This window comes from Bdellovibrio sp., from assembly GCF_047637665.1.
Classification (GTDB): domain Bacteria; phylum Bdellovibrionota; class Bdellovibrionia; order Bdellovibrionales; family Bdellovibrionaceae; genus Bdellovibrio.
This window is the reverse complement of sequence record NZ_JBLJBT010000044.1, coordinates 342,819-388,788: the sequence shown is the minus strand read 5'-3', so window position 1 is coordinate 388,788 and position 45,970 is coordinate 342,819. Positions and strand designations below refer to the sequence as shown.

Annotated in this window: 42 protein-coding genes, 1 tRNA gene and 2 other RNA genes (1 of these 45 running past the window's edge); 20 read left to right on the top strand and 25 right to left on the bottom strand. The window is 44.6% G+C overall.

Annotated elements, in window-relative coordinates; all coding sequences use genetic code 11:
• Positions 1-113 precede the first annotated feature (113 nt).
• Both ACM64D_RS16830 and ACM64D_RS16825 read right to left on the bottom strand, forming a co-directional pair.
• Positions 114-503 carry a response regulator gene (locus tag ACM64D_RS16830; protein WP_415064403.1) on the bottom strand — a complete coding sequence of 130 codons (390 nt, stop codon included), beginning with the start codon at positions 501-503 and terminating at the stop codon, positions 114-116.
• The gene (locus tag ACM64D_RS16825; RefSeq protein ID WP_415064402.1) at positions 500-2,029 is read right to left on the bottom strand and encodes an ATP-binding protein; all 1,530 of its coding nucleotides are present in this window, start codon (positions 2,027-2,029) and stop codon (positions 500-502) included. The genes ACM64D_RS16830 and ACM64D_RS16825 overlap by 4 nt, the downstream gene beginning before the upstream one ends.
• A 332-nt stretch (positions 2,030-2,361) precedes the next feature.
• Here ACM64D_RS16825 and lon point away from each other — a divergent pair, with 332 nt between their 5' ends.
• From lon to ACM64D_RS16795, 6 genes are all read left to right on the top strand, one after another.
• Entirely contained in the window at positions 2,362-4,857 is a 2,496-nt protein-coding gene (gene lon, locus ACM64D_RS16820) for an endopeptidase La (RefSeq protein WP_415064401.1), read from the top strand.
• Between the two features lie 295 nt (positions 4,858-5,152).
• Positions 5,153-6,256, top strand: coding sequence for a winged helix-turn-helix domain-containing protein (locus tag ACM64D_RS16815; protein WP_415064400.1), 1,104 nt, complete (start codon positions 5,153-5,155; stop codon positions 6,254-6,256).
• A 10-nt stretch (positions 6,257-6,266) separates the two neighbouring features.
• Positions 6,267-6,827 carry a hypothetical protein gene (locus ACM64D_RS16810; protein ID WP_415064399.1) on the top strand — a complete coding sequence of 187 codons (561 nt, stop codon included), beginning with the start codon at positions 6,267-6,269 and terminating at the stop codon, positions 6,825-6,827.
• A gap of 66 nt (positions 6,828-6,893) precedes the next feature.
• Positions 6,894-6,969: transfer RNA gene (locus ACM64D_RS16805), tRNA-Val, on the top strand.
• Between the two features lie 207 nt (positions 6,970-7,176).
• Complete coding sequence (locus tag ACM64D_RS16800; protein ID WP_415064398.1) at positions 7,177-7,917, top strand: L,D-transpeptidase; 741 nt, start codon at positions 7,177-7,179, stop codon at positions 7,915-7,917.
• A 95-nt stretch (positions 7,918-8,012) separates the two neighbouring features.
• Positions 8,013-8,651 (top strand): hypothetical protein, encoded by a 639-nt coding sequence (locus tag ACM64D_RS16795; protein WP_415064397.1) that lies wholly within the window; start codon positions 8,013-8,015, stop codon positions 8,649-8,651.
• Positions 8,652-8,684: 33 nt separating this feature from the next.
• On the opposite strand, the gene ACM64D_RS16790 is transcribed toward ACM64D_RS16795, so the two are convergent.
• From ACM64D_RS16790 to ffs, 9 genes are all read right to left on the bottom strand, one after another.
• Positions 8,685-9,260, bottom strand: coding sequence for a hypothetical protein (locus ACM64D_RS16790; protein ID WP_415064396.1), 576 nt, complete (start codon positions 9,258-9,260; stop codon positions 8,685-8,687).
• A gap of 117 nt (positions 9,261-9,377) precedes the next feature.
• Positions 9,378-9,770 carry a hypothetical protein gene (locus ACM64D_RS16785; protein ID WP_415064395.1) on the bottom strand — a complete coding sequence of 131 codons (393 nt, stop codon included), beginning with the start codon at positions 9,768-9,770 and terminating at the stop codon, positions 9,378-9,380.
• Positions 9,771-9,853: 83 nt separating this feature from the next.
• Positions 9,854-10,384 carry a 4'-phosphopantetheinyl transferase family protein gene (locus tag ACM64D_RS16780; RefSeq protein ID WP_415064394.1) on the bottom strand — a complete coding sequence of 177 codons (531 nt, stop codon included), beginning with the start codon at positions 10,382-10,384 and terminating at the stop codon, positions 9,854-9,856.
• 21 nt (positions 10,385-10,405) lie between these two features.
• Positions 10,406-11,371: a quinolinate synthase NadA gene (nadA, locus tag ACM64D_RS16775; RefSeq protein ID WP_415064393.1), complete on the bottom strand. Its 966-nt coding sequence runs from the start codon at positions 11,369-11,371 to the stop codon at positions 10,406-10,408.
• A 210-nt stretch (positions 11,372-11,581) separates the two neighbouring features.
• Positions 11,582-12,175: a GTP-binding protein gene (locus ACM64D_RS16770; protein ID WP_415064392.1), complete on the bottom strand. Its 594-nt coding sequence runs from the start codon at positions 12,173-12,175 to the stop codon at positions 11,582-11,584.
• Positions 12,175-12,789, bottom strand: a complete 615-nt coding sequence (gene recR, locus ACM64D_RS16765; RefSeq protein ID WP_415064391.1) for a recombination mediator RecR — start codon at positions 12,787-12,789, stop codon at positions 12,175-12,177. The genes ACM64D_RS16770 and recR overlap by 1 nt, the downstream gene beginning before the upstream one ends.
• 11 nt (positions 12,790-12,800) lie before the next feature.
• Complete coding sequence (locus tag ACM64D_RS16760; RefSeq protein WP_415064390.1) at positions 12,801-13,124, bottom strand: YbaB/EbfC family nucleoid-associated protein; 324 nt, start codon at positions 13,122-13,124, stop codon at positions 12,801-12,803.
• 1 nt (position 13,125) lies between these two features.
• Positions 13,126-14,907 (bottom strand): DNA polymerase III subunit gamma/tau, encoded by a 1,782-nt coding sequence (dnaX, locus tag ACM64D_RS16755; protein WP_415064389.1) that lies wholly within the window; start codon positions 14,905-14,907, stop codon positions 13,126-13,128.
• Positions 14,908-14,943: 36 nt separating this feature from the next.
• An RNA gene (ffs, locus tag ACM64D_RS16750) (signal recognition particle sRNA small type) lies at positions 14,944-15,042 on the bottom strand.
• 331 nt (positions 15,043-15,373) lie between these two features.
• Between ffs and ACM64D_RS16745 the strand changes: the two genes are divergently transcribed.
• On the top strand, positions 15,374-15,739 hold the full coding sequence (locus tag ACM64D_RS16745; protein WP_415064388.1) for a hypothetical protein: 366 nt from the start codon (positions 15,374-15,376) through the stop codon (positions 15,737-15,739).
• Positions 15,740-15,911: 172 nt separating this feature from the next.
• A complete protein-coding gene (locus ACM64D_RS16740; RefSeq protein ID WP_415064387.1) occupies positions 15,912-16,517 on the top strand; it encodes an ankyrin repeat domain-containing protein in 606 nt (201 codons plus the stop codon).
• A 57-nt stretch (positions 16,518-16,574) separates the two neighbouring features.
• Here the strand turns inward: ACM64D_RS16740 and ACM64D_RS16735 are convergent, their stop codons facing one another.
• Positions 16,575-17,801 (bottom strand): NADP-dependent isocitrate dehydrogenase, encoded by a 1,227-nt coding sequence (locus tag ACM64D_RS16735; RefSeq protein WP_415064386.1) that lies wholly within the window; start codon positions 17,799-17,801, stop codon positions 16,575-16,577.
• A gap of 294 nt (positions 17,802-18,095) precedes the next feature.
• Here ACM64D_RS16735 and ACM64D_RS16730 point away from each other — a divergent pair, with 294 nt between their 5' ends.
• On the top strand, positions 18,096-18,884 hold the full coding sequence (locus tag ACM64D_RS16730; protein WP_415064385.1) for a M48 family metallopeptidase: 789 nt from the start codon (positions 18,096-18,098) through the stop codon (positions 18,882-18,884).
• A gap of 2 nt (positions 18,885-18,886) precedes the next feature.
• Here ACM64D_RS16730 and ACM64D_RS16725 read toward each other — a convergent pair whose 3' ends face one another.
• Positions 18,887-19,756, bottom strand: coding sequence for a LysR family transcriptional regulator (locus ACM64D_RS16725; RefSeq protein WP_415064384.1), 870 nt, complete (start codon positions 19,754-19,756; stop codon positions 18,887-18,889).
• A 293-nt stretch (positions 19,757-20,049) separates the two neighbouring features.
• Entirely contained in the window at positions 20,050-21,027 is a 978-nt protein-coding gene (locus ACM64D_RS16720) for a serine/threonine protein kinase (RefSeq protein ID WP_415064383.1), read from the bottom strand.
• A gap of 92 nt (positions 21,028-21,119) precedes the next feature.
• Here ACM64D_RS16720 and ACM64D_RS16715 point away from each other — a divergent pair, with 92 nt between their 5' ends.
• Complete coding sequence (locus ACM64D_RS16715; protein ID WP_415064382.1) at positions 21,120-21,875, top strand: M48 family metallopeptidase; 756 nt, start codon at positions 21,120-21,122, stop codon at positions 21,873-21,875.
• On the opposite strand, the gene ACM64D_RS16710 is transcribed toward ACM64D_RS16715, so the two are convergent.
• Positions 21,872-22,564: a phosphatase PAP2 family protein gene (locus ACM64D_RS16710; protein WP_415064381.1), complete on the bottom strand. Its 693-nt coding sequence runs from the start codon at positions 22,562-22,564 to the stop codon at positions 21,872-21,874. The two genes, ACM64D_RS16715 and ACM64D_RS16710, sit on opposite strands and share 4 nt — an antisense overlap.
• Before the next feature lie 124 nt (positions 22,565-22,688).
• Here ACM64D_RS16710 and ACM64D_RS16705 point away from each other — a divergent pair, with 124 nt between their 5' ends.
• The 4 genes from ACM64D_RS16705 to ssrA all read left to right on the top strand — a co-directional run bounded on the left by ACM64D_RS16705 (position 22,689) and on the right by ssrA (position 27,129).
• Positions 22,689-24,119, top strand: a complete 1,431-nt coding sequence (locus ACM64D_RS16705; protein WP_415064380.1) for a lipoprotein — start codon at positions 22,689-22,691, stop codon at positions 24,117-24,119.
• A 168-nt stretch (positions 24,120-24,287) separates the two neighbouring features.
• Positions 24,288-25,169 (top strand): hypothetical protein, encoded by an 882-nt coding sequence (locus tag ACM64D_RS16700; protein ID WP_415064379.1) that lies wholly within the window; start codon positions 24,288-24,290, stop codon positions 25,167-25,169.
• 160 nt (positions 25,170-25,329) lie between these two features.
• The gene (locus ACM64D_RS16695; protein ID WP_415064378.1) at positions 25,330-26,448 is read left to right on the top strand and encodes a TIGR02147 family protein; all 1,119 of its coding nucleotides are present in this window, start codon (positions 25,330-25,332) and stop codon (positions 26,446-26,448) included.
• A 336-nt stretch (positions 26,449-26,784) separates the two neighbouring features.
• Positions 26,785-27,129: a transfer-messenger RNA gene (ssrA, locus tag ACM64D_RS16690) on the top strand.
• 186 nt (positions 27,130-27,315) lie between these two features.
• On the opposite strand, the gene ACM64D_RS16685 is transcribed toward ssrA, so the two are convergent.
• The 6 genes from ACM64D_RS16685 to ACM64D_RS16660 all read right to left on the bottom strand — a co-directional run bounded on the left by ACM64D_RS16685 (position 27,316) and on the right by ACM64D_RS16660 (position 35,558).
• On the bottom strand, positions 27,316-29,130 hold the full coding sequence (locus ACM64D_RS16685) for an ATP-dependent nuclease (RefSeq protein WP_415064377.1): 1,815 nt from the start codon (positions 29,128-29,130) through the stop codon (positions 27,316-27,318).
• A 14-nt stretch (positions 29,131-29,144) separates the two neighbouring features.
• Positions 29,145-30,014, bottom strand: coding sequence for a GIY-YIG nuclease family protein (locus tag ACM64D_RS16680; protein ID WP_415064376.1), 870 nt, complete (start codon positions 30,012-30,014; stop codon positions 29,145-29,147).
• A gap of 591 nt (positions 30,015-30,605) precedes the next feature.
• On the bottom strand, positions 30,606-30,821 hold the full coding sequence (locus ACM64D_RS16675) for a hypothetical protein (RefSeq protein WP_415064375.1): 216 nt from the start codon (positions 30,819-30,821) through the stop codon (positions 30,606-30,608).
• Between the two features lie 32 nt (positions 30,822-30,853).
• Positions 30,854-33,310, bottom strand: coding sequence for a DEAD/DEAH box helicase family protein (locus ACM64D_RS16670; RefSeq protein ID WP_415064374.1), 2,457 nt, complete (start codon positions 33,308-33,310; stop codon positions 30,854-30,856).
• A 3-nt stretch (positions 33,311-33,313) separates the two neighbouring features.
• Positions 33,314-34,756 (bottom strand): Eco57I restriction-modification methylase domain-containing protein, encoded by a 1,443-nt coding sequence (locus ACM64D_RS16665; protein ID WP_415064373.1) that lies wholly within the window; start codon positions 34,754-34,756, stop codon positions 33,314-33,316.
• Between the two features lie 4 nt (positions 34,757-34,760).
• Positions 34,761-35,558: a hypothetical protein gene (locus ACM64D_RS16660; RefSeq protein ID WP_415064372.1), complete on the bottom strand. Its 798-nt coding sequence runs from the start codon at positions 35,556-35,558 to the stop codon at positions 34,761-34,763.
• A 1,125-nt stretch (positions 35,559-36,683) separates the two neighbouring features.
• Between ACM64D_RS16660 and ACM64D_RS16655 the strand changes: the two genes are divergently transcribed.
• Complete coding sequence (locus ACM64D_RS16655; RefSeq protein WP_415064371.1) at positions 36,684-37,355, top strand: response regulator; 672 nt, start codon at positions 36,684-36,686, stop codon at positions 37,353-37,355.
• Here ACM64D_RS16655 and ACM64D_RS16650 read toward each other — a convergent pair.
• A complete protein-coding gene (locus tag ACM64D_RS16650) occupies positions 37,311-39,044 on the bottom strand; it encodes a histidine kinase N-terminal 7TM domain-containing protein (RefSeq protein WP_415064370.1) in 1,734 nt (577 codons plus the stop codon). The genes ACM64D_RS16655 and ACM64D_RS16650 overlap by 45 nt on opposite strands.
• A 209-nt stretch (positions 39,045-39,253) precedes the next feature.
• On the opposite strand from ACM64D_RS16650, the gene ACM64D_RS16645 reads away from it, so the two are divergent.
• From ACM64D_RS16645 to ACM64D_RS16625, 5 genes are all read left to right on the top strand, one after another.
• On the top strand, positions 39,254-40,708 hold the full coding sequence (locus ACM64D_RS16645) for an ELWxxDGT repeat protein (protein WP_415064369.1): 1,455 nt from the start codon (positions 39,254-39,256) through the stop codon (positions 40,706-40,708).
• Positions 40,709-40,863: 155 nt separating this feature from the next.
• A complete protein-coding gene (locus ACM64D_RS16640) occupies positions 40,864-41,058 on the top strand; it encodes a hypothetical protein (RefSeq protein WP_415064368.1) in 195 nt (64 codons plus the stop codon).
• Positions 41,059-41,219: 161 nt separating this feature from the next.
• Entirely contained in the window at positions 41,220-41,717 is a 498-nt protein-coding gene (locus tag ACM64D_RS16635; RefSeq protein ID WP_415064367.1) for an FBP domain-containing protein, read from the top strand.
• Positions 41,686-42,630, top strand: coding sequence for a pseudouridine-5'-phosphate glycosidase (locus ACM64D_RS16630; RefSeq protein ID WP_415064366.1), 945 nt, complete (start codon positions 41,686-41,688; stop codon positions 42,628-42,630). Before ACM64D_RS16635 ends, ACM64D_RS16630 begins: the two co-directional genes overlap by 32 nt.
• A gap of 12 nt (positions 42,631-42,642) precedes the next feature.
• The gene (locus tag ACM64D_RS16625; RefSeq protein WP_415064365.1) at positions 42,643-43,767 is read left to right on the top strand and encodes an NADH:flavin oxidoreductase/NADH oxidase; all 1,125 of its coding nucleotides are present in this window, start codon (positions 42,643-42,645) and stop codon (positions 43,765-43,767) included.
• On the opposite strand, the gene ACM64D_RS16620 is transcribed toward ACM64D_RS16625, so the two are convergent.
• From ACM64D_RS16620 to ACM64D_RS16610, 3 genes are all read right to left on the bottom strand, one after another.
• Positions 43,740-44,852, bottom strand: coding sequence for a calcium:proton antiporter (locus ACM64D_RS16620; protein WP_415064364.1), 1,113 nt, complete (start codon positions 44,850-44,852; stop codon positions 43,740-43,742). The two genes, ACM64D_RS16625 and ACM64D_RS16620, sit on opposite strands and share 28 nt — an antisense overlap.
• A 51-nt stretch (positions 44,853-44,903) precedes the next feature.
• The gene (locus tag ACM64D_RS16615; protein ID WP_415064363.1) at positions 44,904-45,677 is read right to left on the bottom strand and encodes an exodeoxyribonuclease III; all 774 of its coding nucleotides are present in this window, start codon (positions 45,675-45,677) and stop codon (positions 44,904-44,906) included.
• Between the two features lie 85 nt (positions 45,678-45,762).
• A protein-coding gene (locus tag ACM64D_RS16610) for an Ig-like domain-containing protein (protein WP_415064362.1) crosses the window boundary here: on the bottom strand, positions 45,763-45,970 show its 3' portion. 5,669 nt of this gene lie beyond the right edge of the window; only the last 208 of its 5,877 coding nucleotides appear in the window; its start codon lies beyond the right edge, outside the window; its stop codon occupies positions 45,763-45,765.

Genomic DNA, 45,970 nt, shown 5'->3' with positions numbered 1-45,970 from the left:
TAAACTCAGGGTATTCCCTTTTATTTAAAAGTCCACTTTTTGGGGTACAGATCAGGAAGCCCTGGTTTTTTTATTTGTCCTTAGCTAAGAAGTCCGTTCAGGGCTTTGATGTTTTATGCCTGGATGGAAAGATCTTTCTTTAGCATGTCCCCAAGAAGGTGAAAATCCACCGGTTTACTTAAAAAACGAGTGGCACCAAGACTGTCTGCTTTGATGCGAAATTCGGGGGATTCGTAAGCACTCACCATGTAAAAGGGAAGCTGCGGTTTTTTTTCGTGAACCTTTTGAAGAAGTTCAAAGCCATCCATGTCGGGCATATTGATATCTGAAAGGATCAGGTCCACCGGAGGCACGTCGCTTCTTTCGAGATACTTCAGGCAATCGGGAGCATTTAAAAAGGAAACAAGATTGAGTTCCCCCAAATTGGCAAACAGCTTTTTGAACTTCAATTTGTACAGCAGATGAGTATCCGCTTCGTCGTCAACAATAAGAATATTAATCATGAACCGAGTCTTTCATGTGCAAGTGGGAGGGCTAATACGAATTCACTCCATTGTCCAAACTCACTTGAATATTTTAATGTGCCGCCATGTTTTTGAGCAATATTAAATGCAACTGTTAACCCAAGACCGGCCCCTTCTCCGGCAGCTTTGGTTGTTAAAAAAGGGTCAAAGATTTTTTCACCAAGTATTTCAGGGATCCCTACGCCATTATCGCGAATGGTGATTTCGACCATGTCCCCGCGAATTGCCGTCGACAACGTTAATTCTGGTTCAAAGACCTTGTTAGAGAGCACCTTTTTCTCGAGCGCATGAATAGCATTGTCGATGATATTTGAAAGTGCTCGTAAAAGGGAAGTTGCATAGACCGGGGCAATGACGGAGTCCCCGAGGCGATAGGTCACTTTGGGAGGAACGTAACTAGAACCGATGGCCCTTGTCGAGACGGTATCCTGATAAGCGCGTTTCACAATTTCGCTAATATCTGTCGCCTCCAGGACATCGCTGTCGTATCCCGATAGGATCTGCATAGAGCGGACGATTTGATCAATGCGTTGACTGTGTTTAAGAACCACGCGGCTGATCTCTCTGATTTCTTCAATGTTTTCTGAATCAGTGAGGAGTTCGCTGAAATTCAGAACAAAATTTAAGGGATTACGAATTTCGTGGGCGACGCTGGCAGTGAGGCTTCCCAAAGAGGCCAGACGTTCTTGCGCGACAAGGGTTGCTTGCATACGTTTGATTTGCAGCATGGCCTTTTCAAGGCTTTCGTTTTTAGTTGTTAACTGTCGCGTGCGCTCGATCACTTTTTGCTCAAGGCTTTGGTTTAACCGTTCCAACTTTTCATTGGCCAGAAGAAGATCTGAACGAAATTGATTGATGGAATCAACCAAGACGTCTAGTTCATCCTCCCCTTTGTGGCCTGGGCGTTTCAGCTGAAGATCCGTTTTACTGCGGCGATCCGTGCTTTTTAGGTAGCCGGCAATGTGCTGAATATGAACGACCAAGATGTGATTGAAAATAAAGTACAGCAAAGAGACAACGACCAGGGTTTTAGCGGCTTGGCGAATAAAGATCCAGATGGCGTCTTGAAAATATCGCTCTCGTAAATTTTTAACGTCTAACTCGACGTCGAGGCTTCCCAGAATTTCGTTCGTGTTTTTGTGGTAAATCTCAAAGCGTTTGTGGTTGTCGTCGCTGGGATCAGATTTCCCGGATTCATAAATGGTTTTATTGTCCGCCACTAAGCGAAGATAGCTCACGCCTTGCAGGCGACTCAGTCCGTCTAGTTGAATCTCCAAAAGTCGAGTGTCATAGGACCAGAGGTGCTCGGCCATCGAGTCGAGGTAGGAGTTTTTGATGATGGCGAAATTGTTCTGTAACTTATCAAAATCTCTTTGATAGTCCATAATAAGCTGGATGGCCGTTAGAATTAACGTAGCAAAAGAACTCACGGCCCATGTTGCAATGAGAAGCTTTAAAGAGAGTGAGTTTCGGCGGAACCAGCGTCTGGAGTTACTAGATGTCACAATGCACTTATCGAACAATTTGGCCAAAAAAGGCACGAAAATTTAACCCCGGGGAATTACAATTCGGAAAGATTCTCAAATATCGACACTAATAAGAATAGTTTTCGGTTAGTATTAGGCTTCATTATGATGCCCAAAATAGCGGCAAATTGGACTCGGTGCCGGGGCCAGAACTGTTTTTTTTCCGAATATATTTACTTCCCAGTAATCGAACACATAGTTAGACTGAGTGTAGGAATTTGCATAAGGTTGATACGGATATTAACCCCCGCAAAAACCTCTTGTGTCTTAAAAAGCGCAAGTGCTCGTTAACCCACAGGGAGGGAGAGGATATGAGCGAGGGAAAAGTACAACAACTACCACTTTTGCCCCTAAGAGACCTCATCATTTTTCCACATATGATGATGCCTTTGTTTGTTGGTCGCGAAAAGAGCATCAATGCTCTGGAAGAAGCGATGAGCAAACAGACCGATATCGTGTTGGCGGCTCAAAAAGACGCTAAAACAAACAATCCCGAACCCAAAGATATCTTTGCTATCGGTACTGTTGGAACAATCATTCAACTTCTTCGTTTGCCAGACGGAACAGTGAAAGTTCTGGTTGAGGGTAAACGTCGTGTAAAGATTAAGAATTTCGTAAACAACGAGAACTTTTTCATGGTGTCTTGTGAGTCTCTTGATGAAGACTCTTCAAACATCGTTGAGGCGCAAGCTTTGGTTCGCTCTGTGAAGGGCACCTTTGAGACTTATGTGAAGCTTAATAAGCGCATCCCTCCTGAGATCTTGATGCGTGTGTCGACGATCGAAAACCCAGGCGAACTTGCCGACATCATTGTCGCGCAACTCAATCTGAAGTTGGAAGACAAACAAGCCGTTTTGGAGATCATTGATCCATCCAAGCGTTTGGAGCATTTGTTGAACTTGATGACAGGTGAGATCGAGATTCTCGAAGTCGAGAAAAAGATCCGCACCCGCGTGAAGAAGCAGATGGAGCGCTCTCAAAAAGAGTACTATCTCAATGAGCAAATGCAGGCCATTCAGAAAGAACTTGGTGAAAAAGATGATTACCAAGCTGAGTTGCAGGATCTAGAGATCAAGACCAAGAATAAGAAGATGAGCCAAGAAGCCAAAGACAAGGTCATGAAAGAGATTAAAAAGCTCAAAATGATGTCACCGATGTCTGCGGAAGCGACGGTTGTTCGCAACTACATCGACTGGGTTCTTTCTCTTCCTTGGTATGACTACAATGAAGAAAAACATGACCTTAAGAACGCTCAGCGCATCTTGGATGATGATCACTGGGGTCTTGAGAAGGTTAAAGACAGAATTTTGGAATACCTTGCCGTGCTTTCGATTTCGAAAGACATGAAGGGGCCAATCCTTTGTTTGGCGGGCCCTCCAGGGGTCGGTAAAACATCGTTGGCAAGATCTATTGCCGAGTCTTTGAATCGTCCGTTTGCCAGAATTTCTTTGGGTGGCGTGAGAGACGAAGCAGAGATCCGTGGTCACAGAAAAACGTATGTGGGAGCAATGCCAGGTAAAATCCTTCAAGCTCTTCGCAAAGTTGATAAAGGAAATCCACTTGTTCTTCTGGATGAGATCGACAAGATGGCCAACGACTTCCGTGGGGACCCAGCGGCAGCGATGCTGGAGGTTTTGGACCCTGAACAAAACAATAACTTCCAAGATCACTACTTGGAGCTTGAATACGATCTTTCAAAGGTGATGTTTATCGCGACAGCGAACTCACTGCATACTATTCCAAGACCTCTTTTGGATCGTATGGAGATCATCAATCTTGAAGGTTATATTGAGCAGGAGAAATTCCACATTGCGAAGAACTACCTTGTTCCGAAGCAGTTGGAAAACCATGGTTTGAAAGACTACAAAGTTTCGATCAAAGATGAAACGATCCGCGACATCATTCGTTACTACACGAAAGAGGCTGGCGTTCGTAACTTAGAAAGACAGATGGCCAATGTGTGCCGTAAGGTCGCTAAGGAAATCGTGATGGGCGAAACCGTTGAGAACTTTAAGGCAGAAGCGAAGACTGATAAGAAGTCCGCCGCTGCTAAAAAAGGTGCGAAAGCAGCAAAGACGACGGCTTCCAAAACATCAGGCTACGTGGTGACACCACAAAAGCTGGTCGAACTTTTGGGACCTCACAAGTACAAGTTTGGTGTGATCGAAACGGAAAACGAGATCGGTCTTACCAACGGAATGGCTTGGACGGAAGTGGGGGGAGACCTCCTGGCTGTCGAAGTGAGTGTTGTGCCTGGAAAAGGCAAGTTCACAGTCACGGGCCAACTGGGTGACGTGATGAAAGAGTCTTGTTCTGCGGCGATGAGCTACGTTCGTTCCCGAGGTCCTTTGTTCGGATTGGATAAAGAGTACTTCTCAAACATCGACGTGCACATCCATTTGCCGGAAGGTGCTGTTCCTAAGGACGGTCCTTCAGCGGGTATCGCCTTAACGACTTCGATCGTCTCTGCGATCATGAAAGTCCCTGTGAAGCGCACAGTGGCGATGACGGGAGAGATTTCTCTTCGTGGTCGTGTGATGGCAATCGGTGGCTTGAAAGAGAAGATTTTGGCGGCTCATCGCGGTGGTATTAAAATTATCATCTGTCCTAAAGAGAACGAAAAAGATCTCAAGGACATTCCTAAGGAAGTGATGAAGGATTTGAAAGTGATCTTGGTAGATCATGTGGACCAAGTGTTGATCAACGCTTTGGACATTAAATCTCCAAAGGAACTTTTCAAAATCCAAAAAGAGCGCGAGTTCGGCATCAAGGCCCAATACACAGGCCAAGCCGTCCACCACCACTAAAAACGGTGCCTGGTGACTTTTTCTAACTAAAGTGCGTTATCTAGAAGGCCCTCCATCGAGGGCCTTCTTTATTTTTCCCTTGCGAAGATCTTTGGTACGCAAGGCGATATTCTTTAAGCCCATCGCGTTATTTTAAGCCCCCTCTTGGCCCCACGATTACATTACTGAAATCAATTCTCATTATGCCCACTTTTTAAGCAGCTGTCCGCGTCTTGCATTGACGAAATCCTGACAATCTGTAAAAACCTGAACCCCTGCGAGTAATTTTGTATTTGTTTTGGAGTTTTAGGAACTTATGAATGAACTAGAGCGTGCCTTTGAGCTCGGCAAGTTATACTGCGATCGGGGTGAATTCACACCGGCCGTGCAGCATCTTCAGGATGCTTCGAAAGGATATTTTGCTGAGAAAAATTTCTCTCAATACTTGAAGTGCTTAAACCTGTTGTTGCGTATCTATGCAGAGCGCGAACAGTTTGAAGAAATCAACCTAACAAAAGAAAAACTCCAAGATTTAGTTCTTAAAGAAGGCTTTGAACTGAACTCCAAGACTTACTACACACTCGCAGTGTGCGCGTCTTACAAAGGCCAACTTGAGACGGCGATGGACTATCTTCAGAAAGCTTTGGCAATCGCTCTGGCGTCTGACAACAAAGAAGATATCTGTCACGCGATCTTCGGTCTGGCGATGGTTTACTCTCATCCTTCGACAGGTCGTCATTCTGACGCTTTGAAAGAGATCTACAATCTTCAGGTTTTCTTCCAAGTCTATCAAATGCCTGATCTTCAAGCGGCTTCGTTGTTTTTGAATGCGGACATCTTAAAGCAAATGAAAAAGTATGACGAAGCGATTGAGGTTTTGTGGAAAGCCTACGACATCGTCAAAGAAACTCGCAATGTGGTAATGTCGAATTACCTCATGGGCGGCTTGGCGGACGCATACTTTGAAATCGGCGATAAGGATATGGCAAGAACCTACATCACGCTGGCGCAAAGATCTGTTGATGGTGAAAACCAAAAACGCCTGGCGCGCATGGTGAAGACACTCGCTGAAAAAATCGGTGGTGAGTCTCAGACAAACTTCGATCTTATCTTTGATGAGGTCAATCACTCGGTCATCGAGAAAAAACTGGGACGTATTGATTTTAAAAATCAGTTCATTTTGTTGGATCTTCTGCGCTTGTTTGTACAAAACCAGGGTCAGATTTACTCAAAAGAATTCCTGGTCGAGAATGTGTGGAAGCAGCCTTATGATCCTGCGATTCACGATAATAAGATTTACGTGACGATCAAACGTCTGCGTAAGTTGATCGAACCTGATTACGAAAAACCTAAATATATTTTTAGAGCCAAAAACGGATACTACATGAATAAAGCGGCTCGAGTTCATTTCGAGCACTAGGGGGGGATTCATGTTACGCAGAATTTTCTTATCAACTTTGGTTGTAATTTCGGCGATGACGATGTCAGTAAGTGCTTTTGCAGAGCCTGAAGAGCATGTGATGCCTGCCAGTGACGACCGTTGGGTTCCATGGCCGTGGGCTTTGGCTCAGCCGTTCCCATGGTCTGATATTCAAGGCTTGTGGAAGGTTGAACAAGGGGACTTCGTTTCCTACTTCGCTCTGAAGGTTGTACGTCAAAAGGCGACAGGCCTTCGTCAGTTGCAAGTGAAGCAGTTCGACGGAGACACTTGCCGAGTTCTCGCGACCGGCGTGGGTATTGAGCGTAATCAAAAGATCTTAGCGCAAATGACCAGCAAGGGTGGAATTACCTACAGAGTGCAATTGACGGCCTTTAACGAGAAAGATTCGCCAATTCCACCTTTAAGAGGAAGTGTTCCAACCCAAGGTGTGATGGTCCTTTCTATGGGTACTTTGGATGTTCAGGGGCTTGAGGGGATGGTTCATATGCAAATTATGAAGATCTCAGCATACCTGACTCAAAAAGTTTGCTTCGACGACGTAAAAAAGTAGGATTTTTTAAAAAAGTTATTGCCAATAATGAGGGACCACTGTTACAAATTGGTCCTTCGAGACGATAGGGAATTAGCTCAGTTGGTAGAGCGCCACCCTTACAAGGTGGATGTCGTCGGTTCGAATCCGGCATTCCCTACCATTTATTTTTAGATTTCAAAAAAAGGTCAGATGTAAAAGTCTGACCTTTTTTATTTTCCCCTCTTAAGAATTAATTTCTTGATTACACAATTGTTACAAAGTGACCAAAATTGATACGACCCTGCAAAAGTTTCTGCTAGATATCCGCGCACATCACTGTGACACACACTGTGTTTTTAGCGACGCACTTTTGGTGCTGGAGACTTAAATGAAGCAATTGCTGACAGTTTTCTCATTACTTTTATTTGCAATGTTGTGTTCGGTTCAGGTTTTTGCCCAATCCAGAACTGAAATTGAAAAACGTTTGATGGTTGAAGATCCTTACGAAGCTCCTTATGGAAAGCTCTTTGATGAGGCCGCATACTTCCGAGGGGAAACATACCTTAATCAATATACTAACGTGATCGTCATCAATAAGGCGGCCCGTGGTCCTAAAGCTCAGACACTTCGTCTATATACAAATCGTCAATTGATGTTAACGACAGACGTTTCTACGGGCCGGGAAGATCTGGAGTACATCAGCGCTGTTCGTGGAGTTATTAATAAGATCTTTAAGGGTTCTACGGAGTCTCACTGGCGACATACAACTCGCGGTTTTTACACCATCAAGCGCGTAGAAAATGAAAAATATCGATCGGGTGAAAGTAAGTTCCAGATGCCTTACGCCATGTTCTTTAATGAAAAGCGGGGTCTGGCGGTTCATCAGGTACCTCCCGATTTAAAAGGGGGAGAAGCCGTGGGGGAAGCGGCCTTGGGTTCTCGCGCCTCTTCAGGCTGTGTGCGAGTTCATAAGGACTTTATCACGCAGATCTATTATGCGGTTTTGGCGGCAGACAAAGGGCAGATTCCGGTGCTGGATACTCGAACTGGTCAGCCTAAATTGGACGACTATGGCCAAGTTCGCTACGAGCGTGGCTATAAGACACTCGTCATTGTTGAGGAGTACTAGGATCAGGTTCCGACGGACTTCGTCTTGACCCTCTTTTGAAAGGGACATAGAAAGGCTGGGATATTTCCCGGCCTTTTTTCTTTTAGGAGTCTGCTATGAATCTACTTGAGTTGGTCAATGTTCCCGATGAACGACGCGATCATCAGTGGGAAACAGACTTCTTTATGTCGATCACCCAAGGCAACCTCAAACTTATTCACGAAGTCCCTCAAAAAGGTCCCGATGGCTGGCCTTATCTTTTGGCAGAGACGTCACCGGAAGCGACTGAGCCTGCGAATAAAATCATGCAGTGGTTGGCGATGAAGGGGGTGGGCCTTGTTGTGAACCCTCGTAAAGAATATCCCGATTATGTGTTCACCTACGGAATGCTTTGGCATTTTAAGGAAACGGGACTGTTCTATAAAACCGCGTCGGAGTCTCCCGTGGGAACTGTGGAGATGGAAAAAGGGCAGGGGCTTCATGCGGGGCCGCCGGCGCCACACTACTTACCTCAATATGTTCGCAATATCTTAAATGAATTTTTTCGTGATCAAAACGTGCTTCGCCCACGCATCTTGGTGATGAGTGCAGATCGTAAACACTATGATTTGGCATTTTCTCTTGAGTCGTTGGGAAATCCGCCCACCAAGGAGCACCAGGGAATTGCCGAGGCCATCAGTTGGTTTTTGCCTCCGCACTACTCGGTGGTGTTGGTTTCTGAAATCGGCCTTCCCAAGTTTGTCGATCTTGTTTAAAAGAAACCCGCTGAAAAACCAGCGGGTTTTTTCCTATTCAAATAGACCCTGAATTCTTTCTTTAAAAAGTCGAATCTTTGTTTGCACGTCAGCGGAGCTTTCCATCAAGTTCAAAGAGCGTATCAAGAGATCTGCCTCTGCTCGACAAAGGCGAATCGATTCTTCTTTGCTATAGGGACCACGGTAAGCTTTGATGGCACACTCGGCATTGGCGGCGGTGCCTCCCCGTTTACATAGTTGCATGGATTCTTCTTTGCTGAAGGGGCCGCGGTAAGCGGTTGTGGCACAATCCGAAGGGCCATTTGCGAGGGTGGCTCGCTGGCAGAGTTCGATAGATTCCTCTTTTGAAAAGGGACCGCGATACGCGCTGATAGCGCAAATAGCCGGAGCTTTTGATGTGGCTCCGCGACAGATCTCCATGGATTCTTCTTTTGAGAAGGGGCCTCTATAGGCCTCGGCGACGCAGTCGAGGGCGTCTTCTGGGTTGCGAGGTTCTGTGGCGGTGCAAAGGTATTCACGGCCATCACGAATTGTGACAAAAGAATCCGCATAAGCAGATCCAGAAGCCATTAGAAAAATTGAAAATGTTAGATTAAAAAGTGGTTTCATTTTGTTTCCCCCGGAGTGGGGGTTTGCAGAACCTGTGCCAAAATGAGTGACACCACCTAAAAAAGAAAGACCCAGGATACAACCTGGGTCTTCTAACAAAGTCCGTTCGAGGATTTATTAGTCGAGCTCTCCGGGTTTAGGAAGAAGATCCATCAAACACTCTCTCCAGTATTCTGGCGCCTCGTCGCTGTAGTCGACAGCCACATAGAAACCTTTTTTACCAAGAAGTTGTGTGCGCGTGATGACGCCAGACACTTCAAGATTCATTTCTTCCAGATGCATAAAGACGCGATCGCCAATCAAGACATCTAAAGTCAGAGTTTTACGAAGAGCTGACGGAATCAAATCTTCACGCTTGATCAGCAACAAAAGTCCCGACGACGAAGCCTCAACAATCTCACAGTTTCTTGCAATTTTTGCGAAGTCGTCCAAAGACGTGAGATACGAAATATGAATGGGAGAGACCTCTTTCCTTGGAGCCACTCTGCGATTGTACTTTCCACTTCCCATTGTTCACCTACCTTAAACCTTACCAACTGAATCGTTGAACATTAACGTGTGTTAATAAACTCTTCGGCAGGACTGGACCAAAGTTAAGAGGGAAAAATAAAAAAGCTATATGTGTGAAGAAGGAAGTGAACGGAGAAACCGTGATTTCTAGAGGGAGAATTGAAGTTTTCTGGGTTCAAAAGTTGGTACGTCTCAATCTGAGAATCTAAATTTTGCCAAGCCCCTATAGAAATTTCTGAAATCACCGACGGTTGTCGATAGCTGCGTAAAGCCTTGAAACAAGCCTCCTTGGCGCACCACAGGGCCGCGGAGCTGGAGGCGTGCTGAAGCTCTTCGGGGGACGAGACGCGAGCGATGATCTTCTCTGCGACGCGACTTGTGACTTCCACATCGACGCCGACGGGGAAGGGGGCGAGGATAATAACACCCGCACCTTCGCAGTGAGAAACCGACGAATAAGGTGTTTGATCGCTTTGAATCTCAGTGAGCTTTGCCCGAATGAGATCCCGATGGGAGGGGTTTTGACTGCCCCACTCGGAAGCAACTAGAATTTTTATGTCGGGATTTTTCAGATGATTTTTAAGAGACTCGATAATGCTTTCTGGAAGAATCATGACCGAGTCCCTTTGAAGATATTAAACCGTGAATTTCGTAGGCCAAGAAACCGTCTTGCCACTGGTGATATCCATCATTCGATCTAAAGAAATTTTGGCTTTCAGGCGAAGGTCTTCGCTCATGCCCACTTGGGGGTTGAAGGATTCCAGGGCGTGTTTGATTTTCTCCATGGAGTTCATCTTCATATAAGGGCAGTTGTTGCACGAACAACCCGAATCCATCACGGGCGCCTGAATCAACGTCACATCTGGACGTTTTTTTTGCATCTGATGGAAGATTCCTGTTTCGGTGGCTACGATGAATTTCTTTGCGGGATTTTTTTCCACTTCTTCTAACAATCGAGACGTTGATCCGACGACGTGGGCGTACTGTAAAACTGTGTCGTCACATTCGGGGTGCGCAATCACCACGGCGTCAGGGTGTTGGGCGATGAGTTCATAAAGTTTTTTGGCGTTGAATAGCACATGGACCTCACAAGCCCCGGGCCACAAAACGAAATCGCGCTGAAGTTTTTTAGAAAGCCAACGTCCTAAGTGTTGGTCGGGCCCAAAGAGGATCTTACGATCTTTTGGAATGGATTCCACGATCTGTTGCGCATTGGAAGACGTGATGATGACATCGGAAATCGACTTCACTTCGGCACTGGAGTTGATATAGGTCACGGCAATTCCGTCCGGGTGTTGACGGCGCCAGGCTAGATATTGATCATAGGGAGCGCCCTTAACAAGAGAGCAGCTCGCTTCCAAATCGGGAACCAAAACAGTTTTAGAAGGATTTAAAATCTTCACGCTTTCGGCCATGAACACAACACCCGCAAGCAAGATCACATCTTGTTGCACCTGTTGCCCCATCTTTGCCAGATAGAAGCTGTCCCCCACATAGTCAGCCACATCTTGGATGTCGCCTTCTTCATAGTAGTGAGCCAAAATAACAGCATTCTTCTCTTTTTTAAGGCGCTGAATATCAGCCGCAATATCGTAAGACATATAAAACCTCAGGCCTTATTTTAGCCTAAAAGATTACTGAAAAACCTCATATAACACACGCTCTTGCCTCTGAAAAGACCCCATTCCGTCACCCAGTTCAAAAGAAGAAAAACCTCGCGTTCAACCATGATCTGAGCTTTACGCGCCGACGTTAAACGATGGAGCTAAGGGAAGTGAGGAGGACTGTCCGAAGGGCAGGAGGTCGCTTGTTTATAGCGTCGTTCCGCCTTTGAGGACATTGATTATAGACTTAGAAACCGTCTTCAGCGATTCAAAAACACCCTTTCCTTCAGACGCACAGCCTTCGATTTCAGGCGCGTTGTAAGGGTTTAAAGCGCTTCGAAGCTCGGCCAAAGAGGCCACATTAGGAAGATCACGTTTGTTATATTGCATGATCAGAGGAACTTCGCGAATGTCGTAACCTTGTTGTTCAAGGTTTCTTTCAAGATTGCGCAGGGACTCTAAGTTTTCGTCCATGCGTTCAATCTGAGAGTCGGCGACGAAGATCACTCCATCCAAACCTTTAAGGATCAGCTTTCGAGAGGCATCGTAAACAACCTGTCCAGGGACCGTATAAAGATGGAAGCGAGTTTTAAAGCCGCGAATGTCGCCGACATTCAGCGGAAGAAAGTCAAAAAACAAAGTGCGTTCAATGTCCGTGTTCAATGCGACGAGCTTGGATTTTTGATCCTCGGCCGTTTTTTGATAAACCCACTGAATGTTGGTCGTTTTACCGCCCAAGGAAGGACCGTAGTAGACGACTTTGCAGTGAATCTCTTTAGCATTGTAGTTAATAAAGGACATTATAGCTCCACTCTATTTTGCAGGGCTCGACCCATAGTTCTATCATCTATGAAATCGATGTCGCTGCCAATAGGAACTCCATGGGCAATGCGAGAAAGTTTCAAACCTTTTCCTTGAAGTTGCTTTGCCAGGTACAAAATCGTGGTGTCGCCCTCTAAATCCGCATCCAAAGCGAGGATGACTTCCTTAATAACAGGACCATCGCCCTCTAAGCCGGCATCAATGCGTTCGATGAGCTCTTGAATCTTGAGTTCTTTAGGGCCGATTCCCTCCAAGGGGGAAAGGGCGCCGTGCAAAACGTGATAGCGGCCTCGAAAGGCGCCGGAAGATTCAATACGCATGATATCGGCAGGTTCCTCCACCACACAGATGGATTCGTTTGACCGATGTGGGTCTTCGCAATAACGGCAAAGATCGGTGTCCGTGTAGTTAAAGCAGCGAGGGCAATCATGCACCTCGGCCTTCACTCGCAAAAGCGCCTCACTCAGACGCTCGGGATATTCGTTCCCGGATCTGAGGATAAAATAAGCCAGGCGTTGAGCAGTCTTGGGCCCGATTCCGGGAAGACGGCTCAATTCATGGGTTAATTTTTCGAGGGCGTTAATGTGTAACAAGTGGGACCTGCTTAAAACATTCCAGGGATGTTCAATCCGCCAGTGACTTTTTCCATCTCTTTTGCAGACGTATCTTTAGCCATTTTGATGGCCTCGTTGGTTGCTGAAAGGATCATGTCTTGAAGCATCTCTACGTCACCGGCTTTAAGAACTTCAGGGTCGATAGTCAAAGACGTGATCATGTGATCGCCGTTGACTTTAACTTTGACGGCGCCACCACCAGAAGTCGCTTCGTATTCTTTTTTTGCAAGCTCTTCTTGGGTCTTCTTCATTTTCATTTGCATTTGATTGGCTTGCTTCATGAGCTGAGCCATTCCGCCAGGCATACCTTTCATGTTATCTCCCTGCGCTGTCGCGCTTAATTTCCACTATGGATTTGATTTGCCCTTTGAAAACATCTTGGGCGGCTTTCACCATAGGGTTTTCTGCGATCTTATTACGGAGGTCCTCTTCGGCCAGCTGATGCTTTTTTTGTTGCAGAGCTTGAGCCGATTCTCCGACTTGATCGCGACTCATTAATACTTCAAAAGAATACCCAGCACCCCAGTATGAATCAATAAATCCTTGCAGTTTTTTACGCACCTGGGAGTCTGCCATTTGCTCTTTCAAGAAGACCAACTTCGGCGGAACACCCAAGCTGAGCAGCTTTCCCTCTTCCTTAGCAAAAAGCAGATTTTCGACCTTTGCGGCAAAAAGTGCATCATCCTGACGAAGAAGTTCAACAAAGTGAACCCACTTTTCAGCAGGGGTGCTGCCAGTTGCCACCTTGGGGGCGGTGTCTACATGAGCGGGAGCTTCAGCCGGAGTTGTTTCTTTGGCAAGCGGCGTAGACGCTTTAGGTTTTTTTTCAAGCGCCGCCTTCATTGCATCAAGACCAGAGGGAACGTCAGAAACTTTTTGCGCCTCATTCAGTCTTTGGTGCCCCTTCTTAATGGGGGGAGCTACCGGCGGAACGTAGGGCCTGGCCCCACCTGCGCTGTGAGAAGATGGAACTCCATTTTGCAATAAAGTTTTCAGATCCACCAACTTCGGCGCAGACGCCATTCGCAACAAGGTGACTTCTAAAACAATGCGCGGATCTTGCGCGCGCGGGATGTCGTTTCCACCCTTCAAGGCCATGTCAAAGAGCATGTGAATGTCTTCTTCGGAAAGTCTTTGCGACATGTCGTTCAAGGATTGAAGTTCTGAATCCGGCATTTCTAAAATTTGCCCGGCTTGAGCCTCGGAAACTTTGACTAGCAAAAGATTGCGAATCATTTCCAGCAAATCTTGAGAGAACAAATGAGGTTCAAAACCTGAGGTGGCAATTTTCTCAATCACTTTCATAACCGCTTGGGAGTTGCGATCAATCAAGGCGTTCAAGGTTTCAAATAGCAGAGCCCGATCGGTTAGGCCGAGGATCTCTACCACATTGGCACGAGTCAAGGGGCCGTTGGCAAAAGTGATCACTTGATCAAGCAAACTTTGCGAGTCCCGCATAGAGCCGTCACCTTGTCGAGCAATCACCCAGAGTGCCTCGTCTTCTGCGGCAACACCTTCGCGATCGCAGATGAGTTTCAGTCTTTCCGTGATTTGACGAGTGGTAATGCGTCTAAAATCAAAACGCTGACAGCGTGACAAAATAGTTTGTGGAATCTTGTGGACCTCAGTCGTCGCCATGATGAAGACCACATGCGGAGGTGGCTCTTCCAATGTTTTCAAAAGTGCATTGAAGGCACTGGTTGAAAGCATGTGGACTTCGTCGATGATGTAGATCTTGTATTTTCCACTCGAAGGCATGAAGGCGACTGTGTCGCGAAGTTCGCGAATGGCGTCGACGCCATTGTTAGAGGCTCCGTCGATCTCCATCACGTCAACGCTGGAACCTGATGCAATTTCTTGACAGGAGTCACATTCGTTACAAGGGATAAAATTTTTAGCATTCGGGCAGCGCAAAGCTTTGGCCAAGATTCTTGCCGACGACGTCTTTCCCGTTCCGCGAGGGCCGGTGAAAAGAAGCGCATGAGGCAGGCGGGCATTATTCAAGGCATTGGTCAGAGTTTGGGTAATATGATTTTGCCCGACAACGTCAGAGAAAGATTGTGGACGCCATTTGCGTGCAATCACCTGATAAGACAAAATTCACCCCTCAAAAACTTTGCGCGAAAAACGAAAAGCGGCCGAGCACCCCATATCACATAGTCCCTCGAGTGCCGTTGCTTCCTTCCGGACCTAGCGGGGTTCGTCAAGAGTGCTATTGTATGGGACCCGGCCACGGGCAGGTCTATCGCATGGGGGAGGGGATTACATTCGATAACTCGTCGCTTCATCGAGGTATTTGGGGGTGGAAACCCAGCCTGTGGGCGCGGCCTTCCGGGCCTCGCTGCTCCTGCCCTTTGGGCAGGGGGCCATCCGGGCCCCGCAGAGGCCCACCGACTGGGTTTCCACCCCCAAATATCTCGATGGAACGAAGTTCTCGGTTGAAATCTTCATGCGAAGACCTTTTCTTTGTATTTAGGCAAAGAGTGGGTGGGTTGCGTTAGGTTTTCGGGGCTTTTTTTGTTTAGAGGGGATGTTACGATAGAGGGCGAAGAAGGAGCTTCTTATGAGAAAGATTTTGATTTTATTGGTGGCGTTTCCTTTGTGGGCGGCGGCTCAGTCTGTGGGCGTGAAGGATATCCCGGCGGGGGAAGATACGACGATTGAGATTAAAAAAGGGAAGAACTCGGATAAAGAGTACGAGATCGTGACCAATGAAGATGAAATTGAAGGCGAGGCGGCTCCGCTCTTGAAAGAGGCGCGTGCAAATTGGAAGAAAGCGTGTGCGAATTGGAAGACAGAGATCAAAGATCTGAATAAAGACAACCAGGTGCTTTCTGTGAGCTGTGGCAAGATGGAGTGTTCGACAGTGGCGATGGAGTCAACTTGTCATTCTAAGTCTAAGTATAAAGTGAAAGTTCGTGTAAAATAGTTTTATTTCGTTTTGCGGCTCGGCGCTGAGAAGTTTTGCCAAATCTCAGTGCTTGAGTCCCTGCAATGAATCAAGTCCCTCATTGTTTCTGCTGAGTCTAAGATAAAGATAGTCCTCTTATTGAATTTTGAGATTGTTCTCGATTTCACTGAGGTTATTGAAGGAGACGGACGTGGAAGCTTTTCCGCAGCAGATTTCACTGATTGAAGTCGTAAAAAATCACGATGTCGAGGCCGTTAAAGCCGCTCTCAAAAGTAAAACGAACATTGAGGTGATGGATTTACAAAAGCGGACGCCGCTTTTGATTGCAACTCAAAACAATGATGTGGAAATTGCGATGGTTTTGATTAACGCGGGGGCGGACGTCAACGCTCAAGATCAGAAGCAAGACAGTCCTTTGCTGTATGCCGCAGCCGAGGGGCGGTTGCAGATTTTACGTCTTATTCTTAAAGCAAAACCCAATTTCAAAATATATAACCGTTATGGAGGAACGGCCCTGATTCCAGCCTGCGAGCGAGGGCATGTAGACATCGTCAAAGAACTTTTGAAAACCAAGATCGATATCGATCATAAGAATAACTTAGGTTGGACCGCTTTGATGGAGGCCGTTGTTCTGGGTGACGGCGGACCTCGCCATCAAGAGATCTTAAGGCTTTTGGTAGACGCGGGGGCGGATGTCAATATTCCCGACAATGACGGGGTCACACCTCTGGGGCATGCCAAGCGCCGAAAATTGAACGAGATGGTCACGATATTGGAAAAAGCCGGGGCTCGGTAGAATAAAAAAAGCCCCGACAAGGTCGAGGCTTTTTAGAGCTAACTTTTAAACGAAGAACTAAAGGGCAAGGGCCTTCTTCAGATTCTCGTCAAGTTTTGCAAGGAACGGCTCTGTGTTCATGTATTTATCAGCAGGAACTTTGTCGCCATAGATGCAAACGGCAAGGTCTTTGGTCATGAAGCCCGCTTCTACTGTTTCAACGCAGACTTTTTCCAAAGTCTGAGCAAACTTCACAAGCTCTGTGTTGTTGTCCAAGTTTCCACGATGCTCAAGACCGCGAGTCCAAGCAAAGATCGACGCGATCGGATTTGTGGAAGTGGGTTTACCTTGTTGGTGCTGACGGTAGTGACGAGTCACAGTTCCGTGAGCAGCTTCAGATTCCATAGTTTTGCCGTCTGGAGTGATCAACACGGAAGTCATCAGACCCAAAGATCCGAAACCTTGTGCCACTGTATCAGACTGAACGTCACCGTCGTAGTTCTTACAAGCCCATACGAAGTTGCCGTTCCACTTCAACGCCGAAGCCACCATGTCGTCGATCAGGCGATGTTCATAAGTGATGCCAGCGGCATCAAACTTCGTTTTAAATTCTTTCTGATAGATTTCTTCGAAGATGTCTTTGAAGCGACCATCATATTTTTTCAAGATAGTGTTTTTTGTAGAAAGATACAAAGGCCACTTCTTAGACAAAGCTTGGTTGAAGCAAGAGCGAGCAAAACCAGAGATAGACTCGTCGGTGTTGTACATCGCCATGGCAACGCCATCGCCTTTGAAGTTGTAAACTTCGTGTTGGATCTTCTCGCCGTTTTCACCTTCGAAAGTGATGGTGAGTTTACCTTTTCCTTTGGTTACGAAATCTGTCGCGCGATATTGATCGCCGAAAGCATGACGACCGATACAGATCGGAGCTGTCCAATTCGGAACCAAGCGAGGCACGTTTTTACAGATGATCGGCTCACGGAAAACAGTGCCGTCCAAAATGTTACGGATGGTGCCGTTAGGTGACTTCCACATTTGTTTTAAGTTGAATTCTTTCACGCGAGCTTCATCAGGAGTGATGGTCGCGCACTTAATACCGACGTTGTATTTTTTGATCGCTTCGGCCGCATCCACTGTCACTTGATCGTTGGTCGCATCACGATGCTCCATGCCCAAGTCGTAATACTTAATGTCGATCTCTAGGTAAGGAAGGATCAATTTTTCTTTGATGAACTTCCAGATGATTCTTGTCATTTCGTCGCCGTCGAGTTCAACGACGGGATTTGCAACTTTGATTTTTTTCATAAGTCGGTCCTTTTCTTTGGATTGTCTAAAGCCCTGAAAATATAGAATGAACGGGCCGCTGTTTCAAAGAAAAACCAGCCCTCGGCGCAGTCATTTTCAGTAAAATCGTCAATGACAAGGCCGGTCACGCATTGGTGATGGGGTTGGGGCTATAAGCTGGCAACGAAAGATGGCGAAACGCTTAGTGTACCAGCTCTATCCTGCGGTTGGGGTCCTCATTCTGTGTTGATAGCCACGGAATTGGCAAGGGATCGCGCATTGATTTTAGATGTCGTTCTAGCTAGGATTTCTTTTATGAAAAAACTGATTTTTATTATATCGGCCATGTTGGTTTCTTGTGTCACTTCCACCGAAAAGGGGGCTGTCGGCGTTGAGCGGCGTCAACTTTTACTGGTGCCAAACGAAGAAATCGTCGCGATGTCAGCACAAAGTTATGGGCAGACCAAAGCGGATGCTCAGGCAAAAGGTTTGTTGGATAAAAATCCTCAACAGGTTCAGCGAGTCAATACAATCGCCAAAAAACTGGTGCCACAGACCGCGGTCTTTCGCCGTGAGGCTCCGGGATGGGCGTGGGAAGTTCATGTGATCACCTCACCAGAACTGAATGCCTACTGTATGCCCGGCGGAAAAATCATGTTCTATTCTGGAATCATTGAAAAGTTGAAGCTCACAGATGGCGAGATTGCCGCAATCATGGGTCATGAGATTGCCCACGCTTTGCGAGAGCATGGCCGAGAAAGAATGTCCGAAGAGTTGCTTAAGAATCTTGGCTTTCAGGCGATTCTCTTAAGCGGCAAAGTGGATCCCAAATATGTCGGTTATGCCGATCAATTCACAACACTGGTGATTTCGCTTCCCCACAGTCGTGGTCAAGAATCCGAGGCAGACGATATGGGCCTTGAGTTGATGGCAAGAGCTGGCTACAACCCGCAAGAGGCTGTGAGTTTGTGGAAGAAGATGTCAGCAAATGGCGGAGGAAAGCCCCCCGAGTTTTTAAGCACTCACCCGGCGGATGAGACCCGCATTGATAACATTTCGTCTTTGCTTCCACGCGTGATGCCTCTTTATCAAAAGGCAAAATAGTTTTAAGACTTTTTGGTGAGAGCCTCAATGAGGCTTTTAAAATAAGGCGGCATTTCGGCCCTGGGATACCAGGCCAGGGCTAGAGATTGATCCACAAAGTGAGTGGAGCTAAGTTGAACCAAGGCTCCCGTCTTCACATAAGGGCGAGCCATCTCTTCGCTGAGGGCGGAATAGCCCACGCCCGCAATTAGCAATGAACATAAAGCATCAAGGTTGTTTGCATAGTGACCTTGCTTGGGCGCTTTATTCATTTTGTATTTCTTTAGAAGATCCAGAGTCATTGTATTTTGCGGATCAAAATCGACGGGGGTCTCTTTTTCCACGATGTCGCTGAGGGGTCGTTTTTTCCAGCTTGCAGGTCCAAAAAAATAGTGGCGCTCCGGCGAAAGGGTTTTTGAATCAAGCTCTCGGCCCACTTGGTTTGCGGGAAGGGTGCCAAGTTGAGCGAAGCCTGATTTCAATTTTCCAATCGCGCTGTTGTCGTCAGAAATATCGAAGCGCACTCGAAGTTGCGGATACTTTTTTATCACTGCACTGGCCTTCGGAATAATCCGAGTGCGCATCAGTGAGGAGGGACCGCTAATGCAGACCTCTTTGATCGCCGGCGTTTGTTTGCCGCCAATATTTAGTAATGTTTCCCCCTCTAAATCTCGAGCCGCTTGAACATAGCGAAGAAGCGATTCGCCTTCTTCGGTCAAGCGCATGCCCTTTCGAGACCGAGTAAATAGCGTTACGCCCAGCTGCTTTTCCAAGCTCCGGATTCTTTGTGTCACCCCAGTCTGGGTGAGATCAATCATTTTAGCGGCTTCCAGGACCGTGCCTTTTTGAACAACGGCCCAGAAAGCTTCAAGGGAAGGGCTGAGTAAACTCATTAGTAATGATAATAAAATGAAATATATGAATATTTCAAATACTATTTTTAAGGAAATTTAAGATCAACACTGCGTTTCACTTCACACTGTAGTAGATGAATATGGGATTTCGCCGAACTCGATGATGGTGGTCTTTGATTTAAGCACTAGAAATTTTTGGATGATGATGAATGACGAAGACGACGATAGCCGTCGAATTTAAGGGACTCGTCTTTAACGCTTCGTAAGCTCAATCAGATCTATGAATGGTTTAAAAGGGGCACGGTCGCGGGGAAATCCGCCGTGGTGTTAAACTAGGATTGAATTTGCCAGGAGATCTTTTCGAGGGCTTCAACCTCTTCGGCCCAATATCTGAAAGTATTAAACTCAGGAAATAACCGTGGGAAACTAGGATCTTCCCAGCGTTTGGCAATCCAGCCAGCGTAAGAAATAATTCTAAGACCGCGAAGTAAAGGAATCCATGACCACTGATGATCTGGGAATTCGCGCAACTCCTCGTAGCCCTCGATGATTTCGAATTTTTCCTCATCCAGTCGATCTTCGTCGCCAGAAAGAAGCATCCAGAAATCTTGAATGACCGGGCCATTTACAAAATCATCGAAGTCTACTAAGAAAAACTCTTGGCCGTTATTAAGAAGATTTCCCTTATGGCAATCGCCGTGAATACGGATGAATTCAGAAGGATCGAAGGTGTCATCAATGGCAAAGAGAATATCCTCAGCGGCGATCGTATAGCGTTCGCGCAGCTCGGGCGTAATCCAGTTCTGCAGGAAATCCAGCGTATGCCATCCTCCATAGTAAGAGGTATCTAGGACGGGTCGATGAGGAGCTCTTTTTTTTGCACCAATGTTATGAACCTGTGCCATCAGACGGCCGACCTTTTTCAGATCGCCTTCTAAAAATTCCTGCGGCATTCGCCCTAGAACCTTGGGAAAGAAAGCAACAAACATTCCATCGACTTCAGCAACAGTAGTATCATGCCCTTGAAAAAGAGGGGCCACGGCAGGAATGCCATCGGCTTTGAGAGACAACAGAAATTCGTGTTCTTCAAGAATAGCTTCTTTGCTCCAGCGATGGGGGCGGTAGAACTTGGCGATCACATTGCGATTTAAAGTGCCGTCTCCGAGGGGCTCTTCAAGTTTGATATCAAAGACGCGATTTTCATAGGAGTTAAGCTGCGTGAACTCTCCGGTCGGAAAAAGTCCGGCATGTTCTGCGGCTTGCAGAACTTTCTCGGGATCAAGACTGTAAAAAGAAGAGCTTTTATCCATTTTCCTCTTAAGCCGCCCTGCAATGCAAAAAGGTACGGCGTACCTTCTGGAGACCTTGCCACTGATTGGGGGTTAAGTCATTCTCTGACTTGATGAGTGGTAAAGAAACCTTTCTCTTTGCGAAGTGGTCTGTAGAGGTGCACCGGCGGTCTTTTCGTCGTTCGGTTTCTATTTATCTTTACCCGAATAAGCCAATCAAGGTTTTGGCCTCCAAAAGTACCACGCAAAAAGTGATTGTGGATTTTTTGATGTCCAAAAAGGATTGGATTGAAAAGAATTTCGAAAAGTTTTCTTTAATTGCCGAAAAGTTTCCTGAAAAGAAAATCAAGGCCTACGAGGTTTTTCCGTTTTTGGGGATTGAGCGGAAGCTCAAGGTGGTCATTACTCTGAATAAAAAACCGTTTATTTCGCTGACGGAGGAGCATCTTTTGTTGCACATTCCTCGCAACGAATGGAGTGCGAGCTCTCTTATTGCGGAACACCCGACGGCTTTAAAAGAAATACGACATTTTTATAAGCGCGAGGCCGTCAATCTTTTGAGTGAGCGCCTGCGTTTTTGGTCTGAACAAATGGGCCTTCGCCCGTCGCAAGTGAAATTTCGCGAACAAAGGACTCGGTGGGGAAGTTGTTCCTCTAAAAAGATCATCAATTTGAACTGGCGTTTGATTGTTTTTAAGCCGGAAATCATCGACTACGTGATTGTTCACGAGTTGGCTCATCTGGAGCATATGAATCATTCTGAGCGGTTTTGGTCTTTGGTGGAAAAGCATATTGGGAACTACAAAGAGACCATGAAGTCCCTCAAAGAGTCCCAATATCTGGTCGAGTTTTTGTCAGAGCAAAATTAGTAAAGACCGTTTTCGGTTTTTGCGCGCATCCAGGTCATGGCCAAGAGGCTTCCCACATAACCCACACAAGCTCCAAAGATGATATCACTTAAGAAGTGATCATGAACCACCACGCGGGTCAGGCAAATCAAAGCCGCAAAAGGAATCCAGAACCAGCGCATCTTGGGGAAGGCAATACTCATCATCGTAGCTGCCGTGAAGATGACCTGTGAGTGTCCCGATGAAAACGAATGCCAATGCCAATGTGTCGTAAATGGAGTGAAGACATAGGGATCAAAATCAGGGGTTTTGTGGGGCCGTTGTCGTCCCACGGAAAACTTAATCAAATGAGTGATCACGCCTGACAGCAAAAGAGCGACAAAAAAGTTCAGTCCCCAGCGTCGAAAGAAATCAATCTTTTGAGGGTACGGGCGCAGTGCTGAAATGCGAGGGGCGATCCACTTGGCCACGGCCCAAGTCAGAAGCGCCAAAATAAAATAATATTCAGAAAGCCCGATGTCAGTCAGGATACGGGCGGTCGCTCGATAGCGGGCGGTGACTTCGGGAACGGCAAAATATCCCGACATACTTTGATCGAAAAAATACATCGCCAAAACAGCAAGGACGAATGACGTAAGAATGACTTTAATAAGATGTCTTGTGAGTTTTTGTGGGTCGCTCATGAGCTCGCCGAATTGTTGTACAGGCATGTAATTCCTTCCAAACCAGAGTCTAAAGCGTAACCCTATTGCAATACAAGGCCTGATGAGGGGTGACGAAATCTGGCCCAAGGCTTGCTTAATGGTCCAGCGACAGAATACTTGGAGGTTTTTCATGTTACCAATGCTTCATAAGCACACTGTGATCACGGCCGCTTTATTGGCCTCGCTCAGTCTCACAGCGTGCGGCAAGAAAAAAGATCTTATTGCTCCCCCGCCTGAATCAACAGCCGAACAAACGGCAGAACAAACTACTCAAAAGTCGGGCACTCAGACAGACAATACCAATGGACAAATTGGCGGAGGACTTCCCAATCCAAATTCTCCGGGCACGGATGACTATCAGCCACCACTCCCAGAGCCTATTCCTGAGCCCAAAAAACAACCGGCTCCTCCAAAGCAAAGTGGCGGAACTAAAACAGAAACTCCTAAGCAGGGTTCGCAAACAACAACTCCTCCGGCTCCTCCAGCGCCAGCAAAACCAGTGGAGCCTGCAAAACCATCTACGCCTCCTGTTGTGGATACGCGCCCAGCTCCCGCATTGGGAACAAATCCTTTGCCTCCGGACTATCGCACAAACGACGTCGGCAACTCGACTCGCGATAATTTGACGAAACGTATGACGGGTGGTGTGACATCCGATGGTCTTGTCTATACGTCGTCTTCTACAGATGAACTATTAAACTTCCTTCGTGCTCGTAATGAAAAAGTCGATGCGGGAACTCGTCGTTTAAATCTTGAGGCGGCTTCTTCGGTGTTGTCTGCAAAGATGACGATTGATGGTTTGACGAATGATGCGATCGTGACTTTAAAAGTTCAAGAAGGCCGTGACGTGAAGGTGTATAATGTCGCGGGTGCCGTGGGTGAAGGGGTCGCATCTCCTTTAAGATCTGTACGTGCCGGGAACGGAGAAATCACGACAGGAACTCGTCCCTTGGATGGAACTTTGAAATGTGTGGATCTTGATGGCGGTTGTGAAACCACTTTCGTAAGACTTAAAATTGGCGCGACCGGATCCAGTGCGATTTTGAACTTGGTTTTCAGAAGTTCTGCGGCAGATATCTATTTCCATCTTCCTGGCCAGTACTCTGACAATCCTGAGTATTTGATCATGCGTGAGTTTGCGATCAGCACAATTCAACGCTTGAATACGGATAACAAAATCAAATCGGTTCGTATGAGTTCTTGGGAAGTTGTCAACGGTCGTTCTGGAGTGACTCTTTCTATGAAGGGCGCAAATAACGAACTGTTGGCTTTTGCGGGACCTTTGTTGGCTCCTGAAGCGGGAACAGGTGTGAACATCACTTTATCTCGTATTGCTAAAGACCAAGAAGACACTTTGGATTTGATCTCTTTGCAAAATACGAAGTTGAACTATGCGAACTGGATTGGAGATGCGCGCATGATCGCCAACAACGGTTTGGGACAAGTTCGTATTGCTTTGAAAATGAGAAAGCGCGCGAACTTTGCTCAAGATCAGTTTGCCGTGACCTTCATGAGAAAAATCAAACCTCTGGTTGATTTGACGGATGATAATTTGAAATAGTCCTTAAAATAGAGTCTTTAAAGCTCTCGGGATCGTGGAACCTCCAAGCCACGATCCCTTTTTTATTTTAAAAGGGTCCTTGCGGTGTCGTTCTGACCTCTAAAAATGTTGGTATAAGGGTTGCTTTAGGGGAGGGTGGGGAAGTTAGAATTACCTTTGGGGGACAGAATGACTCTAAAAAACACTCTATTAATTGCATTTGCTGCGATCACTTTGATTTCAAATTCAGCGGGGGCCTACATTGTTCCTGGCAATCCGCCACCACCAGCGCCTGTGCCCAGGCCAGCGCCCTATCCCGGTGATGATGGTTACCAGCCCGGTTATCCTGGCCCTGGCCGCGATGACTTTGGAAATGGCTACGGTCGACAAGAACAAAAAGTCATCTACATCAACCGCCGTGTCGTCGACGAAACCTTAGAGCTTCGTCAGTTGGCAGGTATTGGTCAGAACTACCGGGGCTTCACGGTCGAGTCCGTCGTTGTCGATATTCGTGGCAGTGGACCTCGTGCGGAAGTATCATTGTTGACGGATGGTCGTTTGGAGGAAAGTGCTTATTCTCCTCAAGGTCGTTTGATCTTGCGCCCTCGTTTTGGGGCGGTTTTGGGTCAAGACATTCGCACGTTGCAATTAGGTGTGCGAGGCATGGCGTTCGTAGATTCAATCACCATCAACTTGCGTGAAAATGGTGGAGGCTGGGGACCTGGTCGCCCGGATCGCCCTGGTCGTGAGCAGACAGTGCCGCTTTACGTGTCTCGTCGCATGTACGGGAATGATCGCTTAGACCTCACTCAATACATCGATATGTACCGTTACCGCGGAATGCGTATCGTAGCCATCGACATTGAGGCGACTCCGGTTTTCAATACCGCTTTGATTGATGTTGTGATCAACGGTTTCAACCAAGGTCCTTCGTTGCAAGTGGATCGTTATAGACCTATGAACTCTGTTTTCCCACAAAATGCCGTGCTTGGTCAGGGTGCTGATAGCATCGTGCTTTACACTCGCGGTGACTTGGATATTCGCGGAGTGACTTTGCGTCTATCTCGCTAAGACCGATCGACTTTTTAAAACTCGATTCTTAAAAAGGACTCTCAATTTGGGGGTCCTTTTTTTATGCCTTGCAGTAAGGTAAGGGTCTTTGCACACAAATACGCTTGTTTTGAAGATTTAAATCAGGTGAACTATCTGGGTACAAGGAGATCTGATTTCTATGCAAAACAATCATCATGAGTTTGGCAAAGGCAAAGAAATTTCAATGGGTTCGGTAAGTGCCCCGGTGCTTTCTGATTATATGAACTATCGCCAGTTCTTGGCGGATTTTTATCAGTTTAAGCGTAAGTCTTCGAAGGGCTCTTTGCGAGTTTATAACTACGCAGTTTTTTCGGCGGCGGCGAATATTAAATCTCCTAATTATCTGAAGATGATCATCGAAGGAAAAAGAAATCTTTCTGACGATATGATTGGCAAGTTCGGCAAGGCTTTGGGTTTCATGAAGGACCAAACAGACGAGTTCCGTTTGCTTGTACATTTCACGCAAGCGATGGATCCGGCTGAACGTAATATGTATCTTAAAAAACTCAGCGAACACCGCGTGGCCGGCAAACTGAAGTCCGGCGAGATTGATCGTAAGACGTGGGAAAAGGTTCCGAACTGGGTGGCGTGGATCATTTATGCGATGGTGGATCAAGAGGGCGTGTCTTTTGATACGACGGCTTTGAAGACTCTTTTGCGTGGTAAAGCCTCTGAAGATGAAATTGAAAATGCGTTGACGACGTTGATCAGCTCCGGTGAGCTTCGTCGCGATGAAGTGACGGGAGAGCTTAAGAAGAACCGCAGTTTGATTGAGTCTCCAGAAGAAATTCCTGTGGCGTTGGTTAGAAAACTTCAGTCCCAGTTGATGTACTTGGGTCTAGAGTCTTTGTATCAAGATCAGCCGACGGATCGCGAGTTCGGGACGTTGACTTTGTCTTTAACGAAGTCCGAGTTTGAAGAAATTAAATTCAAACTTCGTCAGATGAGAAAAGCGCTTCATAAGGACAACTCAATTGCGCGCATGAAGGAAAAAGGGGAGAGAGTGTATCAACTCAACATCCAACTTTTCCCTGTGACGAATGCGGTTGAGGGGGTTCAAAAAGCTACGGTGATTAAGCCGTCTTTGGATGTGAAGGCAGAGCCTGTGATGGTGGAAACGCCGGCGCCCGTGGTGGTGGCCCCGGCAGAAGCAGTGGCAACTCCGGCTGCGGAGGCTCAACCTGCGAAAGATAATTCCCGTTCAAATGTGAGCTCTTTGGCGGCAACAGCGGCCTCTGCAGCAGATCTTTTCCGTTAAATTTACACAATATATGGGCTGTCATAAACGTGACAGCCTTTCATATAAATTTAAGATTCTTAAATTTCAGTGTCATTTTTGCCCCATTTTTTAAGCAGGTCTGTGGATAACTCTGTGGAATAGGCCTATAAATGGTGGATATCTCGCGCTTTTGGCGTAAATTGTCGCTTGCTCACGTCAGGATCTCGTTAAGGTGGTGCAATAGTGGCAAGACCAAAGTACTGCGTCACGAAAAATTTAATTATTGAATGTGAGGTGTGTTATCGGGAAGGATAAACGATTTTCATTTTGCCGGTAAATCGGCGACAATGAAAAAGATAAGTTCAACGACACATCGGGGGCGTACTGGCTTCGACGTGGGTGCTGAAACATAAGGAGCATACCGGGGCGCCTGGGGACCTCGTAAAAACGGGCATTTTGTAATTGGCAACGATTACGCACTTGCAGCTTAATTGACTGCACGATCTTCCTTGAGGTGGTTGCGCTCTTGGAAAGATTGTCATTTAGTGACCTCGGCGTGTTGGGTTTTCTCCAGCAGACTCGCTTAAATTTACTGGGGGAATGTTCTGCGGATATTTTGTTAGTGGAAGCTGCGCAGACAAATTAAAACACTGACTAAGTATGTAGCGCCTTATCGCGGATCACTTGCGGACGGGGGTTCAATTCCCCCCGCCTCCACCAATTTCAAACGAAAATACTCCCCGTTTGGGGTGAATCGGAAAAACATCGTAAAATTAATAATTTAAATAAATTTGGTTCGTGGAAGCTCTTGTTCCGTTGTTATTCTAAATCACGCTAAATCATGGGGTTAGCAAGTTTTTGTAGTTTTAGGCCGTAGAGCATAATTGGAATAACTACAGCCAATAATCAATCGTTTTTGAAAAAATGCAAATCCATTTCAGCGATTTGGTTTAGGAATAGTCTTACCTCCGGGTATTTTCGATCATTCTCGCTGATCAACTTGATGAATTTTCTGTCGCCCTCAAAATTAAATAGTTTAGAAATACTGGTTTTCATTTTTTCTGATTCATGGGAGCTGCTGGAAAATGTGATATTCTGACCCGTAAGTGGATTTGATTCATTTTTTTCATCTTCCACAAGTGCTAGGATTCCTTTGGCTTTAAATGCGGGCTTTGCAATTTTATCAAATATTTGTGCGGCTACAATTTCATTGTAGTTAGCTTTTTTAAGTAACATGTTAACAAGGTTTACAAAAATTTCTGGATACAGGAGGTCTTCGATTTCATGGTTCTCCTTAGATTTTTGAAGATTTGTAAGGTCGGGTGTTTCGCCCAAATAATTTGGACAGAATATAACCCTCACTACAAGCGGTTTATATTTTTCGATGTTTTTGGAAATTTTATGAAATATTTCACGGCCTGCCAGATCGTTGTCTAGCATGATAAGAACTGCTGGTGTATCAGTCTGTGTTTTATAAAATCCTTTATAAAGATCGAGCAGTTTTTCGATGTTTGCTACACCGTGCGCAGGGACTATATTTGGGTGCGCCAGTTCAAAATAGGAAAGAAGTTGTTTTAAGTATCTTTGATCAGCTTCTCCTTCTACGATCATATTGAATTTTTCGAGCGGGGAAACCGTTGCTGCCTCGAGGCCAAGTTGTCTCTTAATTTTTTGGGTACCATCTATTGATTCGAGATCAATTGAGTATGTGCTAACTTTATTTACATATTTTTTAACCCTGTTGAACCAGATATTTTCTTCAATCTGGATACCAATTAGGAATTGATTTCTAAGTAGGTATGAATCGATAAATGCCGGTGAGTGAGTTGTCAGAAATATTTGAATTCCAGATTGCCCGAGATTGAGGAGATGCTCTTTAAGTTGTTTTTGGAGGGCAGGATGCAGAAAGGTTTCGGGTTCATCTATGATCAGTAGAGGAATCTTACCTTGCTTCAGCTTACTTACAATTCTCGATTGCAGAAGAATGAAGGCTAAGCGCTGAAGACCTGAACCTTTGGAGCCAATTACCTTATTGGATTTATCTTTTACAAAGAACTCAACGTCATCTGAAATTAGATCTCGGAACTTTTTAACATCAGTAGATATTGAAAAATCCACACCCCAGTCTGAGTTAAATTTTTCAAAGTCAGGAGTGATGTCCGTAGCTAGCTCTTTCAAAATTTCCAGCACGCCGGCATGATAGTCCTCAAAGGCCTCTTTCAGCTTTTGCTTTGCTCCTTTGAATCGGGACTTCTCATATTCAATATCGTAAACTTCTTGAATGAGCTCCTCTATTAAATCCGGAATTGAAAGATTAATCACTTCTATAAATTTACAAACATATTTTGAAAGAATTTTTTCGCAGACTTCTTGATCAAGTTGTTTAGGTTTGCTGGTGACCAAGTCCGTTTCTTCACCTTCGAGAATAACTGTGGAGTATTCGAATATTCGTGTAATACGTATTTTTTTATCTTTAGATATAAATGTAATTGCAATTTCAGGGAATACTTTTCCACCAGCGGAAGCTTGTTTGTGAATTGGTACGTCGTTTTCATTGTCAAATAAATTGGGGTGAAAGAATAAGCTTATCGATCTTAAAATATTTGTTTTGCCAGCGTTATTTTCTCCACAAAATGAGATTAAATTATAACTCTGATCAATATCAAAGGTTATGTCTTGAATCGATCGAAAACGTTTTATTTCAATTCTAGAAATTTTCAAATTTTACCTCTTGTTTACTCAGCAAGTTCTTCTTTGAGAGTTTTTCCGGTTGTTTCATTTCTCCAAGCAGTTAAGCCGTTCGTCGCTCGCGCCTTAACTATTGCTCCGCAAACTGAGGGAGAGGTGAACTCCAAGTCCCTTTGTAAAACTCCAAGATCGGCATTAACTTTTTTTACGTCGGAAGACTCAACAATCTCTTTCCATTTTTGAAAGTACGAGCCATGTGCATTTTGAAAGCTGTCTTTGGCCCGTAGGCAAATATGTGATCCAGCTTTTAGAATATAGGTATTTTCAACTTTTACCATATAAGCGCTTTGATCCTGGTTAGCCAAAGTATTTGTGGCGTAGATATGGCTCTCAGCTAGTTGAGATTCTGATATCTCATTAGTTTGGAAATACCCGAGATTGAGTGCTTCAAGAATATATAAAATGTTTTCTTTGAAAATTTCCAGATCAGCTTGATCTTCTTCCGATAGATTGGCACCACTTGCAGGTGCACTATTTTTTACTTCGATCTCCGGAGACTTCGATGCAACTTCCCAGAAGTACTTCTCTAAAAATCGAACGTGCGCCTTGTTCAGGTTATCGTTGGCCTGGAATGCAATAAAGTGTGACCACCATTCTTTGTCGGTTGCTAGTATATGATCTTTGATTCGCTTAGAGAAATTATCAGTTTCTCCAATATACATTTGGACTATTCCGTCCACTGGATCAGAGAAAAGAAAATAGACTCCGGTACCAGTTAGCTCCTGTCGTTGTTCAATTTGTTTTTTATGATTTCTGGTACCCAAAAAAGCAAAGCCGGACCAATTGAATAACGTAATCTTTTTCAATGAACGGGGCGAATCACCGGTGACAAAGATTTTCAGCGATTTACGAGCCATGTTTATTCCCTAAATAGATTTTAAATTTATTCTGCAGAAGCTTTTTTGCCTCGTAACCGCTTAAAAGCCCGATATATATGTCGGAATAATTATAAAAAACTTTATTAAATATATCAGAAATGAGCTGTTGGTATCTTTGATGCTTCTTTAGTGTGGATGGTCTGACATGAAGACAATGCAGATTTATATTCGCAAGGCAGGAATTGATATTCGGGGAATTGCTGATTGCTTAGATCTACATGACCCAGCAAATCAGACGGCCGAGTAGCATACTTAGAGCGATTCAGGGGATAATATAGGTGGTTCGTAGTGATTTGTAGTTCTTGATGAATGGTCTTCCTGGTAAATCCTAGTATTTCCTAACAATTCCCACCATTCGAACTAGAAATCTCTACCTCCACCAATTTAAAGCGCCATTTCAGGTAAAGTCCCCAATCCGGGGGAAGTCAAATAATAGCAATAACTTAAGCAAAAGTCGCACAAAGGTCAAAACTGTCCGTTGTAATTCAAAATCACGCTAAATAGCTACATCTGTAGTTGAGTGCTGTGGTTGGCGAGTTCGCTAACTACAACGATCAAGTTCAACTGTAATTATGCTATTGTAGTTATTATATCTACGATTGCCTTGGCTAAAATCTGAGCTTCGACACCTAGGATGCCCGTCGAAGCGACGATAATAATTATGGATATTGATGTTGTACTGAGTTTCTTCCAATTCATTTTACCTAGTTTTCTTTCAATCAGTTTTTTGAACTTTTCAAACTTTGCTTTTAATTTAGCTTTTATTGAATTTTTTGATCTTACCATAGTGCTTTCCTGCCACCTTGGACTAAATTAGCTTATTCAGAAACGACTTTTTTTAAGTTCTCTAGAATATATTGTTCAGGATTTAGCGAGGTGCTTTCCTGATCTCTAAACTCTCGAACGATACGATTTAGTGCAAACCTATTCATAAATCCTTTATTGCAAAGCTCTGTAAAATCATCCTTTGAGATTCCTGTCATCACTTCAAAGAAGTGCGGGGACTTTGTCTGTATGACATCGTCGATATTGTACTCTCTCTGGTAGGTCATATAGATAAAATCTGCCATGCAAATAGCTAGTCGTTTGATTTGAGTTGCATACCATTTCTTTTTTGTTTGCCTATCTTTATCTTTATCCTTTTCAGTAAAGTCCTCTATGATTTTGGATTTTTCTTCAGGAGATAGATTTGGATCAGATTTAACTTGCTCTAGATCACTGGCATCTCGACCAATTTGAACAAGATCTTCAATGGTTGCAGTGAATTCTCCACTGCGATAGCCCTTAACTTTCATAAGTATTGCCAAAAGCTGTGGATTTTCCTCTAATAGTTTTAGTTTTCCAAAGTTAACTAAAACATTGGATGTAATCCTGCGGGCAAGGGCAATGCGGGAGCCTCCGTGGTTAAGAACTTCAAAAATGTCCTTAGCAGTTGTAGGGGTGCTAGCCAAACTACCTTCATAAAAGCGCTTAATATCCAAGGCATCGCATAGGCCTTCGGTCACGATTTCTAGGTTATCCTTATTAATATCAGTCAGTTGTTCATAACTCTCATGTTGATCAATTTGATCAGCGATATTACTTGCACAGTCATAAGTTACCTGTAGACAACGAGTGATCGCGAAATCAAACACCCATGCCTTTGGTTTGAATGGTGTTTTTGATTTCTCATCTACCCAAGCCGACTGCACACGGAAAATCGCTTGGTAATAACTCTCGGCGGATTTTATATCGTTTAAAATTAAAATACTGTCCCATTCCCTAATTGTGACCCCCGTTAGAAAACGACCACAAGTAAATGTTATCGTTCCCAATTTATTAGGATCTTCATTGGAGTCATTGATGGCTTTTTGTAATGATGTTTTTTCTCTTGCAATAGTGTGATCATCATCGTCTTGTTTTTTATCGGATCCTGATGCATTAATAAGTTTGAATTTAGAGAAGTGAGGGTGCTTTTCAAGTTTCTCGATAAGGGCCGAAATAGAATCAACCCGATTCATCCACCATACAGTATGTCTTTTAGCGGGGCACCCTAATTGGGCTGCAAGCTTTCCATAGACACTAATTGAGCGAGCATCGTGGCCTTCTTTATGCAAACCCTCGATAAAGTGATCAACGGCATCCTCATAGACAAACTTATTTTCCTCATTGGTTTCAAAAAGTCTATTGAGTGAAAAGTCAATATCATCAGTTTTAAAAGTTTCCCGTTGTTCGGCGATATCCTCGTCAGTGATTTCAATGGCTGATATGTTGAGATCAGGCATTAATCGATAGATTTTTTCTGCTTGATTTTGGGGATCAGACTCTATCTCTTCCTTTTTATTTTTTTGTTCGTCTAAATAGCTATATGTATAAACTTGTTGAGACGAAAAATCGTCTTGTTCAATTAGGCGAAATGGTGTCCCTGATAAATCTAGACGATGAGTAAATTTAATTTGTTCTAGAATACTTTTAGCTCGTTTGGTTCTGCTGCCGTAATGAACTTCATCAAAGATAACTAAGTCCCACGCAATTTCTGGTATTTTCCTGAGTCGTTCTTTTGTATTTCCATCCTTATCAATCCACAGATCTTGTAAGGAAACACATAAAACAATTGGGCCCGTGGATTTTGGGAAATCCCCATTACTTTTTAAACATGGATCGTTGGGGCGGTCGATTTTTTCTTTGGCTCTAATTCCTGTCCATCCATCAAAGTCAACCTGCTCATTAACTGTATCGATCCATTCGCCGATAACATCGGGCTTGTAGGTCACGATCAATGTATTGCGAGCATTGATTTTTTTTGCCAAGCGAATACTGGTAAAGCATTTACCAAACCTCATCTTTGCGTTGATAAGAAATCGGTGCGGGTGAGTAGCAGAGCCAATTACCTCAGCGGGATATTCTTTATTAAACCATTTACTCGCTTTTTCAATAGCCCCAGCTTGTTCTTTGCGGAGCTTATAATACTCGGTACGGGAGCTACCGTTTACGATTTCATTGTAAGCACGGCGAACATCTTTAAAGGGATCATTTTTATTGGTGACTTGGAACCATTCTTGGCCGGGGACATTTTCAATTTTCTTACAGCCATTTTTTATAAGTTGAGCATGGATATGGTGATCACGAACCCCATTAGGAAGTATCCCGATCATTTGATAATCGGGGTTTTCAGGATTGGATGTTCCAAACTGGTTCCAAATCCTATCTTCACCAACTTTTGTATGGCCTACTTTTACCCAGCCGTTCTTTTTATATTCCTCGGTAGTGTAGGCATAGAGTTCTAGCTGTTCCATGCCTTATGACCATTCCTGAACTTTCTTTTTAATATGTTCCTGTTCTTTTTCAGTAAGACCAAAATGTTTAGCGAGTTTCTTGTCTGTCCACTCGGTATCTAAATCAACCAATGGAACCCAATTCCAGCGATCTTTTGGTATATCTTGAGTCAGCTTTCTAAGGCCCAATAAATAACGAGAAAAATCAGTCTGTAAATAGGTTTGAAAACTCTCGGCTTCCGTTTTTGTTTTGAAACAACCAACCACATTATAGGTTTCAGTCGTGATATATCCCTTTTGTATAATAAAAATATGTTCTGCTGGGATGGTACATCTTCTCATCCCTTTTCCGTAAGCCTTGGGGACTACTACCTTGTACCATTCAGTTTTATCTCTGTTTTTTGTAATGTGATTTCTATTGGCATAATATAGTTTTCTGCCTTGACTAAAACAAGGAATCGCATCGTCATCATTTTTTTCCAATGAATCATTTGCTTTAAAATAGTTTGTTGGTAGTCCAAATGGTTTACGAGACCAAGCTATGTCTGCTATTGATTGATTACACTTCTTAAATATTTTTGAAACAATAGCATCTGATTCGGGATCGTCACTAATGATATTATGCTTTGATAGATCAAACTCCTTGATTTGATTGCCATCAATAAATAAGGGAGAACCATTATGTTCTTCTGACCAGTTTAAGTAACAGATGCCTCCTTTTACCTGCACTGTTGGAAATACCTCTTCTGACTTTTGGAAATATCTGATTGTTTTAAATTGAAAGCTTTCTATTACTCTTTTCCTAAAATGCTTTGTATTTTTCCCAGCTGAGAACCACTTTGCAGGTATAACTAATACAAAGTCAGAAATTCTTGGGTCATCCATTAAGTGTTCGGTAAAATATGGATAAATTTGATTTGAACTTCTGCCGTGCCCGCCATCCTCTTCGGAGTAGGGCGGATTTCCTACGGCGATGATTTTTTTATCTTTTTCCTTTGAATTAATGTATTCGATCATAGAATTGAACTCCCTTTCAAATTTTTGCTCGTCTAATGTACCATCCTCCTCGGACAAGTAATGCCCGTCACGGATGATGTGATTAAATTCTTCTTTGTGTGAATTTTCATTGCCTAAAAAAGTACGGATGCTGAGACGGTGATGCCTTTCATCGGGAGCAAGACCAAAATAACGATTGGACTGGTAAATTTCTTTCATCACCATATCCACATCTAAAACTTTAGATTTTGATTTGGCCCAACAACTATGAAAAGCACAGGCAAGCAGTAGCTCGCCCGCTTTACAAAACGGATCAAAGAACACCACATTTTCATCGGCGAATACTTCCTCACCGAGTAGGGCCACCATTTCTAGGGCTTTTTCCATTCGTAAAATAGGCTGATCTCGGCCAATCACATTACCGAGAACATCAACGACATGGGTTGTGGGTTTGATCACTAAAGCACTCATTCAACTAGGCCCCTACGGATAGCGACCTGCTTGGCTTGCGAGCTGTGTCTTGTGGTTTAGTGATTTCAATAACGGCTTTAGCAAATTCATAATCGTCAAAGCCTCTTAATTTTCCTGAAATAACGGAATCAATAAATCGAACTGATCTCTCATATTCTAGGGGAATGGTTTTGGAGGCTTCGCAGGATTCGTAAAAGTTCACCCAAGACAAATCAAAATCCATCGGATGATGGCCATTTTGTGAAAACCACTTGGCTCCTGCTTTTGTGAGGTTGGCACTAGCCTTGGCATTTTCTGGATTACTTAATGCGGATAAGGTTTCATTTTCATCAATGTGCCACTTGATCGCCGATAGAACATGGGCAAAGAAATCTCGCTTCTTTGAAAATAAAATGGCATCGCTTTTAATTTCTAATTTTGTTTTTAGAAAATCTAAAGTCGCAGACAATACACGGGATCGGCAGTTTTCAATATTCTTAGGATCAATATCAATCGCCCAAAGTGTATTAAGAGCATTCGCAACGGCATAGAATGTGGCTTCGCTGTTTTTTATTCCACGGGCCATTGCTTTTTTATAAATGCCTTCAAGTCGTCTTTTGTAAATTGGTAGGACGATATTGCCGTGGCCTGAGCATGGTTCAAAAAAAGAAATTTCCTCGTCTGACCATAAGTCTCGCTTATCTTTTGCGAGTAGGTTTAACATTTCTTCCACATATAATTCGGGAGTAAAAACTTCACCAAGGTCTTTAATTCGTTCTTTTGATCGATGGAATAGTTTTTCTAGGTCTAGGATGCTACTCATTGGTACCCTCTATATTTAATATGCTGCGATGAGTAGGTCGGTGTTGTTTATAAATAAATTAATAGTGTTTGTTTATAATATTGGCACTTAAAGAAAAATCTAATCCTCGGTCCGTGTCAGTAGGTTTTTATTTCCCCGTAAATGTCCGCATTTTTTGTGGAGCTTTGAGTAAGGTGTCTTGTCGTTACAGACCAGTGAGCCTTTGGTTTAGTGATAGTCTATGACTTTATTGGAGACCTTTGAATCTTAGTAAGGCAAGGTCTAGCTTAACAAGAACGATCCATAATGCTCCAATTAGATCAATCTAAAACCCATAGAAACCTTAAGGTCAGTCGTTTTAGAATTACCATGTATGAATGTGAGTACGGTTGGACTCACTCAAAACGAGCTTGGGGCTCGCTGAATGGTTAGAAGCTTATTCGATAGCCAAACTTAAGGGAGGTGCCTAGTGCACCCCCTTCATGCCCATGATTTATATAATAAGAATACAGAAAACGCCGCACTTAGGATCTTTTGTTGGCCCGAACGCCAATGTTGCCGCCTGGGTAGTTGCGTATGCTGTAAATCTCGCAAACGTAAATTTATCGTGAGTCAGGTACAAAAGGTGGCGTTTGAATGGGACCTTAGGTTCTTCGCCACAGTCACCATGCAAGGGTTTGTTGGAGATGGTCAGACTGCCATAAAAGCTCTTCAGCAGATTCGTAAAGCTCACTAAGACATACGTTCGTAAAAGAAAATACCTATTATTTATGACTGTAGCTGAGAGTTCTCAGATGAATGGCCTCGCAGTTGTAGACATCGTGGAGCCATTGGACTTTGGAAACAGAAAAGGTGGGGTAAATATCTATTTCTTACTGTAGCCATCTCACAGCTGGTGGCCTACTTAGATATATTTGGCCGGCAGGATTTTTTGATAGGATTTCATTTCGCAACTATTGCAGTGTTTTTTGTTCTATTGATGAAAAATGCGGGTCTAAGATTGAAAACCTGGGGGCAAATTGCCAAGTCGACCATGAGACCTCCGAGGTTGCGAGAGGGGAGCAAGAGCTGAGGGCTCCCTACTCCGTAGCACGACAAACTTGTAAATAAATTGACACACCTTAACGGTGTATTCAGTATACCTAAGTGCAAACTCAATTTGGCGAAGCAACAACTATCTATCTCTGTGATGATCACATCACGCATCTGATTGGATTGGATTCTATTTTAAGGAACTTTTTTGTGGCGGTGAACGTCCAAAGTTCTACTTCGTTTGCAGAGCTGCGGATCTTATGTAAAGAAAAGAAGCCGGATTTAATTATTATCGATTTAGGCCTGCCGGACGTCTCGGGTCTCGATGCCGTCAAATTCATTCTTGCAGAATACCCGAGCATCAAAGTTGTTATTTTAACAGCCTCAAATGATGTCGATATTCTGAATCAGGCAGTAAAGTCGGGCGCCCACGCCGTGCTCAAAAAAAGCGAAACGATAGAAAAGCTGCAGAAGGTTTTAAATTGGATATTCAACGGCAAACCCAATGCAGATGCTGGAAATAGAAATCCTTTGGCATCAAATTATGTTTATATTGATCCGTTGATAGAAAAGTTATTGAAGAATCAGCAGGGACAAAATCTTTCAAAAAGAGAATATGATGTTGCTGTACTTGTCACCAAGGGCTTTACAAGTCAGCAAATCGCAGACCGTCTTCAGTGTACTCTTTCTACCATCAAAACGTATCGTGAGCGTCTTTTTAACAAAAGTGGCTGTCAGAACTCAGCTGAATTCATTGCTTGGTTTTTGAAGAGGCATTCTAATTGAAAAGTTAGACCCCGCCCCCGGCACGGAAGAGATATTAAAGATTCCGTGGTGTAACTCAATGAAGTGATTGATGATACACATACCTATTCCCACGCCATAGCCCTTCATGCCATCGGACCTAAAGAAAGGTAAGCCATCCAAATTCTTCGCTAACAGTTGCTGTATCTGTTCTTCCGTTAGTCCGGAACCTTCATCCTGAATGGCTATCTCAGCAAAACTTTCACCCGATTTTTCCAATGTGATTGTGATACTTTTTTTGATGGGCGTTGCCTTGATCGCATTACGAAGTATATTTTTTACGATAGATTCGATCATCGTCGTATCACCTTCCCCAATCAGATGCGCACCTGATCTCTTAAATGTGACAGCGATGTCCTTTGATTCGAATTCTGGCTTTAGCTTTTCGATTGTTTCGTCGATGAGTGTATTCCACTCAAAAGGCTTAAATTGTGCCGTGAATTTATTATTCTGCCCATTGAGCCAGCTAAAAACTGTCTGAATAAATTCTTGCGAACTATGAGTGGCCGCCTTAAGAAGATCCAAATTTTTTCTAAAAGACATCTCACCCAGGCTGTGCTCGCCAGAAAGCGTATGAGTGGCAAGAAGTTGACTTTCAAGGTGACCTGATAAGTCATGAGAGATGAAAGCCAAAAGTTTCGTTTTGAACTCGCTTTGCTGTTGCAGCAGATAATTTAATCTTTTGTGATCAGTAATTTCCCTCAAGAAAAGGATCTGTGCATTTTGTTCTAAATTTTCAATTGATAGCTCAAAGAATCGTTCGTCCCCAAGTCGATCAAAAAATCTTTTTTCGCCGGGCACAAGATCCAAAGAGGGTATGACGTCCTTAATGTTCCTGTTGGCAAAATCCAAATCTGAAGTCAGAAGCTTTCTGCAAGATCTATTTGTTTTTAAAATATTTTGATTTTCATCAAGTACTAAGATTGGGTCCGCAATACTTTCAAATATTCTTCCCAGAGCAATCGAAGATAGATTCAGAAGCTTATTGTTGATAATGGCATATATGACGCCAATTTGACTGAGAATAAAGGTCCCACTGGACAACATAAGCCAACGCAGATTGGAAGAAGTAGTTACACAGTAAAAATCGATGAGAACAGCAATCAACGATCCAAAATTCAATGCTATTAACTGCTTTTTCTGAAGGCTTGATTTTGAGCTTAGATATGCTTGTATGCTCAGAAGAAATGACAATAGCATAAGGCCAATGGACCATGCATAATGCACCATAAACCAGGGACCTGATTTATAGCGAAGCGCATTTACGCCATAAATTTTAATGGGCGTAAATTCCTCAATCAGTAGTCTTGAGTAGTGATCTGATAGGATGATTAGGATCGTGATCACGGGCACAATAAAGACGATCCATTTCAGCCACTTGTGCCTAAAGGTTCTCCACATGGGAAAAACCGAATGCAAGAATAGAAACCAAATTGGTGCGAGCAAGCTCAAGCCGACAAAGCGAAGGCGAACGAAGACTTTAGACGATTCCGGATCGTGATTAGTATAGATATTCAAAACACTGAATGAAATAAGACTTAATGCCACTGAAAAGAGAATTATCCACTTTGATGATGGGATAGATCGATAGGGATAAACATAGGCTGTTATCCCGACGCCAAAAATAAATATCAAAACATTTAGTAATACCAGCAAGGTGGAAAGACTCATTCAGTTAACTTTTCATTGTTCCTTTTTGAACTCAACAAGTTTAATTTTTTCCACTTCTGAAACATCAGACGTAATTCCCATACATTGGTCTAGCCTAGTTCTTTGATGTTTTACACAGATGTCCCCCTTTAGGAGGACGGATAATTTCATATTAATTGCTCTAATCATTGCAGAAGAACCTTTCTTTTGAATGTGTCTAAGGAGTGCTTGTGATCGACAGATCAATAAATGTATTTAAGAATCTTTTTGGTGTATCCCTCTTATCTCTGGCATTAGTGCAAACAGCCTGTACGTCGTCTTCGGGCGGCGGTTCCAGCATCGGCTCTCCTTCCAAAGAGACGGAGGGGGAGGCGCCTGCAACTTATCTGGTTTTTGACGCCTGCCCCGGGGCTTACGATAGCTGTGGCCTTTGGAAGATGGATGGATCTTCAGCTCCCGTTGAACTGAAGGCTCCCGCATCTAACTTCATAGGCGCTTATAATTTTACCTATGTTAATGGAAAATATTTTTTCACAGCGCGTGATCCTGATAATTCAGGGAAGACAAGACTTTGGGTGACAGACGGAACTAGTGAGGGAACGCAACAACTGACATTCCAGAACACTTTGAATGATCTTTCGGTCGAAAAGATTATTCCATTTGGAACGAAAGTTTTGTTTGTAGCCTGGGACAATCCTGCTGACTATGCTGACTCCATTCAGGGCGAGCTCTATATTTCTGACGGAACAGTTGCTGGCACGCTTTTGGTGAAGGATATTAACCCCGGATTGGGCCAATCTTCACAGCCTTCAAATTTTGTTGTCATGGGTGGGAAGGCGTATTTTAGCGCGCTTCACGGAGACACCGGAGTTGAGCTTTTTGTCACGGACGGAACAGCAGCGGGAACCCACATACTGAAAGATTTATCGCCAGGGCAAGGGCATGGAAGCCCCGAAAATCTAGTTAAACTTGGGGATCGAATTGTTTTCAACGCGACAAGTGCCGAGGGCGTGGAACTTTGGGTTTCTGATGGTACTGAGGCGGGAACAACTATTTTAAAGGATATTGTTCCAGGTGATGGCTCTGGTGGGCCTTCTCGGATGACGGTTATTGATGGAAAGATTTACTTCCAGGCACTTGATGCGAATGGACATTACCAGCCCTTCGTTTCAGATGGCACCGAGGCCGGAACGTTCAGAATTGCCGAAGTTAATCCTGGTTTGGATACAGATATTGGATGGTTCATGAAGATGGGAACCACGAATAAAGTGATTTTTTCAGCACGAGCTTCAAATAATAGTTACAAATTATATTTGACGGATGGAACTCTGGGTAACATCACTCCCATCAATGCCTCTTGGTCAATGAATGCAATGCGGCCACAGAGTCTCGGTGGTCTGATTCTATTCGAGGCTTGTGACGTCACATATGGATGCGAGCCTTGGGTGACTGATGGAACTGACTCGGGCACGAAGATTTTGAAAGACATTTATCCCTCTACCTATCATGCAGATATCTCCAATTTCTATAAGCTTGGTGAAAAGTTGTATTTTGCAGCAAATGATGGGACCAACGGGAATGAACTTTGGTCTACTGATGGAACGTCAAATGGCACCAACATCTTTAAAGATATAAATCCAGGCAGTGATTCCAGCTTCCCATTTCTGGATGGATATTCTGATTAAAACAGTACAATAGCATTCATTGGCGTAAACCCTGCCTGATTCTTTATGCAGGGTTTACGCAGTTCTAAAAAAGCTCATCCTCACATCAAGTCTTGAATACTAGATGGCATCCACCTAAACTAAATCCTAGATTTAGTTCGTCTAGAGGTATTCACATGGAAGAAAGTGATTTCGAAGGCACACTTGTTCTTGAAAAGCTGGCTGAAATTGGCAAGGTCGATGCCTTTTTCGAGGCGATTGATTCCGATGATTTTGATCGAGCGAAATCGCTGATGAAGCAAGCCAAAGTCGATTCTGAAACAATGGCGATTGTTTTAAAGAAGATGATGGAGGCCGACGGAGAACATTGATCTGTCGATATGTGGGGATAAGTTACCATGTTAGAAAAAGTATATCTAAAGCGTCTTAAGGTGCCCTGACTGCGTTTCGAGTTTCACTCATACTTTTTATTATCCCCGGCGCCTAAGAATATGATCTAATCGGAGAGGCGTTGCCGAATGGGGGATATTTCGTGTTATCTCAGTCGAATAATTTTAGAAAAGAAAACGTCTTTTCGATCGCTTCAGAAAAAGAACTGATCGCGGCGTTTCGTTCCAAGGATCAAAAAAAGCTGATCCTGCCCGAAAAGCTCCGTTTTCCTCTGAACATTCAGTCTTATTTTACCTGGAAAGAGCCCTCCGGAGTTTACACCTACCTTGTCTTTAAGGTGCCGAGCTGGGACCTGCCACGTGGAGTTGTGTTTAAGAGAACACCCCCCAGTCGTGAACCCACAGGCGGATTGTGCAGTTGGTGTCATGCCTACGGCACCTCCGAAGAAATTGGTTTATTGTCGGTGGTGATGAGTTCGCATGTGAGCTATTCCTATATGATCTGTCAGGATCTACGATGTATCGAAAAGATTGAAGAGACCTGCATGCTTTCTGGAAAAGATCCTGAAAAATACATTGCCGATCTCTATTATCGAATGGAGAAGTTATTTGAAAACATCAGCAACTACCGGCCCGAATAAAGTTCAATTGAGCGAAGAAGTCGAAAGGGCGGTGAAGGCCGGATTGCCGGTCGTGGCTTTGGAGTCCACGATTATTTCTCACGGTATGCCCTATCCCCAGAATTTTGAAATGGCCTTGGCCGTGGAAAACAAGGTTCGAGAGCATGGTGCGATTCCCGCAACGATCGCCATTATTGATGGCGTCCTTCGCGCGGGCTTAAATCGGAATGAAATTGAGAGCTTTGCAAAAAAGGGCCCTCAGATTGCCAAGGTCAGCCGTCGCGATATTCCCGTCATTGTGGCTCAAAAAAAAGACGGCGCAACCACCGTTGCCAGCACCATGATCATTGCCGAACTTGCCGGAATTCGCATTTTTGCTACAGGTGGTATTGGTGGCGTACATCGTGGGGCCGAGACGACGATGGATATCTCTGCCGATCTGGAAGAGTTGGCGCAAACAAGTGTCGCCGTGATCTGTGCAGGAGCAAAATCCATTTTAGATATCGGTTTGACGCTTGAGTATTTGGAAACAAAAGGGGTTCCTGTTGTAGGCTATCAGACCTCGGAGCTGCCGGCTTTTTACACCCGCGAAAGTGGGTTCAAGGTGGATGCCAAGATTGATACTTGTGAACAAATGGCAGAAATTCTGAATGTGAAATGGGAGCTGGGATTAAGGGGTGGAGTCGTGATCGCCAATCCAGTGCCTTTGCCGTACTCTCTTGATTTTAAAGAGATGGAAGATGTGATTCACAATGCTCTTCGCGAAATGAATCACAAAGGCATTAAAGGGAAGGACTCAACTCCGTTCTTACTTGGCAAAGTGAAAGAGTTAACCTCTGGCAAGAGTCTAGAAACAAACATTCAACTGGTTTTAAACAATGCCAAAGTGGCGGCAGAAATTGCCGTTGCGTATGCAGCCAATCGAAAGAAATAGAAAACAGATTTTATGGCAAAGCTTTTTGAAAAATGGAAATTAGGAAATCTTGAACTGAAGAACCGCATTGTGATTGCGCCGATGTGCCAGTACTCGGCCCATGAGGGGCAGGCCTCTTCGTGGCATGTGATGCACTTAGGGCAATTATCACATTCAGGGGCGGGGCTTCTTATTGTTGAAGCAACGGCTGTCACGCCGGAGGGACGTATCAGTTGGGGAGACCTTGGACTTTATAATGACGCCTGTGAGATGGCTCTTAAAGATGTCGTGAAAGAGGTGAAAAAATATTCCTCTATGCCGCTCGCAGTTCAAATTGCTCACGCCGGTCGCAAGGCCTCCTCGGATAAACCGTGGTATAGCGGCAAACAAATTCCCGCGACGAATGAAAATGGCTGGCAAACAGTGGGACCGTCCGCTTTGCCGTTTTATCCAGAGGATACGGTTCCGCAAGAGCTTGCCACCTCAGACCTTGAGAGGCTGAAAGGCGCTTTTGCGGACGCCGCTGAAAGAGCTGTTCGTATTGGCTTTCATGGTATTGAGGTGCATGCAGCTCATGGCTATTTGTTGCATCAATTTCTTTCTCCAATTTCAAACCAACGAACGGATCAATATGGTGGAAGTTTGGAAAACAGAATGCGTTTTCCTTTAGAGGTCTTTGCGGCCGTTCGCAAAGCTGTGCCGACCCAGATCCCGGTGTGGGTTCGTATCTCTGCGACAGATTGGGTTGAGGGCGGCTGGAATGTGGAAGAGGCCATCATCTTCAGTCGTCATTTGAAAGAGCTAGGGTGTGTTGCGATTCACGTGAGTTCCGGGGGGCTTGATCCACATCAGCAGATTCCCGTTGCAGCCAACTATCAAGTCGGCTTTGCTGAGCGAATTAAAAAAGAAGCAGAAATTCCAACAATCGCAGTGGGTCTTATTTCGGAACCCGAGCAGGCAGAAGAAATTCTTCATCGGGGACAAGCCGACGCTATCGCGATTGCGCGAGCTATTTTATATAATCCTCGATGGCCATGGCATGCGGCTGCGAAGTTGGGCGCGACTGTTTTGTGTCCCCCACAGTTCTTGCGCAGTCCGCCCCAGGGACTTTCAAAACTTTTGCACGGCGATCACGGAACAAAAGACATCACAAAGTAAGTTAAAAGAATCACTCCATGAACTGCTCCTTGGAGCAGTGTGGACTTTCCTGTTCCCAAGGTGATGGCTCCCACAAAAAATGTCATGGTGAGGAAGACCATATTTTTGGGATCTAATCCCAAAACCAGTTCTTTCCCCTCGAACATCGAATAGGCAATAACCACCGGAATTGTGAGTGCAATACTGGCAATTCCCGAGCCCAGAGCCAGATTCAGACTGGTTTGCAGGCGATTGGCTCGGGACGCGTTGGCGGCGGCCCATGTTTCCGGTGCTAAGACGATGGCGGCAATAATAAGTCCCACAGTCGACTTGGGGGCGCCGATGTAGGCAATTCCTGATTCAATAATGGGTGAAATCAGTTTTGCCAAACCGATCACGGCGATAAGACTCACGCACAAAGAAATAAAACTGAGCCACGCATCGACCTTTGAGATTTCATGCTCCACAATCGGGGTTTCGGAAATCACGTCTTTTTCCATTGTCGGTTCGAAATAGGCTTTGTGGGTTGTGGTTTGTAAGAAAATGAAAAGCAAATAAAGCAGAATGCAAATAATCCCAATAAAGCCAAGTTGAAGAGGATTGTAGGTCGGCCCCGCCGTGGTTGAGGTGTAATTGGGAAGAACAAAAACAAGAATGGCCAACGTGACTAAAACAACAAGAAGACTTTTCGAGCCTTGTACTTGAAACTCCTGCTCTTTGTATTTGAGACCTCCCAGGATCAAACACAAAGCCACCATACCATTCGTGATGATCATGACCGCTGCGAAGACCGTATCGCGGGCCAGAACATTGGCACCATCGGTGACTTGGCCCATCAGCGAGACGATCAATCCCACCTCAATAATGGTCACACTCAAAGCGAGAACCAGCGTCCCAAGTCCTTCGCCAATCTTATGAGCAATAATTTCTGCATGGTGGACGGAGGTCATTACAGAAACGCCTAAAAAGACCGTCGCCAGAATGGATATCAAAAAGTTTGTTTCAAAAAAAGGCTTACTCACCAAGAGGACAAGCAAGCAAAGTATGGAGATAAGATGTTTGGGTTCAAAGCCTTTTTTTAAAAATTCTTTTGTAGTCAAAATCATGGCCGGAGTTTATCGGCAGGATCTTGAAAATGGAATGTTTTTTAGGATTTTTTATTTTTTGAGAGTGATTTGCACGGGGCAGTGATCAGAACCCATGACATGGGGGTGGTGAGTCGCTGCTTTTAAGCGATCTGAAGCCTCTTTGTTCACCAAAAAATAATCAAGACGCCAACCAATATTCTTCTCGCGAACTCCGGGGCGATAGCTCCACCAAGTGTAATGATCGGGTCCTGATTCGAACTGGCGAAAGCTGTCAACCCACTCGAGCTTTTCAAGGAACTTTGTCATCCATGCGCGTTCTTCAGGTAAAAAGCCCGCATTGTTCACGTTTGTTTTTGGATTGCGCAGGTCAATTTCTTTGTGAGCAATATTGAAATCTCCACAGATGATGACCTCGCGGCCCTTCTTGCGCAAAGACTCCAAGCGTTTTTCTGCTGCAATACAAAACTCAAGTTTGAAGGGGAGGCGAGCATGATCTCTTTGGCTGTTCGGGAAATAACTATTCACCAACGTCAAAGGCCCGAAATCGGCTTCCAGCCATCGTCCCTCGCAATCAAATTTACGAATGCCGAGGCCCACGCGAACATCGTCAGGTTCTTTGCGAGAATACAGTGCTAAGCCAGAATATCCGGCCTTTTCGGCAAAAGCCCAGGCAGAATGATAACGAGCGGGATGATAGAAATTCTCATCCTTTTGCAGGACCTCATCGTTTATTTTTATTTCCTGCAAACAGACAATGTCGGCTTTTTCTTTCTCGAACCATTCGCGAAAGTTTTTTCGATGTACAGAACGCAGACCATTCACATTCCATGAGACTAATTTCATGGTTTTAGAATATGGTTGTTCGTCGGATAAAGGTCAAGATCGAGTTCTTGATCTTGACCCTCATTTGCAGGTGAAATTTGAAGTCTTATTCGTAAGAGATGACAACTCGACCGGCGGTGCCTTGCATGTTTAATGTACCCCCAGAGCCTGCGCCATTTGCATCGACATCAGCACTATTCCCCGCGCTAGATCCAGAGCCCGCACTTGTTGTGGAGTTGGTGAGACCACCGACATAGGAAGATCCTCCACCACCGCCAGACCAACCGGCGCCACCGCCGCCGCCATAGTAGCCG

What these genes read in the sequence shown, in the direction of transcription:
- ACM64D_RS16795 (WP_415064397.1), top strand. Translation starts at nt 8,013, where the DNA reads ATGAATCTACTTGAGTTGGTCAATGTTCCCGATGAACGACGCGATCAT.
- ACM64D_RS16815 (WP_415064400.1), top strand. Translation starts at nt 5,153, where the DNA reads ATGAATGAACTAGAGCGTGCCTTTGAGCTCGGCAAGTTATACTGCGAT.
- ACM64D_RS16670 (WP_415064374.1), bottom strand. Translation starts at nt 33,310, where the DNA reads ATGGAACAGCTAGAACTCTATGCCTACACTACCGAGGAATATAAAAAG.
- ACM64D_RS16650 (WP_415064370.1), bottom strand. Translation starts at nt 39,044, where the DNA reads ATGAGTCTTTCCACCTTGCTGGTATTACTAAATGTTTTGATATTTATT.
- ACM64D_RS16695 (WP_415064378.1), top strand. Translation starts at nt 25,330, where the DNA reads ATGCAAAACAATCATCATGAGTTTGGCAAAGGCAAAGAAATTTCAATG.
- ACM64D_RS16745 (WP_415064388.1), top strand. Translation starts at nt 15,374, where the DNA reads ATGAGAAAGATTTTGATTTTATTGGTGGCGTTTCCTTTGTGGGCGGCG.
- ACM64D_RS16725 (WP_415064384.1), bottom strand. Translation starts at nt 19,756, where the DNA reads ATGAGTTTACTCAGCCCTTCCCTTGAAGCTTTCTGGGCCGTTGTTCAA.
- ACM64D_RS16785 (WP_415064395.1), bottom strand. Translation starts at nt 9,770, where the DNA reads ATGGGAAGTGGAAAGTACAATCGCAGAGTGGCTCCAAGGAAAGAGGTC.
- ACM64D_RS16710 (WP_415064381.1), bottom strand. Translation starts at nt 22,564, where the DNA reads ATGCCTGTACAACAATTCGGCGAGCTCATGAGCGACCCACAAAAACTC.
- ACM64D_RS16620 (WP_415064364.1), bottom strand. Translation starts at nt 44,852, where the DNA reads ATGATTTTGACTACAAAAGAATTTTTAAAAAAAGGCTTTGAACCCAAA.
- ACM64D_RS16770 (WP_415064392.1), bottom strand. Translation starts at nt 12,175, where the DNA reads ATGTCCTTTATTAACTACAATGCTAAAGAGATTCACTGCAAAGTCGTC.
- ACM64D_RS16760 (WP_415064390.1), bottom strand. Translation starts at nt 13,124, where the DNA reads ATGAAAGGTATGCCTGGCGGAATGGCTCAGCTCATGAAGCAAGCCAAT.
- ACM64D_RS16680 (WP_415064376.1), bottom strand. Translation starts at nt 30,014, where the DNA reads ATGGCTCGTAAATCGCTGAAAATCTTTGTCACCGGTGATTCGCCCCGT.
- ACM64D_RS16800 (WP_415064398.1), top strand. Translation starts at nt 7,177, where the DNA reads ATGAAGCAATTGCTGACAGTTTTCTCATTACTTTTATTTGCAATGTTG.
- ACM64D_RS16715 (WP_415064382.1), top strand. Translation starts at nt 21,120, where the DNA reads ATGAGTGGTAAAGAAACCTTTCTCTTTGCGAAGTGGTCTGTAGAGGTG.
- ACM64D_RS16735 (WP_415064386.1), bottom strand. Translation starts at nt 17,801, where the DNA reads ATGAAAAAAATCAAAGTTGCAAATCCCGTCGTTGAACTCGACGGCGAC.
- ACM64D_RS16790 (WP_415064396.1), bottom strand. Translation starts at nt 9,260, where the DNA reads ATGAAACCACTTTTTAATCTAACATTTTCAATTTTTCTAATGGCTTCT.
- ACM64D_RS16675 (WP_415064375.1), bottom strand. Translation starts at nt 30,821, where the DNA reads ATGGTAAGATCAAAAAATTCAATAAAAGCTAAATTAAAAGCAAAGTTT.
- ACM64D_RS16625 (WP_415064365.1), top strand. Translation starts at nt 42,643, where the DNA reads ATGGCAAAGCTTTTTGAAAAATGGAAATTAGGAAATCTTGAACTGAAG.
- ACM64D_RS16730 (WP_415064385.1), top strand. Translation starts at nt 18,096, where the DNA reads ATGAAAAAACTGATTTTTATTATATCGGCCATGTTGGTTTCTTGTGTC.
- ACM64D_RS16810 (WP_415064399.1), top strand. Translation starts at nt 6,267, where the DNA reads ATGTTACGCAGAATTTTCTTATCAACTTTGGTTGTAATTTCGGCGATG.
- ACM64D_RS16660 (WP_415064372.1), bottom strand. Translation starts at nt 35,558, where the DNA reads ATGAGTAGCATCCTAGACCTAGAAAAACTATTCCATCGATCAAAAGAA.
- ACM64D_RS16705 (WP_415064380.1), top strand. Translation starts at nt 22,689, where the DNA reads ATGTTACCAATGCTTCATAAGCACACTGTGATCACGGCCGCTTTATTG.
- ACM64D_RS16780 (WP_415064394.1), bottom strand. Translation starts at nt 10,384, where the DNA reads ATGATTCTTCCAGAAAGCATTATCGAGTCTCTTAAAAATCATCTGAAA.
- ACM64D_RS16830 (WP_415064403.1), bottom strand. Translation starts at nt 503, where the DNA reads ATGATTAATATTCTTATTGTTGACGACGAAGCGGATACTCATCTGCTG.
- ACM64D_RS16615 (WP_415064363.1), bottom strand. Translation starts at nt 45,677, where the DNA reads ATGAAATTAGTCTCATGGAATGTGAATGGTCTGCGTTCTGTACATCGA.
- lon (WP_415064401.1), top strand. Translation starts at nt 2,362, where the DNA reads ATGAGCGAGGGAAAAGTACAACAACTACCACTTTTGCCCCTAAGAGAC.
- ACM64D_RS16720 (WP_415064383.1), bottom strand. Translation starts at nt 21,027, where the DNA reads ATGGATAAAAGCTCTTCTTTTTACAGTCTTGATCCCGAGAAAGTTCTG.
- ACM64D_RS16640 (WP_415064368.1), top strand. Translation starts at nt 40,864, where the DNA reads ATGGAAGAAAGTGATTTCGAAGGCACACTTGTTCTTGAAAAGCTGGCT.
- ACM64D_RS16700 (WP_415064379.1), top strand. Translation starts at nt 24,288, where the DNA reads ATGACTCTAAAAAACACTCTATTAATTGCATTTGCTGCGATCACTTTG.
- nadA (WP_415064393.1), bottom strand. Translation starts at nt 11,371, where the DNA reads ATGTCTTACGATATTGCGGCTGATATTCAGCGCCTTAAAAAAGAGAAG.
- ACM64D_RS16665 (WP_415064373.1), bottom strand. Translation starts at nt 34,756, where the DNA reads ATGAGTGCTTTAGTGATCAAACCCACAACCCATGTCGTTGATGTTCTC.